Raw genomic sequence first — 55791 nt, forward strand, 5'->3', positions numbered from 1 at the left:
TTGTGCCGTTATTCTTTCAGGCCCGCTTTTTCGTGTCAAACCGGCTCGTTTTGAATCGATTGACTTGATCTTGCAGGTCTTGCTGGAATTCGGCGACTCCGTTTCCAGAGCAACCCTTCTAACGTACTCGACCATCTGATTCATGTCGAACCAGACCCCTTTGGAGATAGATATCCCCTTGGGATGAAGATCGTTAGAGAGGTTCCCGAGGCCCCGGCGCCACCGCCGTCTCCCTCGGGTCTGGTGAACTGTACGAACCTCGTCCCGCATCGTCAAATCGACCACGTCCCCAGAGAGACCCGACCGCCCGGAAGACCGATGAATCGCACGCTTATGTGGTGACGACCCTTGAGGCCGTGGCGCCGGCGAAGAGGTTCGGTGACAGGCGACGTCAGCGGGAGAGCGTGGCCGACATCGTCGCCACGATGACGCTGACCAGCCCCTCGACGACTTCGGCGCGGTCCACCTCGGGATGCTCCAGCCACCAGTCACCGGTGGCCTGAACCATACCGACGAAGGCGTGACCCAGTACCTGGGCGCGAACCGGATCGGGCACCGCCGTCTCGGCGGCGATCACCGTGCCGAGTTCCTCACCGAGGCTGCGCACGATCGCGGTCATCTGGGAGTGGGTCCGGCTGTCCTCCGCGCCGGCCCGGTAGAAGAGGAACCGGTAGAGATTCAGGTTGGCCGCGATCATCTCCAGATAGGCGTCGATCGTCGCTCGGGCGCGACTGCGCAGGTCGGCCTTGGCCCGGTCGAACTCCGGGCGCAGCAGGCCGACCACGGTGCGGACATGCCGGTTCGCCAGGGCCTGGTAGAGCCCGCTCTTGTCGCCGAAGTGCCGGTAGAGGATGGGCTTGGTGACCCCCGCCTCTGCGGCGATCGACGCCATGGACGCCTCGGGTCCCTCACGCCGGATCACCCGGTCCGCGGCGTCGAGCAACGCTCGACGCCGATCCGGATCCCGTCCGCCCACCGATGCTCCCCTCACACGGAGAGGAACAGCATAGGCCGGGCGCCCCGGCCGGAAGCGCCGTGAACGCGAACAGCGGCTCCGGTGGGGCAGGGGACATGAGCTCACGTCGCGAAGGACGGGCGGGACCGATTCACCGGCGGTCCGGGACCGCTGCGGCCCGTACGACGATCTGTCAGGCAGTGAGCGAGATGTCCGGCGTGTGCGCTTTAGCGGAAGTAGCTCCGGGAAAGGGGAATGACAGGGAATGCGGGACGGGCGGGGGGCTCTCAGCATGTCGAGGACGCGGCGAGCACGGGTGGCTGTCAGGCGGATGGCGTTCGGGGTGCTGCGGGCGCTCAACGCGAGGCGGGCGAGGCGCGCTCCGGCGCCCGACACGAGAACCGTCCGGATCCTGCTGCAGCACGCGTACGGAATGGGCGGCACCATCAGGACCGTGCTCAACCTGGCGGGTCATCTGGCCCGCGAGCGCGATGTGGAGATCGTCAGCGTGGTCCGGACGGCCAGGGAGCCGTTCTTTCCCATCCCGCCGGGCGTGCGGGTGTCGTTCCTGGACGACAGGACCCGGCGGCGAGGCCCGGTGGGGTGGCTGCTGTCGCGCCTGCCGAGCATGCTGATCCCGAGGCAGGAGAACGTCTACCGGGCGGTCTCACTGCTGACGGACCTGCGCATGGTCCGCTGTCTGCGATCCATGCGCACCGGCGTGCTGATCTCCACCCGGCCGGGATTCAACCTGATCACCGCCCTGTTCGCGCCACCGGGCGTCATCACCATCGGCCAGGAGCATGTGGCACTCGACGTGCACTCCCCCGAGGTCGTCCGGCTCATCAAGCGGCGCTACGGCAGGCTGGACGCCTTCGTCACGTTGACGCAGGTGGACCTGCAGCACTACCGCAGGGTTCTGAGGACACCGCCCGGACGGCTGCTGCGCATCCCGAACGCCGTGACCGCGCTGTCCGGTGACATCGCGAAGCTGGACGAGAAAGTCGTGGTCGCCATCGGCAGGATGGTGCACGCCAAGGGCTTCGACCTGCTGGTGAAGGCATGGCAGCCCGTCGCCGCGGCGCACCCCGACTGGGTGTTGCGCCTTTACGGGCGCGGCAGGCCCGAGGCCGAGCGGAAGCTCCGCGCCAGGATCGAGGAGGCCGGGCTGTCGGACACGATGTTGCTCATGGGCAGCTCGTCGGAGATCGGCATGGAGCTGGCCAAGTCATCGATCTACGCCGTCAGCTCGCGCCACGAGGGATTCAGCATGACGATCCTGGAGGCGATGAGCAAGGGCGTGCCGGTGGTGAGCTTCGACTGCCCGCACGGCCCCGGGGAGGTCATCGTGCACGAGCACAACGGGCTGCTCGTTCCGCCGAAAAAACCCGCGGCGCTCGCCGAGGCGCTCTGCCGGCTGATCGAGGATCGGGAGCTGCGTGGCAGGCTCGGCGACAACGCGGCGCTGACGGCAGCCGACTACGGTCTCGACGCCATCGGGGCCCGCTGGGACGCGCTTCTGGCGGAGCTCGGTGACGGACATCCCAGCGACCAGAAGCGGCGCCTGCCGGTATAACGCGTGGTTCGCGGGTGAAACTCCGGTAATCTGCCGCTCGTCTTCAGGAGGTGGCAGGTGGCCGGAGCGGGTGCCGTCGCCGTACCGGGCTACGAGGTGTCCGGGGTGCTCGGCCAGGGTGGTTTCGGAATCGTCTACCGGGCCAGGCAGCTGGCGGTGGAGCGTGAGGTCGCGCTCAAGGTGGACAACCGGGTGCTGGTCTCGGAACGGGACCGGCGCCGTTTCATGCGCGAGGTGACCTCGGCGGGCGCCCTCTCCGGCCACCCGCACGTCGCCCATGTCTACGACGCCGGGGTCCTGCCCGACGGGCGGCCGTACATGGTCCTGGAGCTGTGCCCTGGCGGGTCGCTGCTGGATCGGATGCGTGCGGAGGGGCGGCTGCCGCCGGTCGAGGTCACCGACATCGGCATCAAGATCGCCGACGCGCTGTCCGCGGCGCACGCCGCCGGAGTGCTGCACCGCGACATCAAGCCTGCCAACATTCTGATCAACCGGTACGGCAATGCGGTGCTCTCCGACTTCGGCCTGGCCACCATGCCCTCGTCGGGCAGCGAGGCATCGGTGACCAGGGAGTCCCTCACCCCTGCCTATGCTCCGCCCGAGGCGTTCGAGCTGACCGAACCCGCCCCCGCGGGCGACGTCTACTCCCTCGCCGCCACGCTGTACGCGCTGCTCTCCGGGCGCCCTCCGCGCTTCCCGGAGAGCGGCGTGGTCAACATCGCGGTCATCATGGCCCTGCACCGCCTGCCCGTCCCCGAGATCCCGGGGGTGCCGCCGGAACTGACCGCCGTGCTCAGGGATGCCATGGCCGCCGACCCCGCGCGGCGCACCCCCTCGGTGGCCGCGCTGCGCGACGCCCTCGCGGGACTGCGTTCGACGGGGGAGGTTCCGGCCTTCCCGTCCCGTGCCCCACGGCCCGTCCCCCCTCCCCCGGCTCCGGCTCCATCTCCGCCGTATGCCACAACGCCACCGCCGTACGGCGCGCCGCCGGTCCAGGGCGGGCCCGGCAGGGAGCCGGTGCGGTCGCATCTGACCTCTCCGGGGGTGAGCGGTACCAAACCGCCGGAGCATCCCGCCTCGTCGAACACGCGGGTCTTCGTCGCGGTGGCCGTAGCCTTCGTGATCCTGCTGCTGGCCGGGGCCGGGCTCATGTACATCGAGAATCGCGACCGGACCCCGACCACCTCGCAGCAGTCGGGCCGGGGCGGCGAGAACGCCGGGGACGGCACGGCCTCGGCGCCCGGCGCGTCCGCGGCCCCCAAGGTTCCGGAGGTTCGCACCGTCACGGCGGCCTGCCCCGCCTCGGCGGTCGCCGGTGCGGGGGCCGCGTGCGTGGCGGAGCCCGAGTGCTGGGGCGGCCTCGTCTCGATCGCGGGCGACACCACGGCCAGGCGGATCGGCTGCGAGGAGACGCACGTGTGGGAGACGTACGCGATCGCGCCGCTTCCGCAGGACTCGCTCACCTACGACCTGGCGGCCCTGGAGAAGCATCCGACGGTGCGGAAGGTGTGCTCGGAGCAGGTCATGTTCGCCTCCATGCACGACACCCGCAGTGATAGGCGGAGCAGGTGGCAGGGCACGGTCCTGCCCCCCTCCCAGGAGCAGTTCCAGGGTGGGGCACGGACCTATCGGTGCCTGGGCGGCCTCATCGGCCTGGAGACGCCGGGAATCCGCTTCGGCCGGTGAGCCCTCGGGGTGGGATCCGGTCACGTCGCTCCCGCTCCCAGCCGGGGCCGGAACCGCTCGGAAGCGGACGGTCCGCCGGTCGGCACGGCGCCGACACTCTCTTCGCCCCTTTAGTCAGGGCGAGTAGGGACTGGCATTCTTGAGGTGAAGGATTGGATGAGGCGAGATGTGAACGCTCGCTTCGCGATCCGCGTACGTCATAAGCGGTGATGACGCACGGACCGGGTTCGCTCATGCTTTCGAGAAACCCACTATGTGGCATCCTGTCGTGTTTTCTTTCCCGGTCGTGAGGACCGAGGTCTCCGAGTTGGAGGTATGTGATGACTCAGGCACAGATCGGTGTGACAGGGCTGGCCGTCATGGGGGCGAACCTCGCCCGTAACCTGGTGAGGCACGGGCATGTGGTAGCGGTGCACAACAGGTCACATCACAGGACCAAGGCACTGGTCGAGGAGCACGGGGACGAGGGGACCTTCGTCCCCTGCGAGACTCCCGAGGAGTTCGTCGCGGCGCTGGAGCGCCCCCGGCGCATCCTGATCATGGTCAAGGCCGGGGCGGCGACCGACGCGGTGATCGAGGAGTTCGCTCCCCTGCTGGAGCCGGGCGACATGCTGGTGGACGGCGGGAACGCGCACTTCCTCGACACGCGCAGGCGCGAGGCCGCGCTGCGCGAGCGCGGCCTGCACTTCGTCGGCGCGGGGGTCTCCGGCGGGGAGGAGGGCGCGCTGCTCGGGCCGAGCATCATGCCCGGCGGCTCGAAGGAGTCGTACGAGGCGCTGGGCCCGCTGCTGGAGGACATCGCGGCGAAGGTCGACGGCGTGCCCTGCTGCGCGCACATCGGTCCCGACGGTGCCGGGCACTTCGTGAAGATGGTGCACAACGGCATCGAGTACGCCGACATGCAGCTCATCGCCGAGGCGTACGACCTGCTCAGGCAGGGGCTCGGCCGGACCCCGGCGGAGCTCGCGGACATCTTCGCGGAGTGGAACTCGGGCGAGCTGTCCTCGTACCTGATCGAGATCACCGCCGAGGTGCTCCGCCAGGTCGACGCGGCCACCGGCAGGCCGCTCGTCGACGTGATCGCCGACCGGGCGGAGCAGAAGGGCACCGGCCGGTGGACCGTGCAGATCGCCCTGGACCTGGGGGTTCCGGTGAGCGGCATCGCCGAGGCGGTGTTCGCCCGCTCCCTGTCCGGCCACGCCGACCTGCGCGCGGCCGCGCGCGGCCTGCCGGGTCCTTCGGGCGTACCGGCCGGCGCCGTCGGCGAGGACTTCGCCGAGGATGTGCGGCGGGCGCTGTACGCGTCGAAGATCGTCGCCTACTCCCAGGGATTCGACATGATCAGGGCGGGTAGCGCCGAGTACGGCTGGAACGTCGACCCCGGCGTGCTGGCCACGATCTGGCGGGGCGGCTGCATCATCCGCGCCGTCTTCCTGGACCGCATCCGCGAGGCGTACGCGGCGCCGGACAAGCCGGTCACCCTGCTCGCCGCCCCCTATTTCGCCGAGGCGCTGACCCTGGCGCAGGACTCGTGGCGGCGGGTGGTGGCGAAGGCCGCCGAACTGGGCATCCCGGCACCGGGTTTCTCCACCGCGCTGGCCTACTACGACGGGCTGCGGGCCGAGCGCCTGCCTGCGGCCCTGATCCAGGGCCAGCGTGACTTCTTCGGTGCGCACACCTACCAGCGGGTGGACCGCGAGGGCTCCTTCCACACCCTGTGGTCGGGCGACCGCACGGAGATCGGGAGCTGACATCCTCGGCGGGCGGCGGAAGGCTCCGCCGCCCCTCCCCCGGCCGACCGCTCAGCTGTGGCCGCCGCGGTGCCGGGGACCGTGCGGGTCCGGGCAGTGCTGACGCGGTACGACCTGCGCCGGGTCGGCCTCCGGGCCACCGGGGTCCACCTGGAGGGTGGTGTGGTCGATGTCGAAGCGCTCCTTGAGCAGTTCCGCCAGTGCGAGGCGCACGCGGTGGCAGACGACGGTGAACAGCCGCCGCGGCCGGCGGGGATTCCGGCGTAGCATGGAAACCCTTTCTGGGGAAGAATGCAGCTTCCCCGCGGCCACGCCTCAGGTGGACGCCCGGCCCGCGGTGGGGGCCGTCGGCTGGTCGAGGTCGTCGACCTGGCGGGCGTACAGGCGCGCGTAGGCGCCCCCTTCCGCGAGCAGCTCTCGGTGGGTCCCCTGCTCCACGAGCCTGCCGCGGTCCATGACCAGGATCCGGTCGGCGTCGGTCACCGTGGAGAGGCGGTGCGCGACGACCAGGAGGGTCCGTCCCTCGGCGAGGTCGTCGATCTGCCGCTGGATCTCGGCCTCGGTGTGCACGTCGAGTTCGGAGGTCGCCTCGTCCAGGACGAGGATCGGGGCGTCCTTCAGCAGCGCCCGGGCGATCGACAACCGCTGCCGCTGGCCACCGGACAGGCGTTCGCCCATCTCTCCGACGACGCTCTCGTAGCCCTCGGGCATCGCCAGGATCGTGTCGTGCAGCGCCGCCCTGCGGCAGGCCGCCTCCAGTTCCTGCTGGGTGGCCTCGGGGCGGGCGATGCGCAGGTTCGCGGCGACCGTGTCGTTGAACAGATACGTGCGCTGGCCGACGACGGCGACGAGGTCGCGCAGCTCCTCCAGGCTCAGGCGGTCGATCGGGACGTCCCCGACGCGGATCGATCCCGAGGCCGGATCCCAGAACCGCAGCAGCAGCGAGATCAGCGTGGACTTGCCGGAACCCGAGGTGCCCACGACCGCGTACCGTTTGCCGGCCGGGACGGTGAACGAGACGTCGCTGACCGCGGGAGGGGTCAGGCCGGGCACGGCGGCCGGGTAGCCGAATGTGACGCCCTCGAAGCCGATCGACGGCTCGGCCGGCGCGGCGACGGGGGCGGGCGGGTCGGCGACCGCCGGGGGCCGGTCGGTGACCTCCCAGATGCGCCGGGCGCCGGCGAACGCCTGCTCCAGGTCGGCGATGAACTCCTCGACGCCGAGAACCGGCCCGAAGGTCGCCAGGCTGATCGCGACCACGATCGCGACGTCCTGCCAGGAGAGTCCCTGTGCGGCTCCGGCGAACAGGACCGCGATGACGCCGGCGGCCACCAGCAGCTCGTTCAGCCCGCGCCGTACCGAGATCATCGCACCCAGCCGCCCGACGGCGCCCGCCCCCGCCGAACCGAGCTCGCCGAGCTCGTCGAGGCGGCGGGTGCCGTATCCGAAGGCCAGCACCTCGCGAACGCCCTGCACACCGTCGGTCATGTGCTGGGAGACATCGCCGCGGGCCTGCCGCAGGTCGGTGGCCGCCGTGGCGGCCGCCCGGTGACTCATCCAGGGAACGACGACACCCACGGCGACCAGGAACGGCGCCAGCACCAGGGCGACGACGGGACTGAAGGCCGCGCCCAGCACCGACAGCGAGACGAGCGGGACGATCGCCGCGGCCAGTGACGGAGCGATGGTGTGGGCGTAGAACACCTCGATACGGTCGATGTCCTTCATGACGCGGGCGAGCAGGTCACCGGTGCGGCGCCCCTCGATTCCCGCGGGGGCCTGCGGCTCGATCCGCGTGTAGAAGTCGTCGCGCAGCATGGCCAGCAGCTTGAACGCGACGAAGTGCCCGAAGTACTGCTCGATGTAGCGGAACAGGCCCTTGGCGAACGCGATGACGACCATCGTGACGGCCACGGATGTGATCACCCCGGCGTCTCCGGAGGCGACGCGGGTGACGCCCCAGGATCCGATGCCGTACAGGGCGATGTTGAGGCACATCTGAAGCACCCGGAAGGTCACCGAGGTGGTGAGCGGGGGCCAGAGCGGGCGGCCGAAGTCGAGCAGGCGCCGGCTGATCCGGGCGCGGGTCATCTCCTCGGTGGTCATGATCCGGTCTCCGCCTCTGTGCGTCGCATGGCGCGGGCGTAGTGCCCGGTGCCCGACAGCAGTTCGTCGTGGGTGCCGTGCTCGGTGACACGGCCGTCTTCCAGGACCACGATGTGGTCGGCGTCTCGTACGGTGGCCAGGCGGTGCGCGATCACGAGAACCGTGCGTCCGACGGCGAGCCGGTCCAGTGCGGAGAGGATCGCCGCTTCGGACTCCAGGTCGACGTTCGAGGTGGGCTCGTCCAGGATCAGGATGGGCGCGTCCTTGAGTACGGCTCGCGCGATCGCGACCCGCTGTGCCTGCCCGCCCGACAGCATCAGGCCGCGCTCGCCGGTCGGAGTGTCCAGGCCCTCCGGCAGGCCGCGGACGAACTCGTCGAGGTTGGCGGTGCGCAACGCCTGCCACAGCCGGTCGTCGTCGGCGCCGGGGGCGGCGACCCTGAGGTTGTCCCGCAGCGTGCCGGTGAACAGGTAGGTGGTCTGGGCGACGACGGTGATCTGCTCGCGCACCCAGTCGCCGGGTACCTCGGTGACGTTGTGGCCGCCGATGCTGACGACGCCCTCGCCCGCGGCGATGTTGCGCTGGAGCAGAGCCGCGGCGGTGGACTTTCCGGACCCGGACGGACCGACCAGGGCGAGTTTCTCTCCCGGCGCGATCCTGAAACTCACGTCGCGGAGCACCGGGGACCCCGGGTCGTAGGCGAAGCTCACGCCGTGGAACTCGACCTCCGCGGGGGCGCCGTCGGGCGCCGGCGTCGCGGGATCGGGTACCGACGGCCGCTCGGCCAGGAGTCGTTTGATCTCCTTGGCCGCGGCGCTGCCGCCCATCCCGATGTAGAAGAACTGGCCGACCTTGTCCAGCGGCTCGACGAGCTGGGTGGCGAGCAGGACCAGCGCGACCGCCTCGCCGATGCCGATCGCGCCCTCGTCCAGCCGTACCATCGCCAGAACCGTGGCCGCAGTGATCATCCCCAGGGAGAACACCGTGTCGACCACGAACAGGATGACCTGGTTCCCGGCCAGCAGCCGCATGATCGCCCGGCGGAGATCCTCCGATGCGCTTGCCAGGGTCCTGCCGTGCGCGGTGCCCTGGTTGAAGAGCTTGAGCGTCGACAACCCCTGCAGCGCGTCCAGGAATCGGGCTGCCAGCCGGTTGGCGGTGTCCCGGTAGCCCGCGCTGACCTTGGCGAAGCTCCGTTCGAAGATCCCGACGGTGAGCGGGATCGCCGGTACCGCGATGGCGATGACGAGCGCCGCCCACGGGTCGACGAACAGCGCGATCGCGGCGAGGACCAGAACCGGAACCGTCATCGAGGCCAGGATCGGGCCGAGGAAGGTCGCGTAGTAGGTGGCGACCAGTTCGACCGCCTCGGTGGCGGTGGAGACCAGCTGACCGCTCTGCTCGCGTGAGCGCAGGGGCGCGCCCAGCCGGAGCAGGTGGCGGTAGATCCGCGCTCGCAGACTCACCTCCAGGAAACCGCCGGCTCGGATGGTGACGGCCGGGATCAGTGCCGCGAACAGGGCCCGCAGCGCGGCGGCCGCCACCAGACCGATGATCAGCCCGCTACTCGGCGTTCGTCCTGCCGCGATCTCTCCGATCGCCGCGCCCACGAGCAGGAGAAGCGCCGTGGTGGCGAGCGCCTGCGACCAGGTACCCAGTACGGACCACAGCACACGACCCCGGATCGCGCCCATCAGCGACTCCGGTTTCGGCGGCGCGGGCGAGGCACCCTGCTCCGCCGACAGCGCATCCATCTATGCACCCTCCGACCCTTGTTTCCCCTAAGGGAACGATGTTTCACTATGAAGTCACCCGAACAGGCGCTCGGCCAACAGGCCCGGGCGGCTGCGGGCCCCCGAATCTCGTTTCCCTCATGGGGACGATGTTTCACTATCAAGTCATCTGAACAGATGCTCAGTCAATAGGTTTGAGCAAGTACGGAGGTCACGCATGGACCACACGGTTTCCCGGCCCCCCGAAATCGAGATGGCCGTCTATGCGGGCCGCCCGCCGGCCCAAGTCCGGTTGGACCGCGCGGCCCCCTTCGGCTGGTGGGCGGCCGCCGTCATCGCGCTGGTCTCGCTCGTCGACAAGGTCGAGTTCTACCTGGTCGCGGGTGCGTTGCCACTGATCCAGGCGGAGTTCGGATTCAGTGACACCTGGGGAGGCGCGATCTCGACAGCCTCACTGGTGGCCAGTGCCATCCTGCTCCTGCCGGCCGGCTATCTCGCGGACACCGGACGGCGCACCGGCCTCATGGCGGCCATCGTGGGGTCGTGGGCCCTGCTCACCCTGGGCTCCGGGCTCGCCCCGACGTTCGCCCTCTTCTTCGGCATGCGCGTCCTGCTCGGCGGTGCCAGCCAGCTCTACAGCCCACCGGCGGCCAGCCTGCTGGCCGACTACTATCCGCCGGGCTCGCGTGCCCGGGCCTTCGGATTCGAGCGCATGGCCTACTTCGCCGGCACCCCCATCGGCGTGGCCGTGGGCGGTGCCGTCGGGCAGGCGTACGGCTGGCGTAGCGCGTTCTTCTTCGTGTTCGTTCCCGGCCTGCTGGTGGCCCTCCTCTGCCTGACGCTACGCGAGCCGATCCGCGGGATCGGCGACCGTGTCGGCGAGGCCCAGAAAGCCGCCGGCGTTCCGGGGCCGGATGCCGCCGCGACGAAGGACGAGACGACAGCGGACGACGCGACGGCGACGGCCGCGGAGAAGCCGCGTCTTCGCGAGGTGATCCCGCAGATGCGAGAGGTGATCGCGATCCGGGCGGTACGCCTCGTCTTCACCGGTCTCGGGCTGCTCTTCTTCGGCATCGGCGGAATCATGTGGTGGCTGCCCACCTTCCTGCAGCGCTTCAACGGCCTGGAGGCCGGACCGGCGGCGGGCATCGCCGGAGGCGCCGGCCTGGTGGGCATCATCGCGGGCACCCTGCTCGGCAGCCGATACGGTGACAGGTGGCAGGACCGCCGGCGGGCCTGGCGTGTCACGCTGAGCGGTGGCAGCCTGCTCGCCGGCGCACTGTTCCTCGGGGCCGCGGTGGGCGTGCCGGTCCTCGGGGTACGCATCGTGATGTTCCTGATCACCAATGCCTTCTTCTGCGTGGCGATCGCCAACCTGACCGCGGGCCTGGCCGATCTGCTGCCGGCGGAGCGGCGCGGTGTCGGCTTCGCCCTCCTCCAGTTCACCCTCGCCCTCAGCGGAGCGCTCGGGCCTCTCCTGGTGGGCGCGGTGTCCGACCTGTTCGGCTCACTGCTCTACGCCTTCACCGCCCTGCTGGTGCCCGCGACGATCAGTGGCCTGGTCGTGCTGCAGGCGCGCTCCAGCTATGACACGGGAGCCGTCCGGACATGAGCGAGTGCTCGCCCGGCCCGGGTCAGCCACCACACCGCCACCGCGAAGGCCGTCCAGACGCAGGTGTTGAGCGACTCCTCAAACCACTGCAGGGCGATGGTCTGCTCCGGCTGCCCGGCGAGCATTCCCATGCTGTAGCTACCGAGGATGTTGAACCCCAGCAGGGCCATCGCCACGGTGTCACCCGACTTCTGGGCCAGCAGGATCAGCCGCACGGCGAGGAGCGTCGACGATGCCGTGGTCACGACGAGCAGCGGCCAAGTCGCTCCGACTCCGGCCGCGGCGACGACTCCGATCAGAGCGAAGGCCACGAACGCCCACAGCGGAGCGATCCTCCTGCCCGCATCACCGGGACGGACGCTCAGCAGCGCCCAGGCGAGGATGGTGAAGCCCGGCCCGAGCAGGAAGAACTGCGCCTTGGCCATCCAGACGATGTCAGGGCCGCCCAGGGCCACGATGGTCTTCCAAGTGGCCTTGAGGGCGCCGCCGGTCACGATGGACAGCCCTCCGGCCAGTGCGACACGCATCACTTTCGGTCCGGCGACGGCACCAACCCCGGGAACGAGCAGGGTGATACCGGTCGCCATAGCGAGAACCGGCAAGAAGTCCACAAGCGCCAAAGAGAGGGGGTATTCCACGGCACTACCATCCGATTCCCTAGAGGAAACACTGTTTCCAAGGTAGGAACACGTGGAGACGCCTGTCAATGACGGAACCGGGTCGCGGCCCGCCCGGCCCCCGGCGCGGCAGGGGTCCACGCGGACGGGCCGCGGCCCTGGTCCACCGCGACGCGGGCTCGGGTGCACGGCGAAGAGGCCGCGTGCGCCGTACGGCCGGAGCGGTGTTCAGCTGAACTCACGAAGTTTGACCTCGAAGTCCGCGCACACCTCGCTGCGGAGCCGACCGCCCTGACCACGGGTTTCCGGGTGCCCGCCGCCGTCGTCGCGATCTCCGACCGCCTGCTGGAGGAGCCGGCTGTGGACGTGCCCAGGACTCGCTCGTTCCGTACGGACGACCGCCTCGAGGTCCTCCGGACACCCGACCTCGCCGGCTCCGCGGTCCGCGCGGTGCGCGAGGCGCTCGGCCATGAGGGCTCGGTCGCGGTGATCGCCACCGACGCGGCCCTCGGCGAGCCGGTGACGGCGCTGAGGGCCGAAGGCGTCGAGGTCGCCACACTCGACGACATCGCCCCCGCGGCCCGCGTCACCGCCGTCCCCGCGACAATGGCCAAGGGGCTGGAGTACCACCACGTGGTGGTGGCCGAGCCCGCCGAGATCGCCGAAACCGAGCCCCGAGGACTCAACCGGCTCTACGTCGTGCCGACCCGGGCCGTCTCGCGGCTGGACGTGCTGCACACCCGCCCGCTACCCGCCTGGCTCGCGCCACCGGCCGGCGTTCAGGGGTGATCGGAAGCGCCAGGAACCCTCAGGCGTCAGCCGCGGGTTCCTGGCGCCCCGGTTCCTCCTGAAGCCTCCGCTGGATCGGGGCGTAATGGGCCGCGATGGCCCGCGTGAACGCGGCGACGTCACCGGCGGCGGCGGCCGTGACGATCGCATGGTGCGCCTCGACGGTCTCCCGCACCGACTCGGGAGTCGCGTCCAGGGTGTGCGCCACGATGGCGTGGACGTCCCAGAACGCGGCGGTGAGCTGGGTGACCAGCTCGTTGCCCAGCGGTTCCATGAGCAGCAGGTGGAACTCGCGATCCTGCTCTATGAAGGCCTCGCCGCGGGCCGCGCGTTCGTCCATCTGGGTGGCGAGGCCGAGCAGTTCGGCGTGTGGGTATCGTCGAAGGCGGCGACGATCGAGCCGGCCAGCCCCTGCTCTATCGTCTGGCGGACCTCGCCCAGCTCGGAGAGCACCCGGAAGTCGTCGGACCGGCTGAGCAGCCCCCGAAAGGTCAGACTCTCGACAAGTGCGGCGAAGGACAGCCGCCCGACGTAGGTGCCGTGCCCGTGCCGCACCTCGACGATGTCGAGCGCGCTGAGGGTTTTGATCGCCTCCCGCACGCTGGAGCGACTGGACCCTCCCGGCTCGGGGATGCGACCTTGGAAAGGGCTTCCGGATCGATGTCCGCCCAAGGCTTGGAAGCGGGGAATTCCAGCACCCGGCCTGCCGGTCGGGTCCGCCGGTTCGCGGCTCACCGGTCCGGGGACCCCGAAACCTCCCGGCGCGGACACCGCGGCGGCGTAACGGCCGCCGCCGGTCTCGTGCCGGTGGCCCGTCACGGTCCGGATGTCTCGGGTAACGGGGCGCTCGACATCTGTCAGGTTCTCCAGGCCCGGCAGCGAGTTACGTATTAAATGCCCTTTTTGTCGCATTATCGCGATGCGATGGCCGCTCTTTAATACTGGAATTCACTGGAATTGAAGGGAGACCAGTGGAACTCCTGTTACGCTCCGGGCCGTGAGTGATTCACTGGACGCGTTGGAACGGCGAATAGCCGGTCTCCGCGCCGAGGTGCGACGGGCGGTCAAGGCGAAGGAGAACTCGCTCGCCCGGTCGCTGCGCGGGGAGTTGCGCAGAGCCGAACAGGCATGGGACGCGGCGATAAGCTCCGAGGCGCCGGCGCCCGCGTGCGAGCCCGAGACCTCGCTGCTGCCCATCAGGGAGCAGGTGCACCAGGCGCTGGCCATGCTGGGCGTACCGACCTCGGCCAAGCTCATCGTGGCGGTGAACGACGCGTTCTTCTCCCGCGAACTCCGCGGCTCACAGCTGACCAGCCTGCGCCGGGACGAGGAGCGCTCGTTCCGCGGCGACCCCTACGCCAGGCCGTACTACCTGTGCGCCGCGCTGACCGACCGCCTCTCCCCCGCCCGGGGGCTGCTCGCCGACAGCACCTGGCCGGCCGAGTCGCGGGTGCTGGGACCGCTGAGCCCGCGCGTCGACTTCCTCACCTCGACCATGCGCATCGCCGAGCACCTGGCGCGGCTGGCCGAGCCGCCGGCCGGGGCGATGCGGCTGCTGTCGCGGATGGCGCAGAACATCCCGGGCGCCGTCGAGGGCTTCGCCCCGGCCGATCCCGCGACCGCGATCCGCGCGGCACGGGCCGAGCTGGAGGTGCACCGGGCCGCCGACACCGCGCAGCGGGCCGAGGTGGCGGCGCGGGCGACGAGGCAACTACCGGACGCCGAGCGCCTGTTCGGCGTCACCGCGATGAACACCTTGAGGGGGGCCTGTTGAAGACCCGGCTGGACGGGGGAACCCGCGCATGAGCAGCCTTCGGGAGAGAGCCTTCCTGAACAGGCTTGACGAGCTGCGCGGGACGATGCCCGCCCGCCCGCACGACGCGCGGGCCATCGCGGCGCTGGCCGCCAACCCCGGTTGCGCGCGCCGGGCGGTGATGGACGCCGCGGGCGTGGACAAGGACCGCACGGCCCGGCACGTCGGTTTCCCCGCCCCGTTCGGCCAGTCCCAGTTCGCGATCACCCGCGGCAACGTCTTCGAGTCGCTGGTCAAGGAGAACGGCTGCGCCGAACTGCTGCGGCTGCTGCGCGAGCTGCTCGGCCTGTCCGTCGCCCAGGTCGGCTACCGGGACGTGGAGAGCGTCGGCTCGCACCTGCGCCACTCGCACACCCGGGCGCTGATCGACCGCGCGGCGCGCGAGGACGACGGGACCGCGGTGTTCTACGACCACCCGCTGTTCAGCCTGGAGATCGCCGGGCACACCTCCTACCTCGAACCGGACGTGGTGGCCTTCCAGATCGGCGGGCGCTTCCACATCGTGGAGATCAAGTCGTTCGGCATGATCGACGGCCAGGCCGAGCCTGACAAGGTCGCGGCGGCGGCACGGCAGGCGGCGGTCTACGTCCTGGCGTTGCGCACGCTCATGGCCGAGCTCGGACACGACCCGGAGCGCGTCTCCCATGACGTGGTGCTCGTCTGCCCGGAGAACTTCGCCAACCGCCCGACCGCGGCACTGGTCGACGTGCGCAAGCAACTGTCGGTGCTGCGCCGCCAGCTCACCAGGATGACCAGGGTCGAGTACCTGCTGGAGGGCCTGCCGGACGACCTCACCTTCGATCTGGCCCCCGGCGAGGACGGGGTGCCGACCCGCTCGGCGGACGAGCTGACCCAGGCGCTGCTCCAGGTGCCCGCCCGCTACGCGCCCGACTGCCTGTCCACCTGCGACATGTGCATGTTCTGCCGTCACGAGGCCCGCGCCTGCGGATCCACCGACCTGCTCGGGCGTCAGATCCGCGACCAGCTGGGCGGCGTCTCCGGCATGCACGAGGCGCTCGGCCTGGCCGAGGGCACCCGCGAGGTGGCCGAGGGCCAGGAGGAGATCGCCCGCCTGCTCCGGCTGGCGGACCGGCTGCGCGAGGAGTCGCTGCGGTGAGGATCGTCGAGGCCGCCGGGCCGGGGGCCGCCGCGGCGAGGGCGGACGACAGGTGAGCGCGCTGACGGCGCTGGCGCGGCTGCGAGCCGTCAGGGACGGCGTCGCACAGCGGATCACCACGGTCCGGCACTGCCACATCTCCGACCAGCCGCTGGTGCTCATCCCGCTCAAGCTCGCCGGCGAGGCCGCCGCGCCGCTGGCCGCCATGGTGGGCACCGACCCGGGCCACCCCCGGCTGCTCGTCGTGCCCCAGCCACGTAACCGGGACCTGCGGTTCGCCTTCGCCGCCGGGCTGGCCGAGGTGCTGCTGCCCTATATCGAGGGGTTCGAGAAAAGCACCGAGACGGTCGAGCGCAGGGGTGGCGAGCCGTACGAGCGGTGCCTGGACGCGCCGCAGATCCTCGTGCCGAACCGGTCCGCCGCCGCGTTCACCGGGCTACTCGGCCGTTCCACCCGGTTCCGCAGGGCCGAGGGACCCTATCCGGTGCACCCGTCGGTACCGCTGCTCGGCCGGTGGCTGACCTACTTCGCCGACCGGTCCCAGCAGCCGGGCTCCTCGGTGCTGCTCGCGGCGACCGAGGCACTGAGCCTGCACTGGGCGACCGGGCAGAGCAGCCTGGAGGACGCGAATCTGGCGGCGCTGCTGGGATGGATCGACCCGCCGCCGGGAATGTCCGGTCACCGGGCGGCCGAGGAGGCCGAGGACCCGCTGCTCTGGCCGCCAGCGGGCCCCACCACCGACCCGGGCTTCGACAACGAGGTGCTCGCTCCCGCGATCCGCGCCTACGAGGAGGCGCCGACCGACCGTGCCGTCGACCGGGTCAGCCAGGCGCTGCGCACCCAGCTCGACCCCACCTGGCGGCTGATGTGGCGGACCGTCGACCTGCTGCGGTCGCTGCCGGAGGGCTCCCGGGTGAAGGACCGCTGGGAGATCGACCGCGGGTCGTTCACCCGGTTCGTCGAGCGGATCGCCGAGGGAAGCCCACCGCAGGCCCGCAGGGACGGGGCGGTGAGCGCCGCCGCGAGGCTGGCGGGGCTGGAGCGGGCACGGGCGAGCTACGACGTGCAGCGGGCCCACGACGACCCGCTGCTCATGGCCGAGTACCGGCTGACCGGCGAGGCCTTCGCCGGGACGGTGATCGCCGCCGATCCCGAGCACAGCGAGGGCGAGGGCCGCTCGCGCAAGCTCCGGCCCCTGATCACGGTGAGGACCGGCGACCCGGTGCGGCTCACGCCCGGCACCACCGTCGGCAGCCCCGACCGGCGCGGCCACGCGGCCGAGATCGTCGAGGCCGTCGACGGGGAGATCACCCTTAAGATCACCAAAGGGATGGGGCGGGGCAGGACCCCGGCTCCGGGTTCGGTGCCCGAACCGGGCGAGCGGGTCTCGTACACCTCACTGATGGATGACTTCCAGTCGTCGGCGGCGCTGCCGGACCCCGAGCAGACGCCGTGGACCCACGGCGGGCCGCCGGAGGAGTACGAGCCCGGCGACGACGACGCGCAGGAGGAATGGCTTTGAGCGTTCACCGGACCCCGCACGGCCGGCCGATGTCCCTTTCGGCCGTGCGTGCTCCCCGCTCGGCGGCGGCACCGGAAGACCGGGCCGCCGGTGCCGGAGCGGCGGGCCACGGCGCCCGGGTGACCGGCCTCGGCACGGACCTGGCGGGCAGTGGCGGAGGCGTGGCATGACGCCGCAGCAGGAGGCGGCGGCCGTGGTGGACGCCGTCCTGGCCGACCTGCCCCGTCACCGCGGCGTGGTCGTGGACTCGCCTCCGGGCGCGGGCAAGTCCACGCTGGTGGTCAAGGCCGCGGGGCACATCGCCGAGACCGGCGAGCCGCTGATGATCGTCGCGCAGACCAACGAGCAGGTGGACGACCTGGTGGAACGGCTCGCGGCCGAGCATCCCGACCTGGGGGTCGGCCGGCTCTCGGCGAGCGGCTACATCACGCCCGGCCGCATCCTCGCCCTGCCCAACGTCTCGGTCGCGGGCAAGCTGCCCGACCTGGGGGACCCGGCCGTGGTGATCGCCACCGCGGACAAGTGGGCATGGATCGGCGACCGTACCTGGCCCTGGGCCATCGTCGACGAGGCCTACCAGATGCGTTCGGACAAGCTGCTGCGCATCGCCTCGCTGTTCGAACGGTCGTTGTTCGTGGGCGACCCCGGCCAGCTCGACCCGTTCTCGATCGTGGACGGCGACCGCTGGGCGGGCCTGTCGTGGGACCCGGTGCAGAGCGCGGTCTCGGTGCTGCTGCGACACAACCCCGACCTGCCGGTGCACCGGCTGCCGGTCTCCTGGCGGCTGCCCGCCTCGGCCGCGCCCGTGGTCTCCGAGGCGTTCTATCCCTTCACCGGGTTCCGCGCGGGGACGGGCCCCGCCGACCGGTCGCTGGAGTTCACGGTGAACGGCATGCGCACCCCCTTCGACCTGGCGCTGGAGGAGGCGGCCGGGTCTGGCTGGGCACTGTACGAGCTGCCCAGCCGCCACACGGTGCGCACCGACGCGGAGGCCGTGCTGGCGACCGCGAGCCTGGCGACGCGGCTGCTCCAGCGGAGTCCGGTCGCGCACTCCGAGCGCGGCAGCCATCCCGTCACGGCCGACCGGATCGCCATCGGCGCCGCGCACCGCGACCAGGTGGCCGCGATCAGGGCCGCCGGGGTACCGCCGGAGATCACCGTGGACACCGCCAACCGCCTGCAGGGCCGGGAGTACGACGTGACGATCGTGCTCCATCCCCTCTCCGGGCGCCGCGACGCCACCGCGTTCCACCTGGAGTCGGGGCGGCTGTGCGTGCTCGCCTCCCGGCACCGCCACGCCTGCGTCGTGGTGGCCAGGGCGGGCATCCCCGAACTGCTGGACGCCCACCCGTCGGCCGAGCCGGTCCAGCTCGGCGTGCCGGTGAAGTTCCCCGACGGCTGGGAGGCCAACCAGGCGGTGCTGGCCCACCTCTCCAAGCACCGGGTGACTCCTGACGACTGACCTCCCGCCGGCTCGGCCGCGCGTTCACAGCCTCCGCGGGGAAACGGGGTGCCGGTGGGGGTGGGCGACCGCCGGAGCCTCGGGGTGCGCCCTGATCCAGGCGACGCGCTCGCGGCTCTCCTCCTCCATGGGCGTATAAACGACCATCCTCGCCTCCTGCGGCGAGGAAAGCGCCATGCTGGTCGAGGTGGTGCGGATCTGCCCGACCGCGGAGTGACGGAAGATCTTCATGCGGTTTCCCGGCCTGGCCACGTCGTGGGTGGCCCACATCGTCGCGAACTCGGGACTGGCGGCCGACAGGGCGTGGACGAACTCGGTCCAGGCGGGCTCCCCCAGATGCCGCCCGAACCCGGCGCGCAGGGTGGCGACCATCTGGGCCAGTTCCTCGGACCGGTTGACGATCGGGCAGCAGCACTCCCGCACGACGAAGAGCTGCCAGAGCGCGTTGCGGGTGGCGACCGGCTGAGTGACGACGTCGGGGAAGAAGCAGCTGTAGGCCTCGTTCCAGGCCAGCAGGTCGTAGCGGCCGTTGTAGACGACGGCGGGGAGCGGATCGAGTCGGTCGAGGATCACCTGGGTATCGGGCTCAAGCTCGCCGCAGGTGTCGGGCTCGGGCACGGCCGGCACGTCGGCGAGCCGATAGAGGTGCTCGCGCTCGGCCTGGTCCAGCCCGAGGGTGCGGGAGATCGCGTCGAGCACCTGCACGCTGGCGTTGATCGGCCGCCCCTGCTCCAGCCAGGTGTACCAGGTGACGCCGACCCCGGCGAGCAGGGCGACCTCCTCGCGGCGCAGACCCGGGGTGCGGCGGCGCACTCCGGGAGGCAGGCCCGCGGTCTCGGGGGTGATGCGTTCCCGGCGGCTGCGCAAGAACGCCCCCAGCTCGGCGCGGCGGGTGCCCGGAGTGGTCATGGTCATCCCTTCATGCTGGCCGATGGACGACCCGGCTGCCAGGTGCTGCCGATACCAGGATCGGCAGGCTCTCGTTACCCGTATCCGCCAAGTCCCACAGTCTTGCTCATGACCGTGACATCGGCTCCGGCTCCGGCCGTCCGTACTCCTCCCCCATGGCTGCTGACGGTGATCCTGACCGGGCAGTTCATGGCGATTCTGGACGTCTCCATCGTCAACGTCGCCTCCCCCGTGATCCGTGCCGACCTCGGCGCGTCGGGTTCGAGCCTCCAAATGATCATTTCCGGTTACACCATCGCCTATGCCATGTTGCTGATCACCGGTGCCCGGCTGGGCGGCCGTCACGGCGGGCGTCGCCTGTTCCTGTACGGCCTGGCGGGCTTCACCGCCGCGTCCCTCGCCTGCGGGCTGGCCGTCTCGGCCGGGCAGCTGATCGCCTTCCGGTTCCTCCAGGGGGCGGGGGCCGCCCTGATGGTGCCCCAGGTGCTGAGCATGATCCAGACGAACTTCGAGGGGGCCTCCAGGGCTCGCGCGCTCAGCCTGTACGCCACGGTGATCTCGGGGGCCGCCGTGGTCGGTCAGGTGCTGGGCGGTGTGCTGGTCTCCGCCGACCTGTTCGGCACCGCATGGAGGCCGGTGTTCCTGGTGAACGTGCCGGTCGGGCTCGGCCTGCTCGTGCTGGGCGCGCGACTGCTGCCCGCCGACGGCCCGTCACGCCCCCGCGCTCTGGATCTGCCCGGCCTGGTCATGCTCTCATTGGCGGTCACTCTCCTGGTGGTGCCGCTGGTGCTGGGACACGAGCAGGACTGGCCGCTGTGGGGATGGGTCGCCATGGCGGCGAGCGTGGCGCTGGCGGGTATCTTCGTGCTGGTCGAGCGGAGAGCCACCGCACCGCTGGTACCCGCGCGGGTGCTGCGGGCCCCGGGAGTGGTCACGTCGGCGCTGGCGATCTTCGGGTCGATGGCGACCTACGGCGGATTCCTGTTCACTTCTGCCCTGCATCTGCAGGGTCCGCTGGGGGACGGCCCGCTGGCCGCGGGCCTGGCGTTCGTGCCCGCCGCGGTGGGTTTCGCCGTCGCCAGCCTCAACTGGCGCCGCGTCCCCGAACGCCTGCATCGCCGTATGATCGTCACCGCCTTCGCCGTGGCCGGGCTCGGCTACCTGCTCATATCGCTGGCACTGAGCGGCGGGGGACACGGCCGGCCGCTCCTGGCGGTGGCGTTCGCGGTGACCGGGCTCGGCCTTGGTGGGGCGTTCAGCCCGGTGCTCGCGGTGGGGCTGGCCCACGCCGCTCCCGAGGACGCACCCGACGTCAGCGGGTTGTTCGTCATGGTGACCCAGCTCGGCCAGGTCGTGGGGGTGGCCACGTTCGGCACGCTCTACCTGAGCGGAGGGTCGGCGACGGGCACCGGCGTGGCCCTGGCCGTGACGGCCCTGCTCACCGGGGCGTGCGCGCTGCCGCTGCTCCGCCGCCGCTGAGAGCGCCTTCCCCGCCCGATAGCGCCGCGCGGGGACCGTGCGGCGCCGTACGGCACGGGTCAGATCGTGCGCCGCCAGACGTCGATGGCCAGCACCTGGCGCATGCCCACCGAGAGGTAGAGGTCGAGGGCGGGCGTGCTGTTGTTGGCGTCGACGTGCAGGTAGGTGCCGACCCGTCCGCGACGGGCGTCGTCGGCGAAAGCCCCGCGCAGCATGAAGCGGCCCAGGCCGCGGCCCCTGAAGGCGGGGAGCACCGCCAGCCTGCGCACGTAGCCGCAGTTCTCGTCCCCGAGGAAGGCGTTGGTCCCCAGCAGCATCGCCACGGGCTCACCGTCGAGGCGGGCGACCGCCAGTTGCGACCAGTCGGTGTTGACCGAGGAGTTCAGCTCGTCGTGCCACTCGTCGTAGTCCTTCGGGGCGAACCCGAAGTGGTCGGCGAAGCCGGCCTGCTCCACGGCGTGGCCCTGGCGGCGCACCTCCTCGGTGAGCCCGTCGTGCACGGTCACCCCGGCCGGCGGGCCGGGGCGGCCGACCGGCCCGGTGTGGTCGGCGCGGAGCCGGATGAAACTGGTGGCGGCGCTGAAACCACGGGCGGCGGCGACGGCGCGCTTGCCGCTGTCCTCGCGGTAGAGACCGATGTCCACCACGGCCCGGTCGTGGCCCAGCTCGGCGGCGATCTGCCCGGCCCGCTCGGTCACGGTGTCCCAGAGCGGGCCGGTCAGCTCCGGCGCGCCGGGGTGCACGACCACGTCGACGTCGACGTTGTCACTGACGCCCTTGCGGCAGGCCCAGGCCCAGGCCACCAGGCGCCCGCTCTCGTCGTGGACGAGCCAGCCGTCGGACTCGGTGTCGAAGGACGAGTCGTTCAGCTGGTCGGCGACGTCGTCGAGGGTCATGTCGGCCTTGCCGATCACCTGGGTGTCGCAGAGCGAGATCAGCTCGTGGATCTCGGGGGCGTCGGCGGCGGAAGGCCGCCGGGTGAGGTACCCGGCGGCGGGGATGGTCGTCTTCATGCCCCTCATCGTGGCGGGGGCCGGTTGGGAATCGCTGGGTCGGAACTTGGGATCGGTTGATCAGTCGAGCACCGGCACCTGGGCCTCGGCCTCCTGGGCGCTCTCGGGGCCGCCGCGCAACGGGATCTCCTTGATGAAGGCCGCCAGCAGCGGAACCAGGACGGCGAACAGGATCGCCCACCAGAAGACGCCGGAGATGGAGTCGGCCAGCGACTCCAGGAAGCCGATCCGTACTCCCGAGGGCAGCTCGTGCAGGGCCGCCGGGTTGAACTGGGCACCGCCGGAGGCGAGCTGCTCGCCCGCGGCGCCCAGCTTGCTCTCCAGGTTGGAGCTGAGGCGGTTGTTGAAGATCGCGCCGAACAGCGAGACGCCGAACGAGCCGCCGATGGAGCGGAAGAAGGTCGAGGCGCTGCTGGCGACGCCGAGGTCCTTCTGCTCGACGCTGTTCTGGGCGATCAGCATGGTGGTCTGCATCAGGAACCCCATGCCGAGGCCGAGCACCGCGATGAACACGCCGGTCTGCCAGGCGGGTGTGTGCACGTCCATCAGGGAGAGCAGCCACATGCCGATCGCCATGATCACGCCACCGAGGACCGGGTAGAGCTTGTACTTGCCCGTCCGGGTGATGGCGCGGCCGACGAAGAGCGAGACCACCATGGAGGCACCCATCATCGGGAGCAGCAGCAGGCCGGAGTTGGTGGCCGTGGCCCCCTGAACCGTCTGCTGGAACAGCGGCAGGAAGTTGATGACACCGAACATGGCGAAGCCGAGCAGGAAGCCCACACCCGAGATCAGGCTGAAGTTGCGGTCACGGAAGACGTTGAGCGGCATGATGGGCTCGGCGGCACGCCGCTCCACCGGGATGAACAGCGCCAGCGTGACGACGGCGAGTGCCGCCAGGCCGAGGATCTGCGGCGAGTTCCACGCGTAGTCGTTGCCGCCCCAGGTGGTGATGAGGACCAGCGCGGTGATGCCGACCGAGAGCAGGGCCGCGCCGAGCCAGTCGATGCGGTGCTCGGTGCGATGCCTGGGCAGTTTCAGCTTGATCGCCAGCAGGGCCAGCGCGATGAACCCGATGGGCAGGTTCACGTAGAAGGCCCAGCGCCAGTCGAGGTGGTCGGTGATGAACCCGCCGACGAGCGGACCGGCGATCATGGCCAGCGACATAACGGCGGCCATGATGCCCTGGTACTGGCCGCGCTCGCGGGGCGGGACGAGGTCGCCGATGATCGCCATGGCGTTGACCAGCAGGCCGCCCGCGCCGAGGCCCTGGAACGCCCGGAACGCGATGAGCTGCATCATCCCGTCGGACGGGCCGCCGAGCATCTCCGAGCCCGCCATGCCGCAGAGCACCGAGCCGATCATGAAGATGCCGATGGAGGCGAGGAAGATGTTCTTCCTGCCGTACAGGTCACCGATCTTGCCCCAGATGGGGGTCGAGACGGTGGTGCCGAGCACGTAGGCGGTCACCACCCAGGACAGGTGGGTGAGCCCGCCGAGCTCGCCGACGATGCGGGGCATCGCGGTGCCGACGATCATGTTGTCGAGCATGGCCAGGACCATCGCGAGCATCAGGCCCGGTAGCACTACCATGACCTCGCGGCGCCGCCCCGGTGCGGCCGCGACCTCGTTCACTTTTCCCCCTAAAGAGATCTTGCTTACTTGCCGACCGGCTAGTGTCGGATATGCTGGGAATGTAGGCCGCTTACTTGCCGGCCGTCAAGTTGATTTCTCGGTAAAGGGAACCATGAGGGAACACGTCGACACCCGGACGCGCATTCAGGACGTCGCCCTGACTCTTTTCGTCGAGCAGGGCTATGAGGCCACCTCGCTCCGCGAGATAGCCGAGGCCCTCGGCGTGACCAAGGCGGCCCTCTACTATCACTTCAAGACCAAGGACGACATCGTCGCCAGCCTGGCCGAGGACCGGGTACGCGCGGTCGAGAAGCTGATCGCCTGGGCCTCGTCCCAGCCGCGCACCGAGGAGACGCGCCGCGAACTGCTCCGCCGTTACTCCGACGACCTGCACCGGGACCGGCACCACGAGATCATGCGGTTCTTCGAGCGCAACCAGACCTCGCTCAAGAACCATCCGACGATGGAGAAGACCCGGCACCGGATGCTGGACCTGCTCACCTTCCTCGTCGAACCGAACGATCCCACCGCCACCCGGCTGAGGAACTCGATGGCCCTGTTCGCGCTGCACGCCGCGTGGATCGTCCTCGGGGACGAGACGATCTCCGACGAGGAGCGGCGGGCCGCCGCCCTGGAGGTCGCGCTCGACCTCGTCCGGCGGTGAGTGTGCTCATCGACCCGCCCAACTGGCCGGGTCCGCACGGTCTGTTCTGGTCGCACCTGGTCAGCGACAGCTCGACCGAGGAACTGCACGCCTTCGCGGAGGCACTGGGCGTACCGCGCCGCGCCTTCGACCGCGACCACTACGACGTTCCCGAGAGCTTCTACGAGCGGGCCGTCGCGCTGGGAGCGGAGGCCGTCTCCTCGCGCGAGCTCATCACCCGGCTCATCGGTTCCGGCCTCCGCCGCCGCAAGGTTCGTCCTGGAATCAGTGGCCCTCGCATAGATTCCAAAACCCCGGGCATGACGCCCCCCTGAAGACATCACCGCACGTCACAAAGGGGATGACATGCTGAACGCCAAAACGATCGCTTTCCTCGTGGCCCCGGAGGGCATCGAGCAGGTCGAGCTCACCGAGCCGTGGAACGCCGTCAAGCGGGCCGGGGCCACCCCCAGACTCGTCTCCACCGAGCGGGGTCAGGTCCAGGCGTTCAACCACCTCGACAAGGCCGACCGGTTCCCCGTGGACGCAACGGTCGAGGAGGTCTCCGCCGCCGACTTCGACGGGCTGGTGCTGCCGGGCGGCGTCGCCAATCCCGACCTGCTGCGTACCGTGCCCGAGGCGGTCGGCTTCGCGAAGGGCTTCTTCGACGCGGGCAAGCCCGTCGCGGCCATCTGTCACGCGCCCTGGACGCTGATCGAGGCGGACGTGGTGCGCGGGCGCATGGTCACGTCCTGGCCGAGCCTCGCGACCGACCTGCGCAACGCCGGCGCGAACTGGGAGGACCACGAGGTCGTGATCTGCACCTCGGGCCCGAACACGCTGATCACCAGCCGCAAGCCCGACGACCTCAAGGCCTTCTGCCAGGCCGCGGTCGACGCGTTCTCCGGCTGAGGCAAGGAGTCACGAGAACAGCCGGTCCCCCGAGGGGGCCGGCTGTTCTCTGCCGCTGTGCCGCGTTTCTTCCATTCACCGAACTTTGCCGCACCTTTCCGATATCCAAAGTCACGATCACCCATCTCAGGTTAGGACGGAGCGTGCCGGGCAAGTTTTAGGAGAACCGGCTGCGAAAGGAGGACACCGTGGAGGCCACGATCGCGTTGCGTCTGCCGCGTGACGCCGCCAGCGTTCCCGTGATCAGGCAACTTCTCGACGCCTCGCTCCGCGCCCTTGGCGTGGTGTCCCAGATCCGCGAGGACATCCAGCTCATGCTCTCGGAGGCGTGTTCCAACGTCATCCAGCATGCCACACCCAGCGACGACTACATGGTCAGCACCGAGCTCTCCAGGGACCGTTGCGTGATCAAGGTGGTGGACGCGGGCGACGGCTTCGACTTCTCGGGCCCCGCCTCCCCGCCCCCCACCTCCGAACACGGCCGGGGCCTGCTGATCATGCGCGCCCTGGCCGACGACATCCGTTTCGTCAGCAGGAAGGAAAAAGGCTCGATCGTCTGCCTGGAGAAGACCCTGCGCTTCGTCAAGGGCGCGCCCGGCCTGTCACTGCTGCTCAGCGAGGAGCTTCAGCTCCAGCAGGGCGTCCCTGAGATAGTCCGTGACGGCCCAGACGTCGGGAACCATCTCCCGGCAGGCGATCACGCCGACGTCAAGTGAGCCGTCGTAGGAGAAGACCGTGATGTTGAGGCCGCCACTGGCGTCGGTCACCACCGAGACCGGGTAGTACGACAGCAGCCGGGCACCGCTCACGTAGAGGGGGAGTTGCGGGCCGGGCACGTTGGAGATCATCACGTTGATCGGACCCGCGCTGTCAGCGAAGAGGTCGAAGGCCGCCCGGGAGGCCAGGCCGGTCAACGCGGAGGGCATGATGTCGCTGAGCTCCTGAATCCAGCTGGCCGGGGCCAGCGACGAGCGATCCTTGATCAGCCGCATCGCGTCACATACCGCCAGCAGCCGTTCCAGCGGGTCGGCCACCTGCGTCGCCAGCGTCGTGATCATGATGGTGACCTGGTTGCCCGCGCGCCGGTCACCGGGGACACGGAGCGAGAACGGCACCCCCGCGACGAGAGGCTGCTCGGGCAGCGCGTCGTGCTTGATCAGCCACTGGCGCAACGCCCCGGCGCACAGGGCCATCACCACGTCGTTCACCGTGACGCCGAGGGCGTTCTTGACCAGCTTGACGTCCTCCAGCGGCAGGGCCGCGTAGGCGAACCTGCGGTGCGCGCTGATCCTGCCGCTGAAGGGGGTACGGGGGACCGTCATCCGCGGCATGTCGGGCACCTCCGCGGTACCCGACAGGCGGTTGGCCAGTTGCCGGGTGAGCCGCGAGACCAGCCCGGCCCCGGGTACCTGGGAGATCAGGGGGATCTCGTCCAGGTGCGGGACGGCGTTGATCAGGAACCGTACCATGTTGGCCGGGTTGACCACCGCCTTGACGATTCCCCTGGCGACCATCTCGCGCGTGTCGATCCGCTCCTCGGGCTCGGCCGCGGGCGCCATCTCGACCTCGGCGGGCTCGGGGGAGGTGTCCAGCAGGCTGGCCAGCACGTCGGCGCCGGTGACGCCGTCGACCGCGGCGTGGTGGACCTTCGTGTAGAGGGCCGTACGGTCTCCGGCCAGACCGTGGATCAGATACATCTCCCAGAGCGGCCGCCGCCGGTCGAGGCAGCGGGCGTGCAGCCTGGCCACCTGCTCACCCAGCTGCTCGTCGCTGCCCGGGCCGGGCAGCGCGATCTCGCGCACGTGGTAGTCGAGGTCGATCCTGGAGTCCTCGGTCCAGTACGGATGGTCCAGGCCGAACGGGACGGAGACGAGTCGCATGCGGAAGGGCGCGGCCAGGTGGAGCCGCCGGGCCAGCAGCGACACCAGGTCGCTCCGCGACAGCCTGCCCGACAGGATGGCGAGCCCCCCGACGTTCGCGACGTTCGTCGAGGTCTCGAAATTCAGGAACTGCGTGTCCACCGCGCTGAGCTGTCGCATCGTCTACCTCCGGGAAGTCGTTCTTCCATCCTGCTCCCGTGGTGTCACCAGAGCCAACGTCGCGAGTGCGACGAGGACGAACACCGACACGATGACCAACGACAGCGGGATGAGCATGAGCACGATGACGACGGTCATGATCTCGCTGATCAACTGCGACATCGCAGAGCTGTGCCCGGATTGCCCGGCCGTTACACCGCATTCCAGCGACCGAGCTTCAGCGCGAGATGAAGTTCTAACCTGTGGGTTCCGTTCTTGAGGTTGCGGTCGGCCAGCTGCTCGATTCTGGTGAGGCGGTAATAGAGGCTGGTGCGGTGCAGGTGGAGCAGCCGGGCGGTCTCCTGGGCGTCTCCCCCGCTGTCCAGGTAGGTCTCCAGGGTGACCAGGAGCGCCGGATGCTCCCGCAGCGCGTCAAGCGGACCGCCGAACGTGCCGGGAGTACCGGGGGTACCGGCGACCGGCTCGGCGAGCAGCCGGTAGACGCCCAGATCCGGCCAGTGGGCGACCGGCCGCAGCGCCGGTTCCGCCGCCGCCGCCCTGGCCGCGGTGAGCGCCTCCTCATGTGCCCGCACGGCCGACTCGAGCCCCGGGTGCGGTGCGCTGACCCCGGCGCCCGTGCGGGTCCGCGCCGCCAGCCGCTCCCCCAGCGCCGTCACGTCCTCACCACGGTTGAGCAGCAGCACGGCGTGCCGGTCCAGGATCGTGAAGGCCGGTGGCCGGCGCGTCCTGGCCAGCTCCGCGCCGACCGCCTCACGCAGGAGGGCCGGGTCGCCCCGCAGCGCCAGGACGCGCAGCGGCCCCTCCCCGAGCACTCCGGCCGCACGCCGCACACCGATCTCGCCGGTGAGCAGGAGACTCAGGGTGTGGGAGCTGCCGCCGTCGTCGAGCAGGGCCGCGATCGCGGCGGCGTCACGCACGGCCCTGCCCTGCTCCTGCGGGTTCAACGGACCCGGGCCCTCGATGATCCACAGGTAGCCGACCCGGCGGCCCTGGTGGAGCAGGGGCACGCAGAGCCGGGCCGCCATGCCCAGCGAGGGATTCTCCGGAACCCTGACCGGCTCCCGGGTCGAGGCCACCCCGTGCTTCTCCTGCCAGGCCCCCACCGCCGCGGGAACCGACCGTGACAGAATGGCGTGGGCCCTGACCTGGTCGACCTCCCCGTGATGGGCGCTGTGCGCGACGACCCGACCCTCCAGGTCGTCGACGGACATGCCCCTGCCCACGCTCGCGGCCAGCGCCTCCAATAGGTCCTGAACATCATCCGCGATCACGTTCCAATCCTACAGATGTAGGAAGGATCTCCGCTGGCGGAACGATGACTCCCCCCGGCACTGGCCGTAGCGTCACAGTATTCGTTCTGGAGGGGTCCACCTCGTGAGAGCCGCCTGACAGCCCCGTGAAAGGAGCTTCGTGCAGGAGCGCAGCCGCGTCGCCCCGTGGGCACCGCCCCAGGCGCAGCCGCGCCTGGCCGAGCTCGAGGCCGAGGTGTCGGGACTGAGCCTGGATGCGGTGACCAGGCTGGTCGACGCGGTGCTGGCCGAGCACCGCGGCCGCCTCGACGAGGACGGTGTGGTCCTGTACGCCGGCACCAACACGATGAGCGAGCGCGCCAGGGCCGCCCATGAGATCTCCCTGGGCTGCCGGCCTTCGATGGGCTGGCCGGGCGACAAACGCCAGACCGGCCTGGAGGAGCTGGACGTGCTGGAGGTGCTGGTCCCGCTCCAGATCGCGGCGCTGATGGGCGGTGAGTTCGCCGAGGTGCGGCTGCAGAGCGCCACACTGGCCAACCTCGCCTGCTACAGCGCGTTCGCCGGCCCCGGCGACACGATCGCGGTGCTGCCTCAGGCCGCCGGCGGCCACACCAGCCACCACGCCCAGGGCGCCGCCGGGATCCGCGGCCTGCGGGTCGCCGACCTGCCCTACGACACCGGACGGCTCGATGTCGACCACGCGGCCCTCCCGGCGTTCCTGCGCGAGCGGCGGCCCGCGCTGGTGGTGCTCGGGGCGAGCCTGATGCTGTTCCCCCACGACGTGGCGCGGGTGCGGGCGGCCTGCGACGAGGTGGGCGCCCTGCTGCTCTATGACGCCTCGCACGTGGCGGGACTGATCGCGGGCGGCCGGTTCCAGCGGCCACTGGACGAGGGCGCGCACTTGATGACCATGTCCACCTACAAGTCCTTCGGCGGGCCACCCGGCGGGGCCGTCGTGACCCGCGACGCGGATCTCGCCCGGCAGGTGGCGGCGGCGGCCTATCCCGGCCTGACCGCCAACTACGACGCCTCCCGCCTGGCTCCCCTGGCCGTCGTCGCCGCGGAGCACGCCGCGGGAGGTTCCGGGTACGCCGACCGCTGCATCGCCAACGCCGGGGCGCTGGCCGCCGCGCTGGACCGCGAGGGCTTCACCGTGGTCGCCGCCCATCGGGGCTGGACCGTCTCGCATCATGTGGCGGTGGACGCGGGCGCGTTCGGCGGCGGGGACGAGGCCGCCCGGCTGCTGGCCGAGGGGGGCGTCTACCTCAGCGGCGTCGGCCTGCCCGGCCGGCCGGCCGGGGAGCCCAGGCGGGGCCTGCGGATCGGCACCCAGGAGGTGACCCGTCGCGGCTTCGGCCCGGACACCATGGGCGAGGTCGCGGCCCTGATGCGCCGCCTGCTCATCGACGGCCAGACCCCCGCGAAGGTTCGTCGGGACGCACTGGCCCTGCGCCGCGCCATCCCATGATCCCGGACCGGCCCGCTCGACCCCCGGGGGTGCGCCCCCTGGCGGGCCGGTCCGTCAAATTCCCCTGACCACCCCACCCACGTGTATCCCCTGCCGGCGGAACCCGGCTCGCGGGCGTCCCGGTTCGACCGGCACGGGTCGCGGAGCCGCCCGGCGATGATCTACTCGGCCGGGGCCGGGAGAGCCACGGGACGGAGTACCGTCCTGTCATGTGCCGCAGCATCAAGACTCTTCGTGAGCCCTACGCCAGCGACGTGACCGACGACGACGTACGAGCCGCCGCGCTCCAGTACGTCCGCAAGGTGTCGGGTTTCCGCTCCCCCTCGGCGCGCAACGCCGAGGCCTTCGAGAGGGCCGTGGACGCGGTGACCGCCGCGACCCGGGCCCTGCTCGACGAGCTCCAGCTGAAGCAGGTGTCCCGGGACTGACCGGGAACCTCTGCCCGTCCGCCGCCGACACGGGGGTGCCGGCGGCGGAACCTCGGCATCGGGCCACCCGTACTCCGCCGACGGCGGCCGGGCTCACCGGGCATCGGGTCAGTCGCGTACGTTCGAGGAGCGGAAGAGCCTGCTCGCGAACATGACCACCACGCCTACCAGACCGATGATCAGAGCCCACTTGAGGAGCGTGAACAGGAAGCCCAGAACCGAGCCCAGCAAGATGAAGGCGATCACCACGGCCGCCACGATCAGAAGAATTCGTCCCATGTCCTCAACGCTAGGCCCTGGCCGGGCCCGGCGGCAGACCCGCGAGCCGATGTCAGGGACAGGCCAGGGTCATCCCCCAGAAGAGCCCCGGCCCCGTCCCCCACCCGGGGTACTCGACGGCTTCCCCGATCGGGGAAGCGGACACGCCGGGAACGCGCCCGCTCACCCGGATCGAGGGTCGTGATCCTAGAGGGCGGAGCGGCCGCCGACGAGAGGGAGGGTGACCGAGCTGGCGCGGGGGTCGACCGAGACGGCGGTGCCCGGGGGCAGGCGCAGCGTGAAGTCGCGGTCCGTGGAGATGAGCACGACGCCGATCCGGTGACCGGCCTTGACGACGTAGTCGCCGGGCTGGAGGTCGAAGCGGAAGTCGTAGAAGCGGTTTTCGCGCAGCAGTTCGGTCCTGGCCGCGGAGTCGCGGTTACGGACGTCCAGCCAGCCCCTTGTGATGATCTTGTAGGGGGCGGTCACCGTGACGTGCTCGGCCAACCGGGCGCAGCCGGTGTCGCCGGGCACGCCCTGTCCGTAGCAGACCTGGGTGGCACCGTAGGCGACGTCACCGTAGGCGCGGGCGTCGGTGCCGTAGTCGACGAGCAGCGCCGTCAGGTACGGCGAGCGCCCGCCCTTGAACGCGGCCCGCACCGAGACCTCCGGGGTGCCGGACAGACGCGCGTCGCGGGCCAGCGGGCTCGACAGGTAGGCCAGGCGGTTGGGGTCGGTGCTCTCGGTGTTCTCGACGAGCTGGTCGGCACCTCGGGTGCTCTGGTCGACGAAGGACTCGACGACGGCGCGGCCTCGGGGGCGGTCGGCGCCCAGGGTGCCGTTGCGGCCGTCCTGCCCTGCGGCCAGCTGGAGCCGTACGTCGCGGGTGCCCGGCAGCGGCCACGAGGCGTGCTGCGCCCACTGCCCCGGACCCGACTCCACGTCCGCCTGCGGCTCGTCCATGATGCCGTTGCGCAGGCCGTACAGGTGGAAGTCGAACCAGCGGTGGAGCTGGCGCAGCCACTCGGCGTTGCGCCCGGCGAAGGAGAACGGGTTGAAGTGCGCGCCCTGGTGGAGCCAGATCTTGCGGGGCACGTTCCGCTTCGCGAGGGCGTCCCACCACTGGACGGCCTGCTTGGTCTTGACGTTCCAGTCGTTGAGGCCGTGCACCAGGAAGACCGCCGCGCGGACCTTGCGCACGTCGTTGAGGTAGTTGCGCCGGTCCCAGAAGCCGGAGTAGTCGCCGGTGACCCGGTCCTGGTCCTTCTCTATCCGGTCCATCAGCGCGCCGCAGGCCTGCTGGGCGTTCTGACGGGTCAGCACGTAGCGGGCGAGCACGTCGGCGTCCTCACCCTGGTAGCCGCCGGGGGCCAGCACGCCGCCGTTGGCCCGGTAGTAGTCGTACCAGGAGGAGATGGCCGCGATCGGCACGATCGCCTTGAGGCCCTTGACCCCGGTCGCGGCGACGGCGTTGGGCAGCGTGCCGTTGTAGGAGACTCCGATCATGCCGACGTTCCCGGTGGACCAGCCGGCCTTGACCTCGTTGCCGGCCGCGTCGAATCCGCGGGCGCGGCCGTTGAGCCAGTCGATCGCGGCCTTGGGGCCCGCGGTCTCGTTGTCCAGGCCGGTGGTGGGACAGCCGGTCGCCCGGCCCGAGCCGAGGTTCTCCACCAGCGCGATCGCGTAGCCGCGCGGCACGAAGTAGTTGTCGTAGTAGCCGCGGAAGGGCGGAGCGACCGCGCGGGCCACGTCGGAGCCGTCGCCGAACATCTCGTCGTGCAGGTCGTTGAACTTGTTGCGCCGGTACTCCATGCCCGCGGGGTCGGAGCCGTCGAGGTCGACGACGTGGTTGGGCACGTCGTTGCCGCCCGCGTAGTAGGGGCTGGCCTCCATGATGACCGGGACCTTCGTCCCGGAGTCGGTCTCCTTGGGGCGCATGATGTCGACGGCGACCCGGTCGGGGAGCCCGTCGGCGTCGCTGTCGACCCCGGCGACCTCGACGAACACGGTCTCGGTCAGCGCGTCGGCGCGCGAGTAGACCGGCTGGGTCTCGCCGTTCTCTATCAGGGGGGCCGCGGATCGGGCGGCCGGCACGGGTGACGCGGCGGCCGGCAGCACACCGGCCGGCAGGATGACCGCCAGCGCGACGATGATCGTCTTCCATCTGTTCATCGGAGGAGAACTCCCAGAGGGTCGCATAAAACCTGACAACTCCGGTCAATCTCCTGCGAAGCAATCTTGACCTGCAAGATCAAAGATATAACGAATGGGCGGCTATCTCGCGTTAAGCGAGAGTTCCGGGGTGTAGCCCCGTTCCGCCGCTCACGGAACACCATGTGCCCGTCGGACGGGGGGTGCGAAGCCCCGTTCCGCTCCTCCCGCCGCTCACCGGCCCCCATACGCCCACCGGGCGGGAAGGGTGCCGTTGAGGCGAGATTCAAGGAAGGCTAGCCTTACTTCATGCCTTCCCTCGATACCGGTGAAACCGGCTCGATCATCACGGTCAACTCGGAAGAAGAACTCCGCCGGATCGTCGGCGAGGTCGGTGAGGTCGTCCTGCGCAAGGACATCGGCCGTCTCGACGGGCACGCCCGTGACTTCATCGCCACCTCGCCCTTCCTGCTGCTGGCGACCTCGGGATCCGACGGCACCTGCGACGTCTCCCCACGCGGCGAGGAGCCCGGCGGCGTGCTGGTCCTCGACGACCACACGCTGGTGATCCCCGAGCGGCCCGGCAACCGCCGGCTCGACAGCCTGCGCAACATCGTCGCCAACCCGCAGGTCGGCCTGCTGTTCGTGGTGCCGGGCACCGAGGAGACCCTGCGCGTCAACGGGCGGGCGCGGGTGGTCAGCCAGGCCCCGTACATGGAACGCCTGCGCGTGAGGGGGAAGGTTCCCACGCTGGCGGTCAGCGTCGAGGTGCGGGAGTGCTTCTTCCACTGCGCCAAGGCCTTCCGGCGGTCGGCGCTCTGGCAGCCGGAGCGGTGGCCGGACCGCGGGGCGCGGCCCACGCTCGGCCGGATCTTCAAGGAGCAGCTGGACCTGGAGTGGTCGGCCAAGCTCATCGACGACGACCTGAGCATCGACGCCCGCGAGAACCTGTACTGACGGCGGCACCGACCCCGGGATCCGATCTGGAGGCGCTCGCGCGCGGTGGACGGGGGTCCGGGAAAACCCGTACCGGTGCCGGGCACGGGGCTGGCAGGCTGTGCGGATGGAGGTACGGTACGTCCCGGATCACTCGGTGCTGTCGGTGGTGGTCGGCTCGCGGGCATACGGGCTGGAGAACGAGGACTCCGACGTCGACAGGCGCGGGGTCTTCGTGGCACCGACCCGGCTGTTCTGGCGGCTGGCCAAGCCGCCCACGCATGTCGAGGGGCCGCTGCCCGAGCAGTTCTCGTGGGAGGTCGAGCGGTTCTGCGCGCTCGCGTTGGAGGCCAACCCGACGGTGCTGGAATGCCTGTGGTCGCCGATCGTCGAGCACGCCACCGCCGCGGGCGAGGAACTGCTCTCCATCCGGGGCGCCTTCGTCTCCGGGCGCGCCGGACAGACCTTCGTCGGATACGCCAACGCCCAGTTCCGCCGGTTGGACCCCGAGCGCCCCAGATGGAAGCAGGCCATGCACATGGTCCGCCTGCTGCTCAGCGGTCTGCACCTGGTCCGCCACGGCGAGCCCCTGGTCCGGATGGACGCCCACCGCGACCGGCTGCTCGCCGTACGGCGGGGAGAGCTCTCCTGGGACGAGGTCGACCGCTGGCGCTCCGAGCTGACCGCGAGGTTCGACGGCACGGGCACGCTGCCCGCCGAACCCGACCGGCGACGCGTGGAGGAATACCTGGCGAGTACCAGAGAGGCGGCGCTGTGACCGTGACCCTGCCGTCCTGGCTGGCCGAGATTCCCGCCGGGCAGGCGCATCCGACCGCCTTCGCCACGGTCAGCGGGGCGCACCTGTACGGTTTCCCCTCCGCCGACTCCGACGTCGACCTGCGCGGCGTTCACCTGCTGCCGCTGGAGGAGGTGGTCGGCCTGCGGACGGGGAGTGAGACCCTCACCCGCTCCTGGGTACGCGACGGTGTCGAGGTGGACCTGGTCACCCACGACCTGGCCAAGTTCTGCCGCCTGCTGCTGCGCCGCAACGGCTATGTGCTGGAACAGTTGCTCTCCCCGCTGGTGGTGGCCACCTCGCCGGTCCACCGGGAGATGATCGCCGCCGCCCCCGGCTGCGTCACCCGCCACCACGCCCACCACTATCTGGGATTCGCCCGTACCCAGTGGCGGCTGTTCGAACGCTCCGGCGAGCTCAAGCCGTTGCTCTACACCTTCCGCGTACTGCTCACCGGCCTCCGTCTGATGCGCACCGGAGAGCTGGAAGCCGACCTCACCCGGCTCTCCGGCGGGCCGCCCTATCTCGGTGACCTGATCGCCGCCAAGCGATCCGCCGAACACGGCCGGCCGCCGGCGGGCGCGCCGGGCCTGGCACGACTGGCACGCGACGTCGGCCGGCTGACCGGGGAACTGGAGGAGGCGCGGGACGCCTCCCGCCTTCCCGACACCGCGCCGTCGGCGGACGCGGTGCACGATCTCGTCGTTCGCGCCCGTCTGTCGATGAGAGCCGCGAGGGCCTGAAATCCCGCCGGAGTCGTCACGCGCGCGTCGCTCAGAGTCTCGGGGAGGGCGGGAGCGGCGGCTGTCGCGGCCGGCGGCCCGTCTCGCCGCCGCGCAGCAGTTCCCACCAGCTCTCCAGCAGTGGGACGTCGGCGGTGTCGACGCGCTCGCCCGGGCGGGGGACGGCGAGGCGGACGTCCCGGGCCTTGGCCTCGCGCCAGAGGCGGTCGACCGGTTCGGCCCAGGGGTGCGTGGCCAGGGTGAAGGTCGCCCAGTGGACCGGGAGGAGCAGCCTGCCGCCCAGGTCGAGGTGGGCGTTGACCGCCTCCTCCGGGTTCATGTGGATGTCGGGCCAGGCGGCGTTGTAGGCGCCGATCGGCATGAGCGTGAGATCGAACGGGCCGTGCGCGGCGCCGATCCCGGCGTAGCCGTCGAAGTATCCGGAGTCGCCGGCGTAGAAGACCTTCCTCTCCCGGCCGGCGATGACCCAGGAGCCCCACAGGGTGACGTTGCGGTTGAGGGTGCGACCGGAGAAGTGACGGGCGGCGGTCGCGACGAACCGCAGGCCCGCGACGCTCGCCTCCTCGTCCCAGTCGAGTTCGACGATCCGCGAGGCGGGCACGCCCCAGCGCTCCAGATGGGCGCCGATTCCCAGCGGCACCAGGAACGGCGCGGTCTGCAGCGCGAGCAGGCCGCGTACCGTCGCGCGGTCGAGGTGGTCGTAGTGATCGTGCGAGATCACGATCGCGTCGAGCGGCGGAAGACCTGCCAGCGGCCCCGGCATCGGGTGCAGGCGCCGCGGGCCGACCAGCTGGGAGGGCGAGGCGCGCCTGCTCCACACCGGGTCGACGAGCACGCGGCGGCCCTCGATCTCCAGCAGCGCGGTGGCGTGACCGTACCAGATGACGCTCAGCCCGGTCGGGGACGGCCCGCCCGCCGGTGCGGTCACCACCGGGACCGGCGTGGCCGGGCGGCGTTCCTCGCGGTTGTGCAGCATGTTCCAGGCGATCTCCCGCGCGCTCTGCGGCGAGGGTACGAAGACGCCGGGCGTGGAGTTGCGAAAGAGGCCGTCGTGGAACTGCGGCGAGCGGCGCATCCGCTCCAGCCGCTCCCCCCTGGCCCTGCCCCCGAGTTCCGCGGGGATGTCCTTCAACGCCCACCCGGCGGCGGCCAGTGCCAGCCCGCCCACGAGGAGACGCCCGATCGATCTGCTGCCCGCCATGCGGCCCACGCTCCTGAAGTCGCCAGTGCCTGCAGAACGATCTCGGCTTCGCGGCTGTTCCCGGCATGTCTCGGGCAGGACCCGCCCGGCGTCGCGAGAACCGACCTCGGCTCCGCCGCGCCCGGCGTCGCGATGAACAGAGGCCAGAGGGCCCGGCTCCGCCAACGCTCTCGTCCCACCACGGGCAGACCCGCGCGGCGGCTTCACCAGTCACCAAAGAAGACGAACAGCCCCAAAATATAACGTCATAATGTAAAAGTAGCGATCATGGAGTTATGAAGGTACAAATGCCGCGCACTGTCATGGAGGCCGAAGCCATCCAGGACGAGCTCAGAACGCTGCTCGACCTGACCGGTCCCGGCCCCCGCAGTCCGGCCAGGGTCGCCGGGGTGGACGTCGCCTACGACAGGGACCGGCTGGCGGCGGCGGTGACCGTGCTGGACGGAACGACGCTGGAGATCGTCGAAAAGGTCGCCGTCAGCGGGAGGGTGGCCTTCGACTACGTCCCCGGGCTGCTCGCCTTCCGGGAGGTTCCCGCCCTGCTGGACGCCCTTGAGCGGCTCTCCGCACCCCCCGACCTGGTCGTCTGCGACGGATACGGCCTGGCGCACCCGCGCCGCTTCGGCCTGGCCTGCCATCTCGGCGTGCTCACCGGACTGCCCACGATCGGGGTCGGCAAGACCGCCTTCGTCGGCACCTATCCCACGCCCGCGCCCGAGCGGGGCTCGTGGACCGACCTGACGCTGGACGGCGACGTCGTCGGCCGCGTGCTGCGCACCCGGCACGGGATCAAGCCCGTCTTCGTCTCCGTGGGACACCGTGTCGACCTCGCCACGGCCTGCCACAACGTGCTGAACCTGACACCCCGCTACCGCCTTCCCGAGACGACCCGCGCCGCCGACCGGCTCTCCCGCGAGGCGCTGATCGAAAACTGTCGTCCGGACCTGGTTGGATCCGCTCAGTACGACGAAATGGGATGAAGTGAGCGACAACGAGTGGGCCGAGGATGTCGACGCGTGGCGCGACACCAACCTGGCACGGATCCGCCGGCGGCTGGCGAGCGGGTTCGATCCCGGGCAGTGGCTACCGTGGCTGCGCACGACGCCCCTGCACCGGGCCGCCCAGGAGGGTGCCGTCCAGGTGATGGAGCTGCTGCTGGCCTCGGGCGCGGAGGTCGACCCCGTCGACGCCGACGGCGCCACCCCGCTCTGGGAGGCCGTACGCCACGGCTGGGACGACGCCGTACGGGTCCTGCTCGCCGCGGGCGCGGACCCCTGGCGGCCGTGCATCGCGGGCCGCTCCCCCGGTTCCCAGGCGCTCTTCACCGAACTGGCCGACCTGTTCGACCAACTGCCCGGAGCCCCCACCGTCAGCCCCAGGCTCCGCGAGCTCCAGGACACCGTCGACGCGATGATGTTCTCGTACGAGGACTACAACGAGGGGCTGTGCGTCGCCTTCGTCGGCGAGGTGACCGAGGACGAGGTCATCCGCCGCCTGGGCGCCGCGCCTGAGTCGTGCCCGCCGCTTTCGACCGGCGAGCTGTGGAGCGCCGAGCGCGCCTCACCCGTGGAGGTCCTGCGGGTGGCCAGCCCGCCGGGAGGCGGGGTGGTGCTCTTCCAGTCCGACGGCATCCTTCCGGTGCACGACGGGGTCGGCCGTGCCGTCACCTCGGGTGGCGGGGTGCTGGCCGGGGCCTTCCCGTTCGCCAGCGCGTCCGTCGACATCTGGCGGGACGGCCTCCCCGCCGGACGGCCCTCGGTGCACGAGCAGCTCTCCGACAGCAGCATGGTCGAACTGTGGATGTGCCGTTTCGGCGACTGCGGCGCCCACCCCTCCACCGCGACCGAGCGCACCCTGGGCCTGATGACGCTGCTGACCTCCACCTACATCACCGAGGAGTGGCTGTGGAGCGCTCCGATGAGACTGGTCCCCGTCACACTGCGGCGAAATGGGTAGAGTCGCACAACGATGAGAATCCATACGATCACCGCGCTCTGGGAAGACATACCCGACGATGCCGACGACCTCGTCCTGGTACGCGGCGGGTTCCGGGTCTACCTCTGCCTGTGCGGCAGGCCGCTGGCCGACAGGACGGCGGCCGAGCTGCACGCGTCCGAGACCAACCAGTGCACCACCTGCCTGGGCAGCGCCGTCGAGAACATCGTGCCCGACTTCTCCCAGCAGTGCACGGCCTGCGCCGGAACCGGCCGGCGCAGGGCGCAGCTGACCTGGCAGCTCGCCCACGCCGAGGCCGAGACGATGATCACCGTCGAGTTCGTCCGCGGGCTCATCGCCGGCTTCACCGAGCCGTTCCGGCTCTCCGAGGTGGCCGACCTGGCCCGCGACACCCTCAACCTCCCGGTGGGCCGGCTGCCGGTCGGCCCGCGGGTCCGCGACGTCCTGCGCTCCCTGGAGGCGAGGGGCGAACTCGTGCTGCTCTCCGCCCCCGACGAGCTCCTGCGCGGCACCTCGGTCATGCTCTACCGCGACCCCTACTGGGAACACGCCACCGGTTGAGCGTCCTTCGCGGCTACATCCTCTCCGCCGCCGCGAGGTAACCCGCCAGCATGGTCAGCGCGACATCGCGCACCGCGTCGTCGCCGGGCAGGAAACCGGCGCTGTGCATGCGTACGTCCGTGCCGTCACCGACCCCGACGAACATCATCAGGCCGGGCAGCACCGCGGAGAGATAGGAGAAGTCGTCGGCGCCGAAGGAGAGCAGCGGCCGCGAGAGGGTGAGGCCCAGGTCGGTCAGGTGGGCACCGGCTCGGGCGGCGAGCCCGGAGTCGTTGTACAGGACCGGCTCCCCCCGGGTGATGCTCACCTTGGCCTCGCAGCCGTGGGCCCGCGCGACCAGGTCCGCGACCTCCTCCAGCCGGGCGTGCACCTGGTCGCGGATGCGCTCGCTCAGTGCCCTGACCGTACCGCCGGCCGTGGCCTCGTCGGGCACGACGTTGGGTGCGCTGCCGGCCGTCAGTGTGGAGACGCCGAGGACCGCCGAGCTGGTCGGGTCGACGTCACGGCTGACCACCCGCTGCAGGGCGACGACGACGTGCGCGAGCGCGAGTACCGGATCGCTGGTCAGGTGAGGGTAGGCGGCGTGCCCGCCGCGGCCCCTGACCACGACCGTGAACTCGTCGGCGGCGGCGTTCACCGTGCCGGGAGTGGCCGCGACCTCGCCCCGCGGCAGGGTGGGCTGGACGTGCGCGCCGATGATGGCGGTGATCTGGTGCTCCGCCAGCGACGGCGACCGGGCGATGTCGTGGGCGCCGGAGGGATAGGTCTCCTCGCGCGGCTGGAGCATCGCGACCAGCGGAGGCGCGCCGGGGGTGTCACCGACCGCGTGGCAGAGCGCCACCAGGGCGGCGAGATGCACGTCGTGCCCGCAGGCGTGCATGCGGCCCGGCCTCCCGGACGCCCAGTCGACACCGGTCCGCTCGGTCACCGCCAGCGCGTCGAGTTCGGCCCGTACGGCGACCGCGGGCCCGGGGCCGCCGACGCGCACCAGCGCGCCCGTACCGGCCACCGCGTCCACGGGGCGTCCGGGCAGCTCGGCCAGGATCAGGTCGCGGGTCGGCCCCTCCTCCCCCGACAGGTCGGGGTGGGCGTGCAGCCGGCGGCGCAGCTCCGTCGCGGCGGGCAGCCGTCGCTCCAGTGCCGTCCGGAGCCCGGCCTCGACGGAGTCGACGGCCGGGCCGAAGGCAAGAGGCTCGATCATTTGGCCGCTTCCAGACCGTAGACGCGCAGGGCGTTGTCCACGCCGATCATGGTGGCCACCCGGACGGCCTCCTCCTCGGCCCACTCTCCGGCGTCGACCCACCCGCGCAGCGCCCGGCCGAGCCCGCGGCGGAACAGGTGCGCCCCCAGCATGTGCAGCTCCGCCGGCCCCCAGGCGTCCGAGGAGAACAAGATCTTGGCGAACGGCGCGAGTTCCAGCGACTCGGCGATCAGCGCGTCCGACCGGCTGCCGGTGTAGTTGACGCCGAGACCGACGTCGAAGTAGACGTGCGGGAAGACCTGGGCGAGATAACCGGCGTTGCGGTGGTACGGGTAGCAGTGCAGCAGCAGGATGTCCACGCCGTGCGGCTCGATGAGCTTCAGCCAGCGGGTGAGCAGCAGCGGGTCACACATGTGCAGCTCCACATCGGGGTCCCCGTAACCGGCGTGCAGTTGCAGCGGCAGCCCGCGCTCCACCCCGGCCCAGAGTCCGAGGCGGAGCAGCACCGGGTCGTCCACCCGCCACTGGCCACTCGCCTCGCCGGCGGACAGCCAGCGGCCCGCCGCCAGGACGACCTCCCGGTCGCCGGGTGGTGCCGGGTCGAAGGCGAAGCCGTGCCGGTAGGCGACGATGCTCTTGAGGCCGACGGCGTCGGCGGTGCGGCGCGCCAACTCCTCACGGAAGCGGCCCGGCAGTTCCGCGGCCGAGACTCCCGAGGCGGCCACCTGCTCCAGCACCTGCTCGATGCGGACCACCTCGTGCACGGGCCGCCCCGACGCCTCCGCCATCCCGGCCGGGTCCAGGACGTCGTCGCCCCGATAACCGGTCTCCAGCAGGAAGCGGCCGATGCCGCCGGCGGCCAGTAGCAGCCGGTTGACCTCGGCGGCGCCCAGTTCGGTGCGGCGCGCCAGGTAGTCCTCCGGTGCGGCGTGGGCGGGCAGGCCGAGGACCGGCGCGCACCAGCGGCGGATCGCGAAGCCCAGCTGGGAGTCGAACTGGGTCATGAACGCCGGGATCGGCCGGTCGGACTCGGTCACCAGCGTCTCGAACTCACCGCGGCCCAGCTCTCCCGAGGAGGCGCCGTGCACATGGTGGTCGACCAGGGGCAGGGTGGCGAGCACACTCTCCAGATCGCCGGCCGCATCCCCGGAGAAGTTCTCAGTAGACATCGGCGACCCTCCGGCAGAGCTCGTGGTCGGGCAGTCCCTTGACGCAGGCCAGCTCGGCCCGTCGCACCGCGAGGAACGTGTGGAGCAGTTCGTGGGGGAACCAGCCTCGGGCGACCTCGTCGGCCTCCAGCGCGGCGAGCGCCTCCGGCAGGGAGCCGGGGAGCGCGGGCTCTTCGGCCAGGTCGGCCTCGGTCGCGGTCTCCGGCCACACCCGGGCGGGCTCGGCCCCGGCCAGTCCCGCGAGGCCGGCGCGGATCAGGATGCCGAGCACCAGCCACGGGTTGGCCGTGGCGTCCGCCGCCCGGTACTCCAGGTGGAGCTGGCCTGCGGGGTCGGCGCCGCCGATCTCGACGGTCGGCGCGATGCGCAGCAGCGCCTCGCGGTTGCGCTCGGCGAGGAAGACCCCGCCGGCGCTCCACCGGTGCGGGGTGAGCCGCAGGTAGGAGCCGACGCTGGGCGCGGTGACGGCCACCACCGCACCGGCGTGCCGCAGGATTCCGGCCGCGAACCTGGCCGCGGTCGAGGAGAGCCTGCCGGGTGCTCCGGCGTCGAACATCACCGGGCCGCCGCCGACCTCGCGGAGCGAGAAGTGCACGTGGACGCCGTTGCCGACGCCCGCGGGGTCGGCCAGCGGGACGAAGGTGACCGGGTGCCCCCGGCGGCGGGCGAGGTCGCGGACGAGCTCGCGCAGCAGGACCGCCCGGTCTGCGGCGACCATTCCGGGGGCGGGCCGCAGGGTGATCTCGAACTGGCCGTCCCCGTACTCGGGGAGCCAGCTCTCCGGCTCCAGCCCGGCCGTCTCCAGCAGCGCGACCAGGTCGGCGCCGAACGGCTCGGCGCCGCGCAGGCGCTGGAAGGAGAAGGGCGGGGCCTCGGCCTGGCCGCCGAGCATGAACTCGTGCTCGAAGGAGGCGTTCACCTCAAGGCCCGCGATCTCTCTCAGGTCCGCCAGCGCGCGGGCGAGGAAGCCGCGCGGGCAGCCGGGCCAGGGGCTGCCGTCCAGGCCGGTCTGGTCGGCGAGGTAGAGCCGGGTGCCCGGCACCGGGCCGTCGGCGGGCAGGTCGACGGCCGTCGCGGGGTCGGGGAGCAGCCTCAGGTCGCCCACCGAACCGAAGACGTTGTCGTCGGCCAGGTGGCCGAAACAAGTCAGCGCCAGATTGGCGGGAACCCATCCCACTCCGGTGCGCAACGTCTGGTCCAGCCGGGCCACCGGGGTAGCCCGGCCCCGCACCTGGGCCGCGAGGTCACAGGTCGCCACGAAGGCGGTCCCTGTCGTCATCGGCTCTCTCCTCCCAGTCCGGTCCGCACCTCGCGTCCCGGCCGCCCTAAGTGAAACATACGGTTCACATGTATGGTCAAGGCGGCGGAATGAAACTTAGCATGCGTGTTACCTGGTACCCCTGACAGAAACGCCCAGGTCATATGTGTCGAGCCGGCGGGAGGCCGCTCCCGCCCGGCATCATCGGAAGGCCTTCCATGACGGACAACCTCTCTCCGAGCAGGTTCAACGGGACAGTGGTCCTGGTCACCGGCGGAGCCCAGGGCATCGGCCGGGGCATCACCGAGGCGTTCCACGAGGCGGGGGCGACGGTCGTCGTCGCCGACCTCGACGAGACGCGCACGGCGAGGGTCACCGCGGAGCTCGCCGCCGTCCCGGGCCGATCGCCGGCGGCCTCGGCGGTGCGTCTGGACGTGCGCGACCCGGAGTCGGTGACCGCCGCCTTCGAGCGGGTGACCGCCCTGCACGGCGGAGTGGACGTGCTGGTCAACTGCGCCGGGGTCTATCCGAACACCCCGGTACTCGACATGACCGCCGCGGAGTGGGACGAGGTGTTCGCCGTCAACGTCCGCGGCGTGATGCTGGCCTCGCAGGCCTTCGCCCGCGCCTCCGGCGCCCTCGGGGGCGGGCGCCGGATCGTCAACGTCTCCTCCGGCGCGGCCCGCTCGGCCCGGGTGGGCGCCGCCCACTACTGCTCGTCCAAGGCGGCGGTGGAGATGCTCACCAGGGTCCTGGCGCTGGAGTTCGCCCCGTCACAGATCACCGTCAACGCCGTCGCCCCCGGGCTGATCGAGGTCCCGGCCACCGCGGCGCTCTCGGCCGAGTACGTGGCGGCGCTGGTCGCCGGGCAGCCGGTGCATCGCATGGGCACGCCGGCGGAGATCGCGCGGGCGTGCGTGTTTCTCGCCGATCCGGACTCCTCCTTCATCACGGGGAGTGTTCTCGACGTGGACGGAGGCTTCCTGGCCGGAACGGCCCTGCCGCCGAGCTGAACCACGTTTTACGAGATCAGAGCGGTGCGGCGGATCGAGTTTAAGTAACAAACCTTTTACAGGTCTAGCCTTTGCCGCAGGATGCAACGTACGTTTCAATTGTCGACAGTGACAGAACGGTGCAAAACAGGCATGTGACGCCCTTCGGCATGTCCCGCATGCGTTCGTCCGCTCGTCCCCCAGACGCAGAGAGGCTTCACCGTGGCCCGTTCCCCCTTCCTCCGTCCCCGGACGCCCATCCGGGCGATCACCGCCGTCGCGGTGACGGGCGCCCTGGCGGCGCTCACCGCGTGCTCCTCCTCCACCTCCCCCGACGCCTCCGCCGCGGAGACCGGCGGCGCGGCCGGCACGAAGGAGATCCAGATCGGCCTGCTCGCCCCGCTGACCGGGGCCCTGGCATCCGACGGCCTGGGCATGAAGCAGGGAGCCGAGCTGGCCGTCAAGCAGCTCAACGAGGCCGGCGGCGTGAACGGGTACACGTTCAAGCTCAAGGTCGTGGACGTGCAGAGCCAGTCCAACGACGCGGTGACCAAGGGCGTGCAGACCCTGACCGACGACGAGTCGGTGAAGGCGGTCGTCACCGGCTACGCCTCCACGTCCAACTTCGAGATCGACGAGTTCGCCGCGGCGGAGAAGGTCTACCTCATCGGCGGCAACACCGCGCAGACCCAGGCCATCATCGAGAAGGACCCGGCGAAGTACCCCACGGTCTGGTCGATCACCCCTGACTACGACGCCTACGGCACCGAGCCGGTCGACCTGGCGGAGTCCTGGGCCGAGCAGGGGCTGTGGAAGCCGCGCAACAAGTCGGCGTTCATCGTCCGCTCCGACAACCCCTACAGCGAGAACATCGCCGACGGCCTGGTCAAGCACTTCAAGGCCAAGGGCTGGAGCATCGCCGGCCAGGAGAAGGTGCCGTTCGGCACGGTCAACGACTGGGGCACGGTTCTCGGGAAGATCCGCTCCGCCGACCCCGACTTCATCGTCAACACCGACTACCAGGTCTCCAACGAGGCCAGCTTCCTGCAGCAGTTCCTGCAGAAGCCCACCGAGTCCCTGGTCTTCATGCAGTACGGCCCCAACCAGCCCCAGTTCTTCGAGCTGACCAAGCAGCAGGCCGAGGGCGTGCTGTTCAACAACCTCGCGGGCATGGTGCCCTCGCCCGGCTACGCGCCGGCCGCTCAGCTGCAGAAGGACTGGCAGGCCGCGTACGGGACCGACAACGTCGACCCGCAGGGCGTGATGACCTACGTGGAGACCATGATCTACGCCGACGCGCTGCGCGAGGTCGGCGACCCCGACGACGCGCCGGCGATCGGTGCCGCCATCGGCAAGAGCGACAGCGAGCGGGCCTCCGGCCGGATCGTGTTCGACCAGACCACGCACCTGGCCAAGCAGGGCGACGACTACGTGCCGCTGCAGTCCTTCCAGTTCCAGGACGAGAAGCGGGTGCTGATCGCCCCTGAGAAGTACAAGTCGGGCTCCTTCCAGCTCCCGCCGTGGATGAAGAAGTGACCTCCGCCTCCCTGCTGCTGCCGCCGGGCAAGCGGATGGCCGTGGCACTGACCTTCGACTTCGACGCCCACTCCCCCTGGATGGGCACCATGGGCCGCACGTCGCCGTCCTACCTGTCGCGCGGTGACTTCGGCGCCGAGCAGGGGGTGCCCCGGCTGCTGGAACTGCTCGGCCGCAACGATCTGCCGGCGACCTGGGCCACCCCCGGCCACGACCTGGTGACCTTCCCGCACCGCATCGAGCAGATCCTGGCGGCCGGGCACGAGATCGCCGCGCACGGCTGCTACCACGAGGTCGTGCCCGACCTGGGGCCCGACGAGGAGCGCCGGCTCATGGAGGTCGCGCTGCGCCAGCACGAGCAGGTCGTCGGGCGCCGTCCGCGCGGCTACCGCTCGCCCGCCTGGGACTTCTCCGAGAGCACGCTGGACCTGCTGGAGGAGTTCGGCTTCGACTGGGACAGCTCGCTGATGGGCCGGGAGTTCGAGCCGTACCGGCCCCGGCGGGTCACGGTGAACTACGAGTCGGCCAGCGAGTTCGGCCCGGAGAGCCGGATCGTGGAGATCCCCGTGTCGTGGTATCTCGACGACTGGCCCTCGGTGGAGTACGTCGCCGGGGTCTCCCCGCTGGGTTCCCACCGCGACATGGAAGACCGCTGGAACACCATCTTCGACTACGCCCACCAGCGGGTGCCGGGCGCGGTCTACGTGCTCACCATGCACCCGCAGACCATCGGCCGGGCCCACCACCTGCTCGTCCTGGAGGCGCTGGTCGAGCGGATGCTGGCGGCGGGCGACGTCTGGTTCGCGACGCTGAGCGAGATCGCCGATGCCTGGCAGGGCTGAGCCGGGCCCTCCCCCGGGAACCGGTGGGATGGTCACCGCACCCGACCCGAGGGCGGCGCGCGCGGGGGCGTCGATGCTGCGCGCGGGCGGCACCGCCGTGGACGCGGCGGTCGCCACGGCCTTCGCCACCGGAGTGGTCGAGCCCTACATGAGCGGGCTCGGCGGCGGCGCCTGGCTGGTGGTGCGCGAGCCGGGCGCCCCGGCCGCGACCGTCGTGTGCGGCCCGATCCGGGCCCCGGGCCTGGCGCGTCCGGAGATGTTCGCCCCAGCGGCGTCCGCGGCCGGCACCGGCCTGTACAACTGGCCGGCCGTGCGCGACGACGCGAACATCGTCGGCCCGCTGTCGGTGGGCGTTCCCGGGGCGGTCGCCGCGCTGTGCCGGGCGCACGCCAGGTTCGGCCGCCTGCCGCTGGCCCAGGTGCTCGCCCCGGCGATCGAACTGGCCGAGGCGGGACACGAGACCAACTGGTTCGCCTCCTCGGCGATCTGCGCCGAGGCCCGGACGCTGCGGGCCTTCCCCTCCTCCGCGGAACTCTTCCTGCCCGGCGGCCTGCCGCTGCGCGGCCCGTCCCAGGGCCCCGGCGACCCGCTCGTCCAACCCCGGCTGGCCCGGGTGCTCCGCGAGATCGGCGCCGGCGGCCCCGACGCGTTCTACCTGGGCCGGGCCGCCCGCGCGATCGCGACGGCGGTCACCGGGGCCGGTGGCCTGCTGTCGGAGAAGGACTTCGGCGGGTACGTCGCCGACGAGTCCGAGGTCCTTCCCGTCGAGATCGGCCCGATGCGGCTGTACGGACCGCACGCCACCGGGGTGATCTCGGTGATCGAGGCACTGCAACTGGTCGAGGCCGCCCGGCGCCGGGGGCTGGATCCCGGGGCGCGCCTGTGGGCGCGGGTGCTGTCCCACGCGTTCGAGGACCGGTTGCGCGAGGTCACCACCTCCCACCAGGGACCGGCGCCCTGGGCGCGGCTGGCCTCCCCCGAGTACGCCGACGAGGTGGTGGCCGACTGGATAGTGGGCGGGCATGCCTCCCCCGCACCCCCCGGCGGCTCCACCAGGGCGGGATGCACCTCGCACCTGTCGGCGGTCGACGACGAGGGCATGACGGTCTCGCTCACCCAGACGGTGCTCGACCTGTTCGGCTCCCGCATGGTGGAACCGGAGACCGGCATCGTGCTGAACGACGGGATGATGTACTTCGACCCCCGCCCCGGCCGGGTGACCAGCGTCGCCCCGGGCGCGGCCGGGCTCAGCGCGGTCAGTCCCGTCGTGCTGACCGGCCCCGGGGACGCCGAGGCGACGCTCGGCGCCTCGGGCGGGCGGCGGATCATCTCCGCCGTCGCCCAGATCGCCGCCCGCTGGCGTGACGGCGCGGACCTCCAGGAGGCGATCTCGGCACCGAGGATCCACGCCGAGGGTGACCGCGTCTGGCTGGACTCGCGCGACGCGGGAGCCGCGGCCGACCTCTCCGCCGCCGGGTTCGACGTCCAGGTCGTCAGCGAGGAGCCCACCACCTGGCACTTCGCCCGCCCCAACGGCATCGCGCGACGCGGTGGCGGAGCGTGGTCCCCCGGCGTCGACCGGATGAAGCCGTACGGGGTGGGCCTGCCCGGCGGATGAGACAGGCCGGACACCCGGTCGCGGCCCACCACGGCCGACCAACACCACGAGTACCAGCAGATTGAGGGAGATATCGCGATGGCGAGCACTCTGACCGGGCAACGCGCCCTGGTCACAGGCGCGGCGGGCGGGATCGGCGCGGCCATCGCGCACCGCCTGCGCGCGGAGGGGGCGCGGGTCATGATCGCCGACGTCGACGTGGAACGCGGGACGCGTACCGCTCTGGAGTTGTCGGGGGACGGCCCCGCGTGCGTGTTCCAGGCGGCGGACGTCTCCGACGAGGGCAATGTCGAGGCGCTGTTCGCCCGGGTCTCGGATGAGTTCGGCGGCCTGGACATCCTGGTCAACAACGCCGGCGTCGCGGAGAGCGGCGGCGGCGTCACCGGGGTACCGATCTCCGAGTGGCGCAGGGTGATGGACGTCAACGTCACCGGGACGTTCCTGTGCGCCAGGGCGGCGTTCCCGCTGCTGGCCGCGGGCCGGGCGGGTGCCATGGTCAACCTGTCGTCCATCTTCGGGGTCACCGGCCTGCCGGCCTTCCCCGCCTACTCCGCGGCCAAGGGCGCCATCGCCAACCTGACCCGGCAGCTCGCCATCGAGGGCGGCCCGCGGGGAATCCGGGTCAACGCCGTGCTGCCCGGCTACGTCGACAACGACATGGGCGACTCGCGGAGCCTGCTCGACGCCGAGGCCGCCGCGGAGTCCCTGCGGCAGCGCGAGGCGGCGGCGGCCCGCCAGCCGGCCGGGCGGCAGTGCTCGCCGGACGAGATCGCCGCGGCGGTCGCGTTCCTGGTCGCCCCGGACGCCTCGTTCGTCAACGGCGTGCTGCTCCCGGTCGACGGCGGCTTCCTCGCCCAGGGCGACTGGCGCGGGCCCGGGCAGGCCGCGTCGTGAACGGGGACTCGCAGGTCATCCTCGCCGCGCACGAGGTCGGCAAGTCTTTCGGCAGCCTCAGGGCCGTCGACGGCGTCTCGATGTCGGTGACGCGCGACGAGGTCTTCGGCCTGGCCGGCCCCAACGGCGCGGGCAAGAGCACGCTGTTCAACCTGCTCACCGGTATCCCGATCCGGCCCGACTCCGGAAAGGTGATCTTCGACGGCCACGAGATCCAGAACCGCTCGCCGCGCTGGATCGCCAAGGCCGGCCTCAAGCGCACCTTCCAGACCGAGGCCGTCTTCGAGTCGCTGAGCGTGCTGGAGAACGTCCGCATCGGCTCGGCGTACGGCGGCGCGGGCAAGGCCAGGCGCTGGGCCCCCGCCCGGTGCCGGGAGGCGCTGGACGCGGTGGAGCTCGGCGGCGACCTGAACCGCCCGGCCGACGGGCTTTCGCTGATCGACCGCAAACGCCTGATGATCGCCGGCGCGCTGGTCAGCGGCCCTTCGGTACTGCTGCTCGACGAGCCCGCGGCCGGACTCGACCCGGCCGACCAGGACGCGCTGATCCGGTTGCTGGCCGGGGTGCGCGGCACGGGCGTCACCATGGTGATCATCGAGCACGTGCTGTCGGTGCTAGAGGCGCTCGCCGACCGGATGGCGGTCCTCGACAGCGGCCGGATCATCGTGACCGGCCGGCCGGCCGAGGTGCTGTCCGACCCGAGGGTCGTCGAAGCCTACCTGGGACCGGGGGCCGCACGATGAGCGATCTGCTGACCGTGGAGAACCTCACCGCCGGCTACGGCCAGGCGAAGGTGTTGCGCGGCATCTCGCTGCGCGTCGGGCAGCACGAGGCGGTCGGGCTGCTGGGGCCGAACGGCCACGGCAAGACCACGCTGCTGCGCTGCGTCTCCAACCTGCACCGGGCCGCCTCCGGCACGATCGCCTTCGCCGGACGGGACACCAGGGGCGAGTCCCCCGGCAGCCTGGTCAGGCGCGGGCTCATCCACGTGCCACAGGGCTCGCGGCTGTTCCCGCAACTGACCGTGGAGGAGGCACTGCGGCTCTCCGCGTCCTCCAGCGGGCACTCCTCGACCTGGCGGGACGGGATCGACCAGGTGTTCTCGGTCTTCCCCAAGCTCAAGGAGCGGCGCCGGCAGCTCACCGGCACGCTCAGCGGCGGGGAACGCCAGATGGCCAGCCTCGGCATGGGCCTGATGGCCCGGCCCACGCTGCTGATCCTCGACGAGCCCACGCTGGGCCTGTCACCGAAGGTCAAGCACGAGCTGAGCGAGTGCATCGTGCGGGTCCGCGCCGAGGTCTCGTCGGTCATCCTGATCGACGGCGACATGGACCTGGTGCTCGACCTGACCGACCGCTACCACGTCATCCTGCACGGCGACGTGGTGGACAGCGGCGCGTCGGACGGCAGCCGCAGCCGCGACGAGATGATGTCGCTCTTCCTGGGAGGGACCGCCGATGGACGGCATTAGTGTCATCGTGACGAGCACGCTCGTCCTCGGCGGCCTCTACATGCTCATGGCGGCGGGACTGACGCTGATCTGGTCCACGCTGCGGGTCTTCAACTTCGGGCACGGCGCGCTGATGATGTTCGGCGCCTACCTGACCTGGACGCTGCTGGACGCCGGCGGGCTGCCGGTGGCGGTCGCGCTGCTCGGCGCCGTGGCGGCGATGGCGCTGATCGGATTGGCCTACGAGTTCCTGCTGGTCAGCCCGTTCATCCGGCGTCCAGGAGGCGACATGCTGGTGATGGTCGCCACGCTGGCGGCCACGATGCTGTTGCAGAGCGGCGCCCAGCTGATCTGGGGACCGGAGATCAAGCAGCTCCCGCCGTTCGGTGGCGCGCGCGTCGAGGTCGCCGGGGCGGTCGCCCAGGGCAGCCAGCTCGTCACGATCCTGCTGGCCCCGCTGCTGGTGGGCCTGCTGGCCCTGGTCCTCAAACGCACCGGCATCGGGCTGACCGTACGGGCGCTGGAACAGAACCGCGAGCACGCCCAGCTGCTCGGCATCGCACCGCGCCGGGTCTACGTCTTCGTGGTCGTGGTCGCGATCGGCCTGGCCACCGTGGCCGGGGCGCTGCTCGGCAGCATGCAGTTCATCTCCCCGGGCATGGGCGGCGACCCGCTGCTGCGGGCCTTCGTGGTGCTCGCCTTCGGCGGAGCAGGCAGCCTGACGGGCACCATCGCCGGCGCGTACGCCATCGGCCTGCTCGAGGCCGTCACCACCTACTACTTCGGGCTCTCCTGGAGCCCGGTCCTGGTCTTCCTCGCAATGATCGTGATCATGCTGGTCAAACCCGAGGGACTGCTGCGGACCAAGGTGAGGAGCGCGTGAACGTCATGACCAACCTGCGCTCCTGGGTCGGCTGGCCGGTCTACGCGACGGTCCTGGTGGTCCTGCCACTGGTCTTCACCGACCCGCACGCCCGGCTGCTGCTGATCCTCTTCACGATGTACGGCGTGCTCGCCATGAGCTGGAACCTCACCCTCGGTTTCGCCGGCATCTTCAACTTCGCCCAGATCGGGTTCTTCGGCATCGGCGCCTACACCACGGGCATCCTGGCCACCCGCACCGGCATCGACCCGTGGCTGGCCCTGCCGATCTCGGGGTTGTCGGCCCTGCTGGCCTCGCTGGTGGCGTTCCTGCCGGTACTGCGGCTGCGCGGCATCTACGTGGGCCTGGCCACGTACGTCTTCTCCCAGCTCTGCATCTACCTGGTGCTCGGGCAGGCGGGCCTGACCGGCGGATCCAACGGCATCGTCGGCATCCCCCGCCTCAGCCTGGGCGACGTCAACCTGCGGGCCGACGGCCGGATCGGCTACTACTTCCTCGGTGCCGCGCTGCTGTTCGCGGTCACCGTGCTGGTACGGGTGCTGACCCGCTCGACCCTGGGCATGTCGCTGCTGGCACTGCGCGACAACGAGGCGCTGGCCACCAGCCGGGGCGTCTCCAGGGTGCGCCAGCACCTGATCGTCTTCATGATCGGCGCGGCCGTGGCCGGGGTGGCCGGCAGCTTCAACGCCTTCCTCAACGGCGTGGTCAGCACCGACGTCTTCGGCTTCGGCTACCTGACCCTGCTGCTCAGCATGATCTTCCTGGGCGGCAGCGGCAGCGTCTACGGGCCGATCGTCGGCGCCGTGGTCGTCACCCTGGTCTCCGACGTGCTGCAGGACGCCGGGGCCTGGCGCGACATGGTGATCGCCATGCTGATCCTCGTGGTGCTCTGGATCGCCCCCAAGGGCCTGGCCGGCATCACGAACTCCGTCCTCACCTCGCTCCGGCGGCCCCGCGACCCCGCTCCGGAGCCACTTCCCACCACCTCGAAGGAGACCGCATGACCGCCGAACACGACGTGACCCGCCGGGTGCTGGAGCAGGTCGACCTGCTCGCCGAGCGGATGGTCTCCAGCCTGGCCGACGCGATCGCCATCCCCAGCGTGAACCCGCGCTACCCCGGCCAGGAGTACGACAAGATCGTCGGGGCGGAGGGCGACGTCAGCGCGCTGCTCGGCGACCTGTACGCCGAGGCCGGGGCCGAGGTCACCAAGGTCACCGTGGAGCGGGGCCGCGACAACGCCTGCGGCGTCGTGTCCGGCGCGGGCGGCGGCCGGTCGCTGCTGCTCAACGGGCACGTCGACGTCGTACCGCCGGGTCGCCTCGACCGGTGGCGCGGCGACCCGTTCCGTGCCCAGGTCACCGACGACGCGGTGATCGGGCGCGGCGCGACGGACATGAAGGGCGGCCTGGTCGCCGCGGCCTACGCGGCCCTCGCGCTGCGCGGGGCCGGCGTGCGCCTGGCCGGTGACCTGGTCCTGCAGGGCGTCGTCGGCGAGGAGGTCGGCGACCACGAGGCCGGCACCACCGCGGTGCTGGAGGCCGGGTTCGGCGCGGACGCGGCCATCGTCTGCGAGCCGTCCGGGCAGGCGGGCACCCTGCCGGCGTCGGTGCCGGTGACGCCGGGCCTGCTCTGGTTCAGCGTCTCCCTGGAGGGCAAGACCGCGCACTCCGGGCTGCGGGGCATGACCGTGCACCCGACCCTGGAGGGCGACGCGCTCGGCGTCAACACCGTCGACAAGTTCTGGGTGGTCTACCAGGCGCTGCGCGCGCTGGAGGACGACTGGGCCCGGCACAACCGGCACCCGCTCTTCCCGCCCGGCTACTTCAACCTGCTGCCCGGCGTGCTGCGGGCCAACCCCTCGGGCATCCTGGTGCCCTTCTTCCTCGCCGACGAGCTGGTCGTGGAGTACTGCGTCTACCACCACCCCGACCGGTCCAACGAGGAGGTCATGGCCGAGATCGAGTCCCGGGTCATGGACGCCTGCCGCACCGACCCGTGGCTGCGCGAGCACCCGCCGGTGTTCGAGTGGAAGCTGCTCTGGCCGCCCTACTCGCTGCCCGACGACGCCCCGCTGAGCGCGACGCTGGTCGGCGCGCACACCACGGCGACCGGCGGGCAGCCGCCGCTGACGACCGGCTTCATGGGCGTGTGCGACCTGACCTGGATGGACCGCAAGGGCATCGGCGGCCTGGTGTACGGCCCGGGCGTCGGCTACACCGCGCACGCGGAGAACGAGTACGTGGAGATCGCCCAGCTGGTGCAGTCGGCGAAGACCTACGCGCTGACCGCGATCGACTGGTGCGGGCTCGCGGGCGAGCGGTGAGCGCCGGACGGCCGCGAGGCTGGGAACCACCGGCGGGCGGTGGGCGATGGGGCGCGAGCGACGGGTGAGCGGTGCTCGATCCGAGCACGACGTTCTCTTTTCATACGGTTCGTGGCATGATCCCTTCCTTGCGACGCGCCGCACGATCCGGCGGCCGCCCATGAGGAGGCAACATGCTCGGCACCCCTGAGCCGCGCACCGTCGCGGCCCAGCTCCGCGACGTGCTGCCCAAGCTGCCCCGTGCGGAGCAGCGGGTCGCCCGCACCCTGCTCGCGGGCTACCCGACCGCCGGTCTGGAGCCGCTGGCCACCGTCGCGAGCCAGGCCCAGACCAGCCCGGCCACCGTGCTGCGGCTGGCCTACCGGCTGGGCTTCGAGGGCTACCCGGAGTTGCAGCAGGCGCTCAAACGCGAGACCCAGCAGCGCTACTCCTCTCCCCTGGCCCAGTACGGCAGTGCCGAGGAGGACACCGGCAGGGTGCTGAGCCGGTCCCGCCGGGTGCTGCTGGACGCCACCGCCATGACCTTCGACCAGCTTCCCGAGGGGGAGCTGGTCAAGGCCGCGGAACTGCTGGCCGACCCCGGCCGCCGCATCTCGGCGGCCGGTGGCCGGTTCAGCACCATCCTGGCCCAGTACCTCATCGCCCACCTGCACCAGTTGCGCCCCAACGCGACGTACATCGCCGGGTCCACCGCCGACCACGCCGCCCACCTGCTCGACATGGGCCGCCGCGACGTGCTGGTGCTCTTCGACTACCGGCGCTACCAGCGCGAGACGATCGCCTTCGCCCGCGCCGCCGCGGCGCGCAACGTGAAGATCGTGCTGCTGACCGACCCGTGGCTGTCGCCCGCCGCCACGGTGGCGGACGTCGTGCTGCCCGCCCAGGTCCGCTCGCCCTCACCGTTCGACTCGCTGACCCCGGCGGTCGCGCTGCTCGAAACGCTGGTCGCCGCGGTGGTGGAGCAGCTCGGCGAGGCGGGCAGGAGCCGGGTGGCCGAGTACGACCAGATGGCCGACGACGTGCTGCGCGAGGACGACGGACCGCTCACCCCGACCGGTCCCGGCACCGGCGCCGAGCCGCCCCGCGGGACCCGGGCCGCCGCGGAAGACCACTCCTGACGGTATTTCCGACGGTGACCCGTACAGCGTTGGCCGCCACCGTGCGCCAACGCTGTACGGGTCACGGCCCGATGCCCGCGGAGGCTCGGCCGTCAGGCCGCACAACCGGCGTACTCGTCGCGGCGCCAGAGCATCGCGGCCAGCATCAGCGGGAACATCGCCACGTGGGCGAGCGTCATCACCGCCCCGCCGTCGACGAGACCCAGCCAGAGCAGCGGGAAGAACGGCACGACGGGGACGAACATGGCGGCGCACATCTCCAGGGTGGCCGCCCAGCCGTGGCCCCGGTAGCGCATCCAGATCACCATGCCGACGGACATGTCGAACGCCATCAACAGGTAGGCGAGTTCGGGCTGCCGCTCGTGGGAGAAGCCGAGCCCGACGGCGGACAGGAGCATGCCCAGGGCGAACATGCCGGCGAACATCGCGATGACCATCTCGACGTAGTGCCAGGCGAACCTGCGCCAGCGGCGGGTGACGGTTGCTGTCTGAGTCATGCCTCCACCGTGCCGCCGTACCGGCCGGATACCAAGCAAGGCCGTCGCAGAGGTCCGGAAATCCGGGATTCCTGTCCGAAAGGCACCGGGGAGACCTCGGCACGGTGCTGAACGTGCCACAGACGGTGATCTCATGCTCCGTGGGCTAGAGAAAGGCCCGTCGTCACCGGGGCAAGTCGCGGAAGAAAGCGAACACCACGCTAACCACGGGTTGAACGTCTGCCGACCTACCCGCTCCTAACGTTTCCATAGTCGACGAAGAGTCGGCGTCGGATCGAAGGGGCGGGTCATGCGGCGGCTGAGAAGTGGGCGGCGAAGGCCCGGTGTGACCATTCCCCTGATCGGGTTGGTGTCGTGCGTCCTGTCCGCCTGCGCGGGCGGGCGCCCGGCGCCGGCGCCAGGCTTGCCTCACCACGCCGGGGCCGCCGGCGGGACGCCCGCCGCCACCTCGCCGGGCAGTGCGGCGAGCGCCTCGGCCACCCGATCGGCCACGCCGGTGGACGTCTACGCCCATGACCGGCCCGGTATGCTCAGCCCGGTCGTGGCGAGGTTTCCCGAGCGGGTCTACGTGCCCAACAGCGAGAGCGACACCGTCAGCGTGATCGACCCACGTACCTACCGGGTGCTCCGCACCTTCGCGGTGGGCCGGCGACCGCAGCACGTCGTCCCCTCGTGGGATCTGAAGACGCTCTGGGTCAACAACAACGACGGCAACTCCCTGACACCGATCGACCCCATGACCGGTAGGGCGGGCAAGCCGGTGCTCGTCGACGACCCCTACAACCTGTACTTCACCCCGGACGGCCGCACCGCCCTGGTGATGGCCGAGCGGGAGAACCGGCTCGACTTCCTCAACCCGCGCACCATGCGGCTCCGGCACTCGCTGCACA

Annotated in this window: 55 protein-coding genes (1 of these 55 only partly in view); 35 read left to right on the top strand and 20 right to left on the bottom strand. The window is 71.1% G+C overall.

Annotated features, from left to right (window positions below):
- Window positions 1-391 precede the first annotated feature (391 nt).
- Window positions 392-976 carry a TetR/AcrR family transcriptional regulator gene (locus AB0K21_RS37145; protein ID WP_343967936.1) on the bottom strand — a complete coding sequence of 195 codons (585 nt, stop codon included), beginning with the start codon at window positions 974-976 and terminating at the stop codon, window positions 392-394.
- A gap of 295 nt (window positions 977-1271) precedes the next feature.
- Between AB0K21_RS37145 and AB0K21_RS37150 the strand changes: the two genes are divergently transcribed.
- From AB0K21_RS37150 to gndA, 3 genes are all read left to right on the top strand, one after another.
- A complete protein-coding gene (locus tag AB0K21_RS37150) occupies window positions 1272-2531 on the top strand; it encodes a glycosyltransferase family 4 protein (RefSeq protein WP_364156743.1) in 1260 nt (419 codons plus the stop codon).
- Between the two features lie 57 nt (window positions 2532-2588).
- On the top strand, window positions 2589-4217 hold the full coding sequence (locus tag AB0K21_RS37155; protein ID WP_364156746.1) for a serine/threonine-protein kinase: 1629 nt from the start codon (window positions 2589-2591) through the stop codon (window positions 4215-4217).
- 320 nt (window positions 4218-4537) lie between these two features.
- A complete protein-coding gene (gene gndA, locus AB0K21_RS37160) occupies window positions 4538-5968 on the top strand; it encodes an NADP-dependent phosphogluconate dehydrogenase (protein WP_364156749.1) in 1431 nt (476 codons plus the stop codon).
- Between the two features lie 51 nt (window positions 5969-6019).
- Here the strand turns inward: gndA and AB0K21_RS37165 are convergent, their stop codons facing one another.
- From AB0K21_RS37165 to AB0K21_RS37175, 3 genes are read right to left on the bottom strand one after another with little or no spacing between them, the layout of a single operon-like run.
- Entirely contained in the window at window positions 6020-6238 is a 219-nt protein-coding gene (locus AB0K21_RS37165) for a hypothetical protein (RefSeq protein ID WP_343967927.1), read from the bottom strand.
- Window positions 6239-6283: 45 nt separating this feature from the next.
- Window positions 6284-8074 carry a thiol reductant ABC exporter subunit CydC gene (gene cydC, locus AB0K21_RS37170; protein WP_364156753.1) on the bottom strand — a complete coding sequence of 597 codons (1791 nt, stop codon included), beginning with the start codon at window positions 8072-8074 and terminating at the stop codon, window positions 6284-6286.
- A complete protein-coding gene (locus tag AB0K21_RS37175) occupies window positions 8071-9828 on the bottom strand; it encodes an ABC transporter ATP-binding protein (protein ID WP_364156756.1) in 1758 nt (585 codons plus the stop codon). Before AB0K21_RS37175 ends, cydC begins: the two co-directional genes overlap by 4 nt.
- A gap of 196 nt (window positions 9829-10024) precedes the next feature.
- Between AB0K21_RS37175 and AB0K21_RS37180 the strand changes: the two genes are divergently transcribed.
- Window positions 10025-11419, top strand: coding sequence for an MFS transporter (locus AB0K21_RS37180; RefSeq protein WP_364156759.1), 1395 nt, complete (start codon window positions 10025-10027; stop codon window positions 11417-11419).
- Here AB0K21_RS37180 and AB0K21_RS37185 read toward each other — a convergent pair.
- A complete protein-coding gene (locus AB0K21_RS37185; RefSeq protein ID WP_343967918.1) occupies window positions 11392-12006 on the bottom strand; it encodes a hypothetical protein in 615 nt (204 codons plus the stop codon). The two genes, AB0K21_RS37180 and AB0K21_RS37185, sit on opposite strands and share 28 nt — an antisense overlap.
- Before the next feature lie 339 nt (window positions 12007-12345).
- On the opposite strand from AB0K21_RS37185, the gene AB0K21_RS37190 reads away from it, so the two are divergent.
- Window positions 12346-12825, top strand: a complete 480-nt coding sequence (locus AB0K21_RS37190) for a hypothetical protein (protein WP_364156762.1) — start codon at window positions 12346-12348, stop codon at window positions 12823-12825.
- A 19-nt stretch (window positions 12826-12844) separates the two neighbouring features.
- On the opposite strand, the gene AB0K21_RS37195 is transcribed toward AB0K21_RS37190, so the two are convergent.
- Complete coding sequence (locus AB0K21_RS37195) at window positions 12845-13165, bottom strand: FCD domain-containing protein (RefSeq protein ID WP_364156765.1); 321 nt, start codon at window positions 13163-13165, stop codon at window positions 12845-12847.
- Window positions 13129-13425: a hypothetical protein gene (locus AB0K21_RS37200; protein ID WP_364156768.1), complete on the bottom strand. Its 297-nt coding sequence runs from the start codon at window positions 13423-13425 to the stop codon at window positions 13129-13131. Before AB0K21_RS37200 ends, AB0K21_RS37195 begins: the two co-directional genes overlap by 37 nt.
- Before the next feature lie 397 nt (window positions 13426-13822).
- Between AB0K21_RS37200 and AB0K21_RS37205 the strand changes: the two genes are divergently transcribed.
- From AB0K21_RS37205 to AB0K21_RS37225, 5 genes are read left to right on the top strand one after another with little or no spacing between them, the layout of a single operon-like run.
- The gene (locus tag AB0K21_RS37205) at window positions 13823-14599 is read left to right on the top strand and encodes a hypothetical protein (protein ID WP_343967910.1); all 777 of its coding nucleotides are present in this window, start codon (window positions 13823-13825) and stop codon (window positions 14597-14599) included.
- 28 nt (window positions 14600-14627) lie between these two features.
- A complete protein-coding gene (locus AB0K21_RS37210; protein ID WP_364156771.1) occupies window positions 14628-15755 on the top strand; it encodes a hypothetical protein in 1128 nt (375 codons plus the stop codon).
- A gap of 52 nt (window positions 15756-15807) precedes the next feature.
- Complete coding sequence (locus AB0K21_RS37215; protein ID WP_343967906.1) at window positions 15808-17277, top strand: hypothetical protein; 1470 nt, start codon at window positions 15808-15810, stop codon at window positions 17275-17277.
- Window positions 17274-17447, top strand: a complete 174-nt coding sequence (locus tag AB0K21_RS37220; protein WP_364156774.1) for a hypothetical protein — start codon at window positions 17274-17276, stop codon at window positions 17445-17447. The genes AB0K21_RS37215 and AB0K21_RS37220 overlap by 4 nt, the downstream gene beginning before the upstream one ends.
- On the top strand, window positions 17444-18739 hold the full coding sequence (locus tag AB0K21_RS37225) for an AAA family ATPase (RefSeq protein ID WP_030922360.1): 1296 nt from the start codon (window positions 17444-17446) through the stop codon (window positions 18737-18739). Before AB0K21_RS37220 ends, AB0K21_RS37225 begins: the two co-directional genes overlap by 4 nt.
- Before the next feature lie 24 nt (window positions 18740-18763).
- Here the strand turns inward: AB0K21_RS37225 and AB0K21_RS37230 are convergent, their stop codons facing one another.
- Window positions 18764-19654 (bottom strand): helix-turn-helix transcriptional regulator, encoded by an 891-nt coding sequence (locus AB0K21_RS37230; protein WP_364156777.1) that lies wholly within the window; start codon window positions 19652-19654, stop codon window positions 18764-18766.
- A 102-nt stretch (window positions 19655-19756) separates the two neighbouring features.
- On the opposite strand from AB0K21_RS37230, the gene AB0K21_RS37235 reads away from it, so the two are divergent.
- Entirely contained in the window at window positions 19757-21127 is a 1371-nt protein-coding gene (locus AB0K21_RS37235) for an MFS transporter (protein WP_364156780.1), read from the top strand.
- 59 nt (window positions 21128-21186) lie between these two features.
- Here the strand turns inward: AB0K21_RS37235 and AB0K21_RS37240 are convergent, their stop codons facing one another.
- The gene (locus AB0K21_RS37240) at window positions 21187-22140 is read right to left on the bottom strand and encodes a GNAT family N-acetyltransferase (protein ID WP_343967895.1); all 954 of its coding nucleotides are present in this window, start codon (window positions 22138-22140) and stop codon (window positions 21187-21189) included.
- 60 nt (window positions 22141-22200) lie between these two features.
- Window positions 22201-23775: an MDR family MFS transporter gene (locus tag AB0K21_RS37245; RefSeq protein WP_343967892.1), complete on the bottom strand. Its 1575-nt coding sequence runs from the start codon at window positions 23773-23775 to the stop codon at window positions 22201-22203.
- A gap of 112 nt (window positions 23776-23887) precedes the next feature.
- Between AB0K21_RS37245 and AB0K21_RS37250 the strand changes: the two genes are divergently transcribed.
- The 4 genes from AB0K21_RS37250 (at window position 23888) to AB0K21_RS37265 (ending at window position 26046) form a co-directional block, all read left to right on the top strand.
- Window positions 23888-24439 (top strand): helix-turn-helix domain-containing protein, encoded by a 552-nt coding sequence (locus AB0K21_RS37250; protein ID WP_364156785.1) that lies wholly within the window; start codon window positions 23888-23890, stop codon window positions 24437-24439.
- Window positions 24436-24753 carry a DUF4031 domain-containing protein gene (locus AB0K21_RS37255; RefSeq protein WP_343967885.1) on the top strand — a complete coding sequence of 106 codons (318 nt, stop codon included), beginning with the start codon at window positions 24436-24438 and terminating at the stop codon, window positions 24751-24753. The genes AB0K21_RS37250 and AB0K21_RS37255 overlap by 4 nt, the downstream gene beginning before the upstream one ends.
- Window positions 24754-24784: 31 nt before the next feature.
- Window positions 24785-25330, top strand: a complete 546-nt coding sequence (locus AB0K21_RS37260) for a type 1 glutamine amidotransferase domain-containing protein (RefSeq protein ID WP_343967883.1) — start codon at window positions 24785-24787, stop codon at window positions 25328-25330.
- Window positions 25331-25518: 188 nt separating this feature from the next.
- The gene (locus tag AB0K21_RS37265; protein ID WP_343967881.1) at window positions 25519-26046 is read left to right on the top strand and encodes an ATP-binding protein; all 528 of its coding nucleotides are present in this window, start codon (window positions 25519-25521) and stop codon (window positions 26044-26046) included.
- Here the strand turns inward: AB0K21_RS37265 and AB0K21_RS37270 are convergent.
- Genes AB0K21_RS37270 through AB0K21_RS37280 form a run of 3 tightly spaced genes read right to left on the bottom strand, consistent with a single transcriptional unit; the run spans window position 25933 to window position 28640 of the window.
- Window positions 25933-27369, bottom strand: coding sequence for a wax ester/triacylglycerol synthase family O-acyltransferase (locus tag AB0K21_RS37270; RefSeq protein WP_364156791.1), 1437 nt, complete (start codon window positions 27367-27369; stop codon window positions 25933-25935). The two genes, AB0K21_RS37265 and AB0K21_RS37270, sit on opposite strands and share 114 nt — an antisense overlap.
- Window positions 27370-27372: 3 nt before the next feature.
- Entirely contained in the window at window positions 27373-27531 is a 159-nt protein-coding gene (locus AB0K21_RS37275; protein ID WP_343967876.1) for a hypothetical protein, read from the bottom strand.
- Window positions 27532-27560: 29 nt separating this feature from the next.
- On the bottom strand, window positions 27561-28640 hold the full coding sequence (locus AB0K21_RS37280; RefSeq protein ID WP_343967874.1) for a helix-turn-helix domain-containing protein: 1080 nt from the start codon (window positions 28638-28640) through the stop codon (window positions 27561-27563).
- A 139-nt stretch (window positions 28641-28779) separates the two neighbouring features.
- Here AB0K21_RS37280 and AB0K21_RS37285 point away from each other — a divergent pair, with 139 nt between their 5' ends.
- Both AB0K21_RS37285 and AB0K21_RS37290 read left to right on the top strand, forming a co-directional pair.
- The gene (locus AB0K21_RS37285; protein WP_364156796.1) at window positions 28780-30087 is read left to right on the top strand and encodes a glycine hydroxymethyltransferase; all 1308 of its coding nucleotides are present in this window, start codon (window positions 28780-28782) and stop codon (window positions 30085-30087) included.
- Window positions 30088-30296: 209 nt separating this feature from the next.
- Window positions 30297-30515, top strand: coding sequence for a DUF2277 domain-containing protein (locus tag AB0K21_RS37290; protein ID WP_343967870.1), 219 nt, complete (start codon window positions 30297-30299; stop codon window positions 30513-30515).
- Between the two features lie 108 nt (window positions 30516-30623).
- Here the strand turns inward: AB0K21_RS37290 and AB0K21_RS37295 are convergent, their stop codons facing one another.
- Together AB0K21_RS37295 and AB0K21_RS37300 are read right to left on the bottom strand one after the other, a co-directional pair.
- The gene (locus AB0K21_RS37295; protein ID WP_169750237.1) at window positions 30624-30794 is read right to left on the bottom strand and encodes a hypothetical protein; all 171 of its coding nucleotides are present in this window, start codon (window positions 30792-30794) and stop codon (window positions 30624-30626) included.
- 186 nt (window positions 30795-30980) lie between these two features.
- Window positions 30981-32945 carry a Xaa-Pro dipeptidyl-peptidase gene (locus tag AB0K21_RS37300; RefSeq protein WP_364156799.1) on the bottom strand — a complete coding sequence of 655 codons (1965 nt, stop codon included), beginning with the start codon at window positions 32943-32945 and terminating at the stop codon, window positions 30981-30983.
- A 288-nt stretch (window positions 32946-33233) separates the two neighbouring features.
- On the opposite strand from AB0K21_RS37300, the gene AB0K21_RS37305 reads away from it, so the two are divergent.
- The 3 genes from AB0K21_RS37305 (at window position 33234) to AB0K21_RS37315 (ending at window position 35399) form a co-directional block, all read left to right on the top strand.
- Window positions 33234-33881 carry a pyridoxamine 5'-phosphate oxidase family protein gene (locus AB0K21_RS37305; RefSeq protein ID WP_343967865.1) on the top strand — a complete coding sequence of 216 codons (648 nt, stop codon included), beginning with the start codon at window positions 33234-33236 and terminating at the stop codon, window positions 33879-33881.
- A 106-nt stretch (window positions 33882-33987) separates the two neighbouring features.
- Entirely contained in the window at window positions 33988-34638 is a 651-nt protein-coding gene (locus tag AB0K21_RS37310) for a nucleotidyltransferase domain-containing protein (protein ID WP_343967863.1), read from the top strand.
- On the top strand, window positions 34635-35399 hold the full coding sequence (locus AB0K21_RS37315; RefSeq protein ID WP_343967861.1) for a nucleotidyltransferase domain-containing protein: 765 nt from the start codon (window positions 34635-34637) through the stop codon (window positions 35397-35399). Before AB0K21_RS37310 ends, AB0K21_RS37315 begins: the two co-directional genes overlap by 4 nt.
- A 31-nt stretch (window positions 35400-35430) precedes the next feature.
- Here AB0K21_RS37315 and AB0K21_RS37320 read toward each other — a convergent pair whose 3' ends face one another.
- On the bottom strand, window positions 35431-36600 hold the full coding sequence (locus tag AB0K21_RS37320; RefSeq protein WP_343967859.1) for an MBL fold metallo-hydrolase: 1170 nt from the start codon (window positions 36598-36600) through the stop codon (window positions 35431-35433).
- 275 nt (window positions 36601-36875) lie between these two features.
- Between AB0K21_RS37320 and AB0K21_RS37325 the strand changes: the two genes are divergently transcribed.
- From AB0K21_RS37325 to AB0K21_RS37335, 3 genes are read left to right on the top strand one after another with little or no spacing between them, the layout of a single operon-like run.
- Window positions 36876-37580, top strand: coding sequence for an endonuclease V (locus AB0K21_RS37325; protein ID WP_343967857.1), 705 nt, complete (start codon window positions 36876-36878; stop codon window positions 37578-37580).
- Between the two features lies 1 nt (window position 37581).
- The gene (locus AB0K21_RS37330; protein WP_343967855.1) at window positions 37582-38556 is read left to right on the top strand and encodes an ankyrin repeat domain-containing protein; all 975 of its coding nucleotides are present in this window, start codon (window positions 37582-37584) and stop codon (window positions 38554-38556) included.
- Window positions 38557-38568: 12 nt separating this feature from the next.
- Window positions 38569-39117, top strand: a complete 549-nt coding sequence (locus AB0K21_RS37335; RefSeq protein ID WP_343967853.1) for a hypothetical protein — start codon at window positions 38569-38571, stop codon at window positions 39115-39117.
- Between the two features lie 13 nt (window positions 39118-39130).
- On the opposite strand, the gene AB0K21_RS37340 is transcribed toward AB0K21_RS37335, so the two are convergent.
- The 3 genes from AB0K21_RS37340 to AB0K21_RS37350 are packed head-to-tail and all read right to left on the bottom strand — an operon-like array spanning window position 39131 to window position 42766.
- Window positions 39131-40318, bottom strand: a complete 1188-nt coding sequence (locus AB0K21_RS37340; protein ID WP_343967851.1) for a M20 family metallopeptidase — start codon at window positions 40316-40318, stop codon at window positions 39131-39133.
- A complete protein-coding gene (locus tag AB0K21_RS37345; protein ID WP_343967849.1) occupies window positions 40315-41487 on the bottom strand; it encodes an amidohydrolase family protein in 1173 nt (390 codons plus the stop codon). The genes AB0K21_RS37340 and AB0K21_RS37345 overlap by 4 nt, the downstream gene beginning before the upstream one ends.
- The gene (locus AB0K21_RS37350) at window positions 41477-42766 is read right to left on the bottom strand and encodes a glutamine synthetase family protein (RefSeq protein WP_343967846.1); all 1290 of its coding nucleotides are present in this window, start codon (window positions 42764-42766) and stop codon (window positions 41477-41479) included. The genes AB0K21_RS37345 and AB0K21_RS37350 overlap by 11 nt, the downstream gene beginning before the upstream one ends.
- Before the next feature lie 197 nt (window positions 42767-42963).
- Here AB0K21_RS37350 and AB0K21_RS37355 point away from each other — a divergent pair, with 197 nt between their 5' ends.
- From AB0K21_RS37355 to AB0K21_RS37405, 11 genes are all read left to right on the top strand, one after another.
- Window positions 42964-43758, top strand: coding sequence for an SDR family NAD(P)-dependent oxidoreductase (locus tag AB0K21_RS37355; RefSeq protein ID WP_343967844.1), 795 nt, complete (start codon window positions 42964-42966; stop codon window positions 43756-43758).
- 201 nt (window positions 43759-43959) lie between these two features.
- Complete coding sequence (locus AB0K21_RS37360) at window positions 43960-45273, top strand: ABC transporter substrate-binding protein (RefSeq protein ID WP_343967842.1); 1314 nt, start codon at window positions 43960-43962, stop codon at window positions 45271-45273.
- A complete protein-coding gene (locus tag AB0K21_RS37365; RefSeq protein WP_343967840.1) occupies window positions 45258-46115 on the top strand; it encodes a polysaccharide deacetylase in 858 nt (285 codons plus the stop codon). The genes AB0K21_RS37360 and AB0K21_RS37365 overlap by 16 nt, the downstream gene beginning before the upstream one ends.
- Window positions 46116-46143: 28 nt before the next feature.
- A complete protein-coding gene (locus AB0K21_RS37370) occupies window positions 46144-47733 on the top strand; it encodes a gamma-glutamyltransferase (RefSeq protein ID WP_364156809.1) in 1590 nt (529 codons plus the stop codon).
- A gap of 78 nt (window positions 47734-47811) precedes the next feature.
- Window positions 47812-48627, top strand: coding sequence for an SDR family oxidoreductase (locus AB0K21_RS37375; protein ID WP_364156812.1), 816 nt, complete (start codon window positions 47812-47814; stop codon window positions 48625-48627).
- Window positions 48624-49370, top strand: a complete 747-nt coding sequence (locus AB0K21_RS37380) for an ABC transporter ATP-binding protein (RefSeq protein WP_364156815.1) — start codon at window positions 48624-48626, stop codon at window positions 49368-49370. The genes AB0K21_RS37375 and AB0K21_RS37380 overlap by 4 nt, the downstream gene beginning before the upstream one ends.
- The gene (locus AB0K21_RS37385; protein WP_364156818.1) at window positions 49367-50098 is read left to right on the top strand and encodes an ABC transporter ATP-binding protein; all 732 of its coding nucleotides are present in this window, start codon (window positions 49367-49369) and stop codon (window positions 50096-50098) included. Before AB0K21_RS37380 ends, AB0K21_RS37385 begins: the two co-directional genes overlap by 4 nt.
- On the top strand, window positions 50085-50960 hold the full coding sequence (locus tag AB0K21_RS37390; protein WP_343978041.1) for a branched-chain amino acid ABC transporter permease: 876 nt from the start codon (window positions 50085-50087) through the stop codon (window positions 50958-50960). Before AB0K21_RS37385 ends, AB0K21_RS37390 begins: the two co-directional genes overlap by 14 nt.
- A gap of 5 nt (window positions 50961-50965) precedes the next feature.
- Entirely contained in the window at window positions 50966-51964 is a 999-nt protein-coding gene (locus AB0K21_RS37395; RefSeq protein ID WP_343978187.1) for a branched-chain amino acid ABC transporter permease, read from the top strand.
- Window positions 51961-53286, top strand: coding sequence for an ArgE/DapE family deacylase (locus tag AB0K21_RS37400; protein WP_343978044.1), 1326 nt, complete (start codon window positions 51961-51963; stop codon window positions 53284-53286). Before AB0K21_RS37395 ends, AB0K21_RS37400 begins: the two co-directional genes overlap by 4 nt.
- Before the next feature lie 173 nt (window positions 53287-53459).
- Entirely contained in the window at window positions 53460-54404 is a 945-nt protein-coding gene (locus AB0K21_RS37405; RefSeq protein ID WP_343978047.1) for a MurR/RpiR family transcriptional regulator, read from the top strand.
- A 92-nt stretch (window positions 54405-54496) separates the two neighbouring features.
- On the opposite strand, the gene AB0K21_RS37410 is transcribed toward AB0K21_RS37405, so the two are convergent.
- Window positions 54497-54901 carry a hypothetical protein gene (locus tag AB0K21_RS37410; protein WP_364156823.1) on the bottom strand — a complete coding sequence of 135 codons (405 nt, stop codon included), beginning with the start codon at window positions 54899-54901 and terminating at the stop codon, window positions 54497-54499.
- 325 nt (window positions 54902-55226) lie between these two features.
- Between AB0K21_RS37410 and AB0K21_RS37415 the strand changes: the two genes are divergently transcribed.
- Window positions 55227-55791: the start of a YncE family protein gene (locus AB0K21_RS37415; protein WP_343978053.1), read on the top strand. It continues 713 nt past the right edge of the window; only the first 565 of its 1278 coding nucleotides appear in the window; its start codon is at window positions 55227-55229; its stop codon lies beyond the right edge, outside the window.

This window comes from Streptosporangium sp. NPDC049248 (assembly GCF_040678965.1).
Lineage (GTDB): Bacteria > Actinomycetota > Actinomycetes > Streptosporangiales > Streptosporangiaceae > Streptosporangium > Streptosporangium fukuiense.

Bases quoted from the DNA above. Each gene is read 5' to 3' on its own strand.
- gndA (WP_364156749.1), top strand. From the start codon at position 4,538: ATGACTCAGGCACAGATCGGTGTGACAGGGCTGGCCGTCATGGGGGCG.
- AB0K21_RS37165 (WP_343967927.1), bottom strand. From the start codon at position 6,238: ATGCTACGCCGGAATCCCCGCCGGCCGCGGCGGCTGTTCACCGTCGTC.
- cydC (WP_364156753.1), bottom strand. From the start codon at position 8,074: ATGACCACCGAGGAGATGACCCGCGCCCGGATCAGCCGGCGCCTGCTC.
- AB0K21_RS37175 (WP_364156756.1), bottom strand. From the start codon at position 9,828: ATGGATGCGCTGTCGGCGGAGCAGGGTGCCTCGCCCGCGCCGCCGAAA.
- AB0K21_RS37180 (WP_364156759.1), top strand. From the start codon at position 10,025: ATGGACCACACGGTTTCCCGGCCCCCCGAAATCGAGATGGCCGTCTAT.
- AB0K21_RS37185 (WP_343967918.1), bottom strand. From the start codon at position 12,006: ATGGCGACCGGTATCACCCTGCTCGTTCCCGGGGTTGGTGCCGTCGCC.
- AB0K21_RS37195 (WP_364156765.1), bottom strand. From the start codon at position 13,165: ATGGACGAACGCGCGGCCCGCGGCGAGGCCTTCATAGAGCAGGATCGC.
- AB0K21_RS37210 (WP_364156771.1), top strand. From the start codon at position 14,628: ATGAGCAGCCTTCGGGAGAGAGCCTTCCTGAACAGGCTTGACGAGCTG.
- AB0K21_RS37225 (WP_030922360.1), top strand. From the start codon at position 17,444: ATGACGCCGCAGCAGGAGGCGGCGGCCGTGGTGGACGCCGTCCTGGCC.
- AB0K21_RS37230 (WP_364156777.1), bottom strand. From the start codon at position 19,654: ATGACCATGACCACTCCGGGCACCCGCCGCGCCGAGCTGGGGGCGTTC.
- AB0K21_RS37235 (WP_364156780.1), top strand. From the start codon at position 19,757: ATGACCGTGACATCGGCTCCGGCTCCGGCCGTCCGTACTCCTCCCCCA.
- AB0K21_RS37240 (WP_343967895.1), bottom strand. From the start codon at position 22,140: ATGAAGACGACCATCCCCGCCGCCGGGTACCTCACCCGGCGGCCTTCC.
- AB0K21_RS37250 (WP_364156785.1), top strand. From the start codon at position 23,888: ATGAGGGAACACGTCGACACCCGGACGCGCATTCAGGACGTCGCCCTG.
- AB0K21_RS37260 (WP_343967883.1), top strand. From the start codon at position 24,785: ATGCTGAACGCCAAAACGATCGCTTTCCTCGTGGCCCCGGAGGGCATC.
- AB0K21_RS37270 (WP_364156791.1), bottom strand. From the start codon at position 27,369: ATGCGACAGCTCAGCGCGGTGGACACGCAGTTCCTGAATTTCGAGACC.
- AB0K21_RS37275 (WP_343967876.1), bottom strand. From the start codon at position 27,531: ATGTCGCAGTTGATCAGCGAGATCATGACCGTCGTCATCGTGCTCATG.
- AB0K21_RS37290 (WP_343967870.1), top strand. From the start codon at position 30,297: ATGTGCCGCAGCATCAAGACTCTTCGTGAGCCCTACGCCAGCGACGTG.
- AB0K21_RS37295 (WP_169750237.1), bottom strand. From the start codon at position 30,794: ATGGGACGAATTCTTCTGATCGTGGCGGCCGTGGTGATCGCCTTCATC.
- AB0K21_RS37300 (WP_364156799.1), bottom strand. From the start codon at position 32,945: ATGAACAGATGGAAGACGATCATCGTCGCGCTGGCGGTCATCCTGCCG.
- AB0K21_RS37305 (WP_343967865.1), top strand. From the start codon at position 33,234: ATGCCTTCCCTCGATACCGGTGAAACCGGCTCGATCATCACGGTCAAC.
- AB0K21_RS37310 (WP_343967863.1), top strand. From the start codon at position 33,988: ATGGAGGTACGGTACGTCCCGGATCACTCGGTGCTGTCGGTGGTGGTC.
- AB0K21_RS37320 (WP_343967859.1), bottom strand. From the start codon at position 36,600: ATGGCGGGCAGCAGATCGATCGGGCGTCTCCTCGTGGGCGGGCTGGCA.
- AB0K21_RS37325 (WP_343967857.1), top strand. From the start codon at position 36,876: ATGAAGGTACAAATGCCGCGCACTGTCATGGAGGCCGAAGCCATCCAG.
- AB0K21_RS37335 (WP_343967853.1), top strand. From the start codon at position 38,569: ATGAGAATCCATACGATCACCGCGCTCTGGGAAGACATACCCGACGAT.
- AB0K21_RS37340 (WP_343967851.1), bottom strand. From the start codon at position 40,318: ATGATCGAGCCTCTTGCCTTCGGCCCGGCCGTCGACTCCGTCGAGGCC.
- AB0K21_RS37345 (WP_343967849.1), bottom strand. From the start codon at position 41,487: ATGTCTACTGAGAACTTCTCCGGGGATGCGGCCGGCGATCTGGAGAGT.
- AB0K21_RS37350 (WP_343967846.1), bottom strand. From the start codon at position 42,766: ATGACGACAGGGACCGCCTTCGTGGCGACCTGTGACCTCGCGGCCCAG.
- AB0K21_RS37355 (WP_343967844.1), top strand. From the start codon at position 42,964: ATGACGGACAACCTCTCTCCGAGCAGGTTCAACGGGACAGTGGTCCTG.
- AB0K21_RS37370 (WP_364156809.1), top strand. From the start codon at position 46,144: ATGGTCACCGCACCCGACCCGAGGGCGGCGCGCGCGGGGGCGTCGATG.
- AB0K21_RS37375 (WP_364156812.1), top strand. From the start codon at position 47,812: ATGGCGAGCACTCTGACCGGGCAACGCGCCCTGGTCACAGGCGCGGCG.
- AB0K21_RS37385 (WP_364156818.1), top strand. From the start codon at position 49,367: ATGAGCGATCTGCTGACCGTGGAGAACCTCACCGCCGGCTACGGCCAG.
- AB0K21_RS37390 (WP_343978041.1), top strand. From the start codon at position 50,085: ATGGACGGCATTAGTGTCATCGTGACGAGCACGCTCGTCCTCGGCGGC.
- AB0K21_RS37395 (WP_343978187.1), top strand. From the start codon at position 50,966: ATGACCAACCTGCGCTCCTGGGTCGGCTGGCCGGTCTACGCGACGGTC.
- AB0K21_RS37400 (WP_343978044.1), top strand. From the start codon at position 51,961: ATGACCGCCGAACACGACGTGACCCGCCGGGTGCTGGAGCAGGTCGAC.
- AB0K21_RS37405 (WP_343978047.1), top strand. From the start codon at position 53,460: ATGCTCGGCACCCCTGAGCCGCGCACCGTCGCGGCCCAGCTCCGCGAC.
- AB0K21_RS37410 (WP_364156823.1), bottom strand. From the start codon at position 54,901: ATGACTCAGACAGCAACCGTCACCCGCCGCTGGCGCAGGTTCGCCTGG.